Genomic DNA, 57671 nt, shown 5'->3' with positions numbered 1-57671 from the left:
CTTGCGATGACGCCGGCGACGATAGGCGTTCAGCAGGCGCCCGTATCAGCCGATCCGCAGGAGACAATTTGGATTTCACCCCCGCGCGAGGCTGAGCGTTTCGATAAATGCGAAGCGATGGAACTGCGCGGCACCTTGCTTTTGATCAATCGCGAGACGAGCGAAGTGGCCTATCGCGGTCAAGCACGCATGATCGAATGTGATTTTGATGAAGCCGCTATTACCGCCTTGGCCGAAGGGCTGGTAGACGATTACACTAAAAAAACTGGCCGCTGATCAATTTGGTAAGGTGATCGTGAAAGTCGTTCCCTGACCCTGCGCGGAAGCCACGTCGATTTTGCCCTTGTGCGCGTCGACCACTTTTTTGACCAAAGCCAGTCCCAATCCTGCACTGGGCCCCGCGTGCGTTTCGTGTGCGCCAAAGCGTGCGAAGGGATCCTTCACACGCGCTTCGGGTAGGCCTGCTCCTTCGTCCGAGACGACGATCTGATGCGTCGTCTCATCCTCGCACGATAGCCCTACTGTGATGGTGGAATTCTCAGGCGAGTATTTGACAGCATTGCCGATCAAATTGTCGAGCAGGCGTGCGATCAAGGATGCATCAACGTCGCCAAAGCATGGCTCCGCAGGCAATTCTTGCGCAATGGCGATCTGCTTCGCCTGAGCCAAAACATAGGCGCGGTCGCAAGCCTCTTCGATCAGTGCGCTGATATCGCTGTCTTCCAATTGCAGCTCCGGGCTTTCAAGCCGCGCCAACTGAACGAAATCGTCCGCCAGTTTGAGCGTCCGGTTGGCCTGCTTGCGAATGCGGGTCATGGTGTCTTCGGGCGAGGGCGCATCATCATTCTTGCGCGTCAGCCCAATGATCGCGACTTGTGGCGTGCGCATATCGTGAGAGAGGAATTCGAGCATCTGCTTGCGTTCCTGATCCAGTCGTCGCAGCTGTGTGATCTCTCGGAAAGCGAGGATCTCTCCAGTGAGATCGGGTTGTTCTTGCGTCCCGAGGGGCGCTCTTGCGATCAGAAATGTGCGTCCATCCCCGGTGACCATTTCCCCGCCCTCACGCATCAAAGTCGTGCGGCTGGTTGCGAACAGTTCGTTCAAGGTCGGCGCATCTTGTTCCTGCCAGGCAGGAAACAACTCATCTGCATTTTCATTGGTGAGCCGGATGCGCTGGTTTTCATCTAGCACCAACATTGCATCAGGGGCCGCCTCGATGACCTGTTTCAGATAGGAAAGCGAGGCTTCGATCCCGCCGATAAGACCGCGTACCCTGCTGACCTTTTGAGCGACATACTCCATCCCGCGATCAGGTTCGATCGTCTCATTTGCGCCCATCAAACGATTGGCTTCGCGGTCGAGATATTGGCTTACCAAAGTCAGCCTGCGCCAGCTCCACAAGGGATAGGCAAGGACGATGATGATGATGGCAGGCACCGCAGGGAGCCACAACTGACCAAAGCTTAGCATGCCCATGCTTATCGCCATCAATGCGGCGATCAGGCCAAGCGCGATGATCAGGCACGCGCGCGGTGAGAGGAACCAGAAGGCAGCAAACAGGAAAATGATCGAAAGGATCGCCAGCGCATTTTGCCATGCGGCCTGCACTTGAGTGATGACGCCCCCTGTGATCAGCGCATCAATCAGGTTTGCCTGTGTTTCGATGCCCGTCATCAATCGCACATCGTCTTGAGGCACCGAATAGCGGTCGCCCATCCCCTGCGCGGTTGCCCCGACCAGCACAATTTTGTCCTTGAAGAACGCAGCCGGATACTCGTCGGCCAGGACTCTGCTGGCCGATGATACTTTATAGGGTTCTTCGGTTTCGAAGCTGATTAATGCGGTTTCGCCATGGCCGCTTGCTGCATCATCCATGCCCAGCTGTTCGAGCACGCGCACGGCAAGATGTGGGAATTCACTTTCATCAGTGGCCCGCACCAGATCGAACCGACGCAAAATGCCATCAGGATCAGTTTCGGCGGCAACATGGCCGATTTGAGCGGCTGCATCTCGGAGGCTGGGCAGAGGGTAATACGGATCGAGCTGCGGTTCTTGTGAGTTGAGCCGCTCGGTGAAGGTATGGGGCAAAATCACTTTGCCGCTGTCACGCATCGCGTTCGCCAATGCGTCGTCTTCTTGTGGCGCGCTGGGCTCCAGGAATAGGAAATCGAGCACGATCACTCTGGCCCCTGCTTGATCGAGCTTTTCCACCAGCTGGCCATGGACGCTGCGAGGCCAGGGCCAGCCGCCCACTTCGCCAAGGCTGCGATCATCAATGGCAACAATGTGGATGCTATCGCTCGATGCCGGTTTGGTCGCTGCCGAAACGCTATCGAGCAATTGATTGTCGAGCCGATAGGTCAGCCCGCTTGATTGCAGATAGACCGCTCCTGCTATCGCAAGAGCGAGGAGGGTCAGCCACTCGATGAAGAGGCGTGTCGCCTTCATAGAAACCGCCTCCACCGGCGTAGGATCTGTTACTGCACCACAACGAGAGTTTGCGGCGCGCCCCAGACCTTGATCAGGCCAAATTCCGGATCACTTTCAATCGCCGCAACACGCCATTGATAGCGTCCAGGCGAAAGGTTGGTGAGCGCCAATTCGGTGACCGCCAGGCCCAGCTCATCCACTAATAGCTGCTGCGGACGGCTTTCCTCCCACAGCTGAAATGCGAAGGTTGCATTTTCGCCGCCTTCGGGGATCCAACCAAACTTGTATCCATCAAAATCGGGTGATGTGCCCACAGATGCGCTCGCTCCCACTCGCTTGCGCAAAAAACTCAGGCTTTCCTGCTGCCCTTCAAGCCCGCTTGGCGCGATGGCGCGGGCGCGCACATGGTATCGACCATTCTCGATGCCGGGCAATTCAACCGCCGCGCCCTCGATCACTGTTTCGCCGATAATGTCGAGAAAACTCACATCATTCGCCAGTTGCACGCGGTAACCCGTCGCGCCTGAAACAGGTTCAATTGCAAAGCTCAGCGTCTCACCGGTTTGCAGTGATCCTGCGGTGTTGACGACGGCAACGGGTAGCAGCTCCTCAGGCTCGCTAACCCCTTGCGCGGTACTGGCAATGCCAAATCCTGCGGGTGCGTCGCGCTCTTGACCACCGGCTGCCACGTTCACGGCGCCTTCGGTTACTTCGGTGAGGCTCGCGCCGTTATTTTCGGGATCATAGCCGATCCGAAATTGTGTGCCACGGACAGCGGTCACGGCGACCGGCGTGCGCATACGCAAACGATCCCGCCCCTCTAGTGTGGGTGAAATGGCATTCGCGCGGCCCTGAAGAACCTCGAAATCAACGTCCAACGCGTTCCCAAGCTTATAGCGGCGCGCTTTCACCAGTCTTGCGGTCGTGTTGGAAGGGACGGAAATCCGCCCACCAAAGCGCGCGCTGAATGTCACAAAGCCATTGCCTCTGGTGCGGATCAGCTGCCCTTCTGAAATGCCCTGACCGACTTGAGGGGCCTGGCCAGCAATCTCAACGCTTCCGGAAAATGCAGCGACGTTTAGCTCGACTGTCTCGTAGCCGAGCAGGCGGCGTGGGATGCGCAATCTGCGATTGATCGGCATGCGGCGCGCGTTTTGAATGCGGTTCAGGCGTTGCACTTCAAGCGCGCTTTGTGAATTGATCAGATACCGCCCAGCGATCCCGTAAAGCGTGTCATTGGGCTTAACCGTGTAGGTGACGAATTCGCCATCATCCGCAGCGGCCGGCGCGGATGTAAGGGTGAGCAACGCGGCAAAGCTGCTGACGATCAAGGTCTTGAATTGTGTAACGGTCATAGGCCTGCTTTCTTGAACCATGCCCTTTGTCGCATAGGCGGCGCAGACCTGCCAGTGCTTTGGGTTACTCGCTTACAAGATGTTACCGAGCTTACTGAAGTCTTGAAACCTCGACTAAGCAAATCCGTTTTCAATGAATTCGAGCGCGCAGCCCGCCAGCATTGCCACTCCGCGGGGCAAAGCGCTCTCATCAACATGCATGCGCGGGGAATGGATCGCGCAGCATTGGCTCCAATTGTCGCCTTCTGGCGCTACGCCCAAGAAGAACATTGCGCCCGGCACTTTTTCAAGCACGTATGAGAAATCCTCTGCCCCCATGATAGGTGCGGGCAGATCGTGCCAGCCTTCGTCGATTCCACCGATGCCGCGCGCGACTTTTTCACCCAGAGCCACCGCTCGGCCGTCGCAGATTGTCACCGGGAAGCCCGGTTCAATTTCGCAAACCGCCTCAACCCCGTGCGCTTTGGCCGCGTCAGCTGCGGTTTGCGCGATGAGCGTGTGCACTTTCTCGCGGTGCTCGCGTGAAAGGGTACGAATTGTCCCTTGCAATACGGCATCGTCGGGTATGACGTTGAACGTTGTACCCGCTTCGATTTTTGTGACCGTGACCACGACCGCGCTTGCCGCGTTGAAACGGCGGGTGACCATTGCTTGGATGGCGCTGATTATGGCGGCTGCGGCTGGTACTGGATCGGCGCAATCGTAAGGCATTGAGGCATGCCCGCCTTTGCCTTTGACCCTGATCGTAAACTGATCTGCGGCGGCCATAAGCGGGCCAGCGCGCCCAGCCACGACGCCGAATTTGGCGTTTGGCATAATGTGCAGCGCGAAAGCTGCGTCGGGTAGGGGATCAATCAGCCCATCATCGAGCATGAAGCGCGCGCCATGATGCCCCTCTTCGCCCGGCTGGAACATAAAATCGACCGTGCCTGCCAGTTCCTCCCGCTGCGCGCACAACACGCGCGCCGCGCCCACGAGCATTGCGGTGTGGGTGTCGTGCCCGCAAGCATGCATCCGCCCTGCAATGGTAGAGGCGAATTCGAGATCGGTTTTCTCATCCATAGGCAGCGCGTCCATATCACCGCGCAGCAGTACGCGCGGTGAGCCGGTTCGCGCTTTGCCGCCGATCAGCGTGGCAACTTCGCCGGTTGTCGACGGGCCTGAACGCCATTCAAGCGGCAGATCGGCCAGCGCCTCTCGCACTTTTGCCATGGTCATTGGGCAATGCAGCCCCAGCTCTGGTTCGGCATGGATGGCGCGGCGCAAAGCGATGATATCGGGCGCGAGTGAGCGGGCTTCGTCGAGGAGATTTTTGGTCAACATAGCCTCAGACTAGCGCGCGATTGAGCAGATGCCAGCCAGATTTTTGACGCGGTTAAGGATCGGCGCATTGCTACAATTGTGCGGCACCTTGTCGCACTATGAGGGGTAATCGCTTAGTTAATCCTTGAGAATAGCGGCCAAAACCCCATGTTTCAGGCATGTAACCGGGCGGCTACACCGTTCGAATATTACGATTAGACGCTGATATGTTCATAGCAAAATTACCTAACCGGGCTTAAGGAGCGCCCCATGGCTACGCCGATCTACGAATTTGCCCAGCTGCCAGAGCAGCGCTCGCACGCACCTGTGCGTGCGCGCCGCATGCCTGAGCGTGTGGCAGGCGAAGCGCCCAGCGTGGGGGTCATTTACAACCCGCGCAGCCATGGAAATCAGGGCGCAGACTTTGATTGCGGCATCTGCCCGCATGTCCATATTGCGAAACCGGGCGACCGGTCGGCTTTACCAGAAGCTTTGGCGGATTTCGCCGCGCGCGGCATCGATTTGCTCGTCATCAATGGCGGCGATGGCACGGTGCGCGACGTGCTGACCTGCGGGGCCAGCATTTTTGGTGACGATTGGCCTGCCATTGCTGTCCTGCCCAAAGGCAAAACCAACGCGTTGACCGTTGATTTAGGCGTTCCGGTTGATTGGAGCCTGCAAAACGCGATCGACGCGTTTGATACAGGCAGCCGTGTGCGCCGCCGCCCGATTGAGGTGACACCGCTCACTAGGGATGACACAAGCCGCGTGCTTGGTTTTATCCTTGGCGCTGGCGCCTTTACGACCGCGACCAATGCAGGACAGAGCGCGCATCGTCTCGGCGCGTTCAATTCGATGGCTGTTGGTGTGACCGCAGCTTGGGGCGTTTTGCAATGGCTCTTTGCTTCGCGCGCTAACCCATGGCGGCGCGGCTCTCGCATGGCGATCCGGCTTGGTTCGCAAAAAGCGGCAATGGCGCATAGCGGGCACGGCGATCCCGAATGGCGTCAATTGCTGTTTGCTTCAACGCTCGAAGAACTGCCCGCGGGCATCAAACCCTTTGGCCCGATGCGCAAGGGATTGAAGCTAGCGGTGCTTGACCAGATCACTCGGCGTGCGACTTTGAGCGTGCCAGCGGTTCTGCGCGGCAAAACTTCTGCGCGCCTACGCGAACGCGGGATCCACCAGATCAGCGTGCCGCATTTCAGCCTTGAGATTGATGATCCGTTTATCTTTGATGGCGAAGCTTTCCCAGCAGGCGAATACTGCATTGGGCAAGGGCCCGAGCTTGAATTCGTAGTGCCTTAAGGCAAAAGCGAGCCCATGGCCCGCCAATCATCTCCAACTTCTCTTACGCAGCGTATCGAAGACCGGCTCGATGTGCCGGTTGATGCAGCTGTTGCCGAATTCGCAGCTCAATTGGCAAAGGATGCGGGTGCTTCTGCAGTTCTGTTTTACGGGTCGAATTTGCGCACCGGATCGCTCGACGGCGTACTCGACTTTTACGTTTTGCTGCCGGGCGAAGAGAAGACAAAGATCTGGCCGCGCGTCAGCTATCATGAGCGAGAGTACGGTCAGCTAACCTTGCGCGCCAAAGTGGCCACCATGGCGCTTTCAACCTTTGCAAAAGCGGCGTCAGGCGAGCTTGCTGATACGACCATTTGGGCGCGATTTGTGCAGCCATCGTGCCTAGTGTGGCAACGCGATGAAGTTGCGCGCCTTGATGTGATCGCTGCGCTCGCGTCAGCGGCGGCCACGGCAGCCCGTTTGGCAGCGGCGCTTGGCCCGGCAAGCGGGACGGCAGAGGATTATTGGCGCGCGCTGTTTCAAGCGACTTACGAAGCGGAATTTCGGGTCGAGAAAGCGGGCCGCGAAAATGACATTCTCAGCGTGAATGAAGCGCATTTTGCTGGGCTTTTGCCGCTTGCGCTCGATCATGCGGGTGTCGCCTATCTGAATGACAACAATCGGCTCAGCCCCAGCCTGTCGGCCGCGGAGCGCGCGCGCATTTTGGGGTGGTGGAAGAAGCGTCAGCGGCTTGGCAAACCGCTAAATTTTGCGCGGTTGATCAAGGCCAGCACCACGTTTGAGGGGGCAACGCGCTATGCCGCGTGGAAGATCGAGCGCCATACGGGTATGCCGGTCGAGGTGACGCCATTCAGGGAGAAACACCCCATCTTATCGGCACCGGGCGTGCTATGGGCGCTCAGAAAGCACCGCAAGCAAAACAAGCCCTGATTTTACAGATACTTCATCGTCACTGAGATTGATTGGACGTTGTTGCCCACATTAAAGCGCGTGTCATTGACCGATGGCTTACCCAGATTGAAGATATTGATCGAAGGATTGCGTGACATTGCGCCCCCGTCTGAGCTCAAATCGGTCTTGCCATTGCCGTTCACATCATGGCGGATTGCCACCGCGTAGTTCCCGCTTGCTGGCACAGGCAGGCAAATTGTCATGCGTCCTTGGCGTGCTGGCAGCTCAATCCGGTTAAGCCAGCGCCCGCTTTCCAGCCAATCGCTGCGTGTCCCATTGTACACTTGAGCGCGAATTTTGCCTGAGGAGTTCTTAATCCCATTCACGGTCACGCGAATGGCAGGGCCTGCGCCAGGGGCACACGAACGCATATTGTTCGCAATCACATTGCGATAATCGCTGCCATTGCTCGCTTGCGCGGCGACCGAAGTCACAGGCGCAGCTGTGGCAAAGGCCAGAGCCGCAGCGCCGCTCAGCCCGTAGGCAAACTTCTTGATGCTCGAATTCGAAGCCATTGAATAAAAAGCCTTATGTCGGTTGGTGCGGTTGTCGTGTTGAATGCGCATGATGCGCTTCTTTCCGCAAAGATATGGCATCGTATTGCCGCGTGGTGGCTGAATTCCCCCTGAACTTTGCTGTCAGACTTGTATCCATACCGTAAGCTCAGGTGGGCAAACAGCTGAAATTTCTGGGGTGGTCTGGAGAAATTGGGCGGGGAAAAGCGGCGCGACAACGCTTGCTGCATGATTCGCGCGCGGAGTATGGCCGGTTAAACATAAGGCGCCCGTAGGTTAACGATGCCCGCACCACTGATCTCCCCTTCTATTCTCTCAGCTGATTTCGCTCGTCTGGGCGAGGAAGTGCGCGCGATTGACGCAGCTGGCGCTGATTGGGTGCATATTGACGTGATGGACGGGCATTTTGTGCCCAATTTGACCATCGGCCCTGATGTCGTGAAGGCGCTGCGTCCGCACACCGACAAGGTCTTCGACGTCCATCTCATGATTTCGCCCGTCGATCCGTATTTGGAGGCTTTTGCCGAGGCAGGCGCGGATATTATCACCGTCCATCCAGAGGCGGGCCCGCATGTGCACCGCACGCTTCAGGCGATCCGTGCTTTGGGCAAGAAAGCGGGCGCAGTGATCAATCCCGGCACGCCAGTTGAAGTGCTCGACAATCTGATGGATCTTGTTGATCTGGTTCTCGTGATGAGCGTCAATCCCGGTTTTGGTGGTCAGAGCTTCATCCAATCACAACTCGATAAAGTGCGGCGTATTCGCGCAATGATCGAGGCGACGGGCCGCGATATTCACCTTGAAGTGGATGGCGGCGTCAATCCGCAAACCGCTAAGCTCTGTGTCGAAGCAGGCGCAGATGTGCTGGTTGCGGGATCGGCCACCTTCAAAGGTGGGCCGGATCACTATGCTGCCAATATTGCAGCGCTTAAGGGTGATATTCCTGGGGGGGAATCCTAAATGGACAGCCTGTTCGACGATGAACAGAATTCGCTAGCGCTGGACGCGCCGGACGATACGTCGGATCGCTCCGCCATCGGCTTGGGTGGCGGTGAAGAGGCGCTGCGCCAAGAAGAAAAGCCGGCATTCCCGGCAGAGCCGATCGACAATTCGCGAGCGCTTGCGCTGACGGACGTCATTGCACCGCGAACCCGGCCCGGTGAAGCGTTGATCCGCATGGCCTATCGCATGGGCGTGCCCGGCCACGCACTGGCTGCACCCTTCCGTCGTGCCTCTGCCACGCGCGTGCTTGCCACTGTCGAAAGCCCAATAACGGGAGACCGCGCGGCTGGCATTGCTCTGCGCGCAGGTCACTTTATCGCGCATGGCGTCAAACAGCCTATCGGTCAGCTTGACTACGGCCCCAATGCGCGGCTCAGCCCCGGCATTGAGAGGATGGTGCACAGCTTTTCATGGCTCACCGATCTTGCCGCCAGCGCGCCGCGTGCCGATTGCACCGCGACGGCAGAGCGGATTACGAGCCTTTGGCTGAATGCCAATCCTGCACCGGGCAAAGGCCCAGCTTGGGAAACAGAAAATGCCGGAATGCGCTTGCTGGCTTGGCTAGTTCACGCGCCATTGGTGCTCGCCGGCCAAGATGGCGACCTGAAGCCGCGCCTTCTCAACGCTATCGCGGAAACGGCAAGCTGGCTTGATCGCAAGGCAGCGCGAAGCGGTGCAGGGCTCGGCCAAGTGGCCGGGTTTGCTGCCGTGACGGCAGCGGGTCTGCTGCTGCCTGAAGGAAAGCCGCGCAGGCTCTATGGTGAGGCGGCGCTTATCCGCGCATTGGGTGAGTTGGTCGCCGAAGATGGCGGCACGCTTGCTCGCTGTCCCGCCGCGCAAATGGATGCAATCCGCATCCTGACCGATTTGATCGCGTGTTATGAAGCGGTTGATCGCGAAGCACCCGAAGCGCTGTGGGTGATGCGCGAATTGCTCGTCCCGCCGCTTTTGGCGCTGCGGCACGGTGACGGCGCGCTTGGCAATTGGCAGGGGCAGGGCGCTATCTCTGCTGATACTTTGTCGGCCTTGCTAGTCGCGACAGGGGTCCGATCACGCCCGCTCAATGCCCCGCAGAATTGGGGCTATCAACGTATGCGCGGTGGTAAGACCACGGTGCAGTTTGATGCAGGCCCTCCGCCGCGTGCGCGCCACACCAGATGCGGGTGCGCATCGACGCTTGCGTTCGAGATGTCGGACGGCCCATCGCGCTTGATTGTGAATTGCGGGGGAGCCGCGCTTGCAGGCGGGCAAGTGCCTGTGCGCATCGGACAAGGCTTGCGCGCATCGGCAGCGCATTCGACGCTCATCCTCGACAATGCGAATTCCACAGCCGTTCTGCTTCACGGGAAACTGGGTCGCGGAGCTGAAACGGTGGAAGTCGAACGCCGCACCATCAGTCCGAAAGGGCGTGAGGCGACGCGGATTGAGGCAAGCCATGATGGCTATGCCTCGCGCTTTGGCCTGACGCATAGCCGCGTTCTGACGCTGCGCAATGATGGCACGGAATTGTCAGGCGACGACATTCTGATCCCTGCTTCGCGCAAGGGGAAACGCGGCAAGGTGGCATTTGCCATCCGGTTCCATTTGGGCCGCGGGGTCGAGGCGCATGTGACTGATGACGGTCTGGGTGCAAGCCTGCTCACACCCGATGGCAAACTCTGGCAATTCCGCATACGCTCAGAGGTTCAAGGCGCAGACGAGATTAAACTCTCAAACGAAGACAGTCTGTGGGTGGACGGCGACGGACGCCCTCACGCAACTGAACAATTGGTGATAGAGGGGCTGACATCGCGCGGCGGCGGCCAATTCTCCTGGCTCCTTAAGAAAATGGGATAGCACCACACATGACATCGACACCTATCAAACGGGCGCTCCTTTCAGTGTCCGACAAAAGCGGTTTGGCAGATCTGGGTAAGGCGCTGTCGGCGCGCGGTGTCGAATTGGTGAGCACTGGTGGAACGGCGCGGGTTTTGCGCGACGCGGGTCTTGAAGTGCGCGATGTCTCCGACCTCACCGGCTTTCCTGAAATGATGGATGGACGGGTGAAAACGCTTCATCCCACAGTGCATGGTGGCCTGCTGGCGTTGCGCGACAATGATGATCACGTCGCTTCGATGAAAGAGCATGAAATCGGCGCGATCGATCTGGTTGTGGTGAACCTTTATCCGTTCGAGGCGACAGTTGCGAAAGGCGCTGAGCGCGCAGAGATTATCGAGAATATCGATATTGGCGGGCCGAGCATGGTGCGCTCCGCCGCCAAGAACCACGGCTTCGTAACGATCATGACCGACGCGGCGGATTATCCTGAGCTGCTCGAAGAACTTGACGCCAATGATGGCGCGACGTCAGATGCGTTCCGTATCCGCATGGCAGGCAAGGCCTATGCGCGCACCGCGGCCTATGACGCCGCGATTGCCAATTGGTTTGCCTTTGGCGATGCCTTTACCAATCCGTTGGGTGCAGAGGCCCTAAAAGCGACGCCGTTCGTTGACACGATGCCGCTGGCGTTCAAGCGCGAAGACACCTTGCGCTATGGCGAAAATCCGCATCAGGCAGCGGCGATTTACGTGCCGCAAGTGACGGGCGCGCAAGGCGTGCCGCAGGCCGAGCAGTTGCAAGGCAAGGCGCTTAGCTACAACAATCTGAACGATGCCGATGCGGCGCTGGAACTGGCCGCGGAATTTGCAGGTGGTGATCCGGCGGTCGTGATTGTTAAACACGCCAATCCATGCGGCGTGGCCCAGGGCGCGACCTTGCTCGATGCGTGGAACGAAGCGCTGCATTGTGACAGCGTTTCTGCTTTTGGCGGGATCGTGGCGGTGAATACTGAGCTGGATGGCGCGACTGCTGAGGCCATCGCCAGCATCTTTACTGAAGTCATCATCGCGCCCACGGTGAGCGCTGAGGCCCGCGAAGTCTTTGCCAAAAAGAAGAATCTGCGCGTACTCGAATGTGGCACTCTGCCTGATCCACGCCGAGGTGGCTTCTTTATGAAGACCATAGCTGGTGGCATGCTGATCCAGAGCCGCGACAATGGCGCTGTGGCCGAAGCCGACCTGAAAGTGGTGACCAAGCGTGAACCTACCCCGCAAGAGCTTAAGGACTGCTTCTTTGCCTGGACAGTGGCGCGGCACGTCAAATCCAACGCCATCGTTTACGCCAAAGATGGCGCTACCGCTGGCATTGGCGCAGGCCAGATGAACCGCCGCGATTCAGCCCGCATCGCCGCAATCAAAGCGCGCGAAGCTGCCGAAACCTATGAGTGGGCGGAGGCCAAAACTGTTGGCAGCGCGGTTGCCTCTGATGCGTTCTTTCCATTTGCTGATGGTTTGATCGCCGCCGCAGAAGCGGGCGCAACGGCCGTCATACAACCGGGCGGTTCGATCCGCGATGAGGAGGTTATTGCCGCAGCTGACGAAGCGGGCCTCGCAATGGTCTTCACCGGGATGCGTCACTTTAGGCATTGAGGTCTTGAGCAGCCCCATCCGGGGTTGCCTCCTCGCTAGACGCGCAGACAAGCTGCGCCCGCTGCGTGCGGGCGGTCGCCCTTGTGGCGCCCCGCGCCGAGTGCTTCACCTTCGGCTTTGAGCATCTTTTTGTCGTGTGCTGCGTAACTTTCCTCAGGTCGCTTACGAAATATATTTTGAGCAACCTATTAACCTGCACGCAACTCGGCCGTGCTTATAGAGGCCTCAAGGCGAAATTAACCAAACTTACGAGACGACAAAATGACCCTCTTCACCTCTGACCTCACCCGCAATTTTGCTATCGGCTTTGTCGCTGGCGCTTTGATGGTTGGTGCAGGATTTGTGAGTGAAAATGAGGTCAGTTTGGAATCTCCCGCGCGCGCTGCCACACCGCTCGAAGCGCCGCAGCCTGCTGGTGAATTTCTGATTGAGCCTATCGGAGACTTCTAAATGAAGCGCATTTTTGCGTTGGCTGCGGCCGCTCTCGCTTTTGCCATCCCGGCGGCTCCGGCTGCCGCGCTTGATGAGCCGGTCAATGCCCCCGCTCCTCAACGCATCGCCAATGAAGGCGCTGGTTTGAAAACGGCAATCTTTGCAGGTGGCTGTTTCTGGGGCGTCGAAGGCGTGTTCAGCCACATCAATGGCGTAAAATCAGCAGAAAGCGGCTTTCACGGCGGCTCTGCTGCAACAGCCAGTTACAACCGCATCATCGCAGGTGGCACCCAGCATGCAGAGGCGGTGCGCATCACTTACGACCCCTATGTCATTCGGTATGACGAATTGTTGCGCATCTTTTTCTCTGTTGTTGCGGACCCAACCCTTCGCAATCGCCAAGGCCCCGATGTGGGCGCGCATTATCGCAGCGCACTGATCCCCACCAGCGCTGAACAACGCTCCGTTGCGCAAGCCTATTTGGCGCAAATGGGCCGTTCGGGCGTGTGGGATCGTCCCATCGTCACCCGAATTGAAAACCAACGGACATTCTACGCCGCCGAGGCCTACCATCAGGACTTCATGGCGAAGAACCCGCGTCACGGATATATTGTTCGTTGGGACGCGCCAAAGGTCCGCGCATTGCGCCGCATGTTCCCAAGCGATTATCGCTCACAATTCTTGCGCGATGGCTGATTGTCGAACTGCATCTGGCCTAAGCGCGCGCGCCGTCCTATATTAGCAGGATGGCGACAAAGCATCAGCACGCTCACAAAGAGCATTCCGGCGAAGAATTGATCGAGGCGGCACGCGCTGCCTTGGTTGAGGGTGGCGAACAATGGACTAGCATGCGCGAAGCGGTGTTTGCCGAATTGGCGCAGCACGAACGCCCTGCCTCTGCCTATGACATTGCCGATAATCTGTCGCGCGCACGCGGCAAACGGGTCGCGCCCAACTCAATCTACCGCATTCTCGACCTGTTTGTGGCCAAAAATTTGGCGATGCGGGTCGAAAGCTCAAACGCCTATCTCGCCAATTCTCACCCGGGTTGTGAGCATGACTGCATTTTCCTCGTTTGCGATGAATGCGGCGAGGCGAAGCATGTCGATGATGAGGCTGTGAGCCGCTCAGTTCGCGCTTTAGCCGATGCGCGCAACTTTCAGGCAGAGCGACCAGTCTTGGAGATTCGGGGGTTGTGCAGCACTTGCGCGTGACGCAAGTTTAATACCGTCAAGTCAGTCTGACATTGCAAAATGTCACAAGCACGCGACTAAACGCCGGTGAGCCGTGCTTCAGTTGCGATAAAGCGTTTATCGACAGTTCAGTTTCAAAGGTGTAGGGCTTTTTCTTATGAGTCTACCACCAGAAACACCGCTGCTCGATACGGTCCCAACGCCCGACGAGCTTCGCCAACTCAAGCCTGAGCAATTGCGGCAATTGTCCGATGAATTGCGCGCCGAAATGATCGATGCGGTCAGCGTATCTGGCGGGCATTTGGGATCGGGTCTGGGTGTTGTCGAGCTGACTGTTGCAATCCACTATGTCTTCAACACACCCGATGATCGCCTGATTTGGGATGTGGGCCACCAATGCTATCCGCACAAAATTCTGACCGGGCGCCGTGACCGCATCCGCACTTTGCGTCAAGGCGGCGGGCTTTCGGGCTTCACCAAGCGTGCTGAAAGCGAATATGATCCTTTCGGTGCGGCGCATTCGTCAACGTCTATCTCAGCGGCGCTTGGCTTTGCCATGGCCAACAAAATGAACGATCAGCCCGGCCGCGGGATTGCTGTGATCGGCGACGGCGCGATGAGCGCTGGTATGGCCTATGAGGCGATGAACAACGCGGCCCAAGCGGGCAATCGCCTGGTCGTAATCCTTAATGACAATGACATGTCGATCGCGCCGCCGGTGGGCGGATTGTCCGCCTATCTCGCGCGGATGGTGTCGTCTTCTGAATATCTGGGGCTGCGCTCGCTCGCCTCTAAAGCGGTAAAGAAGATGAGCCGCCGCATGCATGAAGGTATGCGCAAGGCCGAAGAGTATACGCGCGGCATGGTGACCGGCGGCACTCTGTTTGAAGAGCTTGGTTTCTATTATGTCGGCCCAATCGATGGTCACAATCTCGACCACCTGATCCCGGTGCTTGAAAATGTGCGCGACACATCTGAAGGGCCCGTGCTGATCCATGTCGTAACGACCAAGGGTAAGGGCTACAAACCTGCTGAGGAAAGCGCCGACAAATATCACGGCGTGCCCAAGTTTAACGTTGTGACAGGCGAAAAGCAGAAAGGGTCTGCCGGACCGCCGGCCTATCAGAACGTGTTTGGCGATACGCTGGCAAAACTTGCCGAAACCGACAGCCGCATCTGCGCGATTACAGCAGCGATGCCGTCGGGCACCGGTGTGGACCGGTTCTCTCAGGCGCATCCTGATCGCAGTTTTGATGTTGGCATTGCCGAACAGCACGGCGTGACGTTCGCAGCCGGGTTGGCCGCGCAAGGCATGCGTCCCTTCGCGGCAATTTATTCAACATTCCTTCAGCGCGCCTATGACCAAGTGGTGCATGATGTTGCGATCCAGAACCTGCCGGTACGCTTTGCGATTGACCGGGCTGGTCTGGTTGGGGCCGATGGTTGCACGCATGCTGGCGCGTTCGACATCGCCTATCTTGCGACGCTGCCGAACATGGTGGTGATGGCCGCAGCTGACGAAGCTGAGCTGGCCAATATGACCTACACCGCGGCCGAATATGACGATGGCCCTATCGCTTTCCGCTATCCGCGTGGCAGTGGCACCGGCGTTCCCATCCCTGAAACGCTTGAAAAGCTGGAAATCGGCAAGGGCCGCGTTGTGCGCGAGGGGTCCAAAGTTGCGATCCTGTCGCTTGGTGCGCGGCTTGAAGAGGCCAAAAAGGCAGCCGACACGCTTGAGGCAAAGGGGCTTTCTACAACCGTGGCTGACCTGCGTTTTGCGAAGCCACTCGACCAAGACCTCATTGCCCGCCTGATGCGCGACCACGAAGTGGTTGTGACCGTCGAAGAGGGCGCGATTGGCGGTCTTGGCGCGCATGTGCTGACTTACGCCAGCGACGAAGGGCTAACCGATGCTGGGCTGAAAGTTCGCACAATGCGCCTGCCCGATGCCTTCCAAGATCAGGATTCGCCGGACAAGCAATACGAAGAGGCTGGCCTAAACGCTCCGCAAATCGTCGACACGGTGCTTAAAGCATTGAAGCACAATTCAGCCAATGTGGAAGAAGCGCGGGCCTAGGCCACGCTTCACGCGCTACTCAGATGAGTTGGCGGGGACGGTAATCGTGACCACCTGCGAAAGGCTTGTGTCCGGTTGTTGAGCCGGCTCATGGTCCTCTGCTGTGGCATCACCCTCCTCATCTAACGCGTCCAACCCCTCCTCAATCTCTTGCAAGATAGCAGGGGGCTCTGGTGGTTCTTCACCGCGCAGCAGTGCTATTTCGCGCTCGCGCCGTGCAAGGTATGTATCGCGCCGGGCGGCGTAGGGGTCGACCGTGTTTTCCAGCCGCCCAAGTTCCTCATCGACTTCGAGCCGGGCATCCAGATTGCTGATCACGAAGTAGGGAACGGCATATTCAGGCGTGTTGAAAGGTTGGCCAACAGCGGTTGGCAGCACCAGCTGATCGAGCGAGTTTCCAACCAGATCGCGCACCGTTGTTGCACCTGTTATCGGTAGATAGAGATAGGCTCCGGGCTCCACCCCATAGTATCCCAGCGTATTTGCAAAGCCATTGCGGCGATAGGGCAGGTTAATCCCGGGCTTTTCGGCAATGTCGATCAGCCCGCCCAGACCCAGCGTCGAATTGATAGCAAAGCGACCGAGTGTCTCGACCGCATCGCCGATTTTCAGCTGCAGAAGGAAATTGAGGAAGTTGGCAGGCTCGCTCAAATTGCGAACGACATTGCCCAAACCGTCTCGCAGAGGGTCGGGCAGACCGTCGCGATAGGCATAGGCGACGGGTTCAAGGAAGACCTCATCCAAATCCTGCGTGATGCGATAGCTGGTCTCATTAAACTCGGCGACCGGATCGCTCTCGGGTGGACCGTACGAACCTTCAACTACGATTTCATTGTCGGTATTATCGTCAGTGACCGGATCATCCGGATCTTGCGCAGGGTCCTCAGACAGGGGTGGTTCTTGCGAGCTAGTTAGAGACCAACTGAGCGGCATTAGTGCGTGGCCCGCTGCTGAGGTAGCCGATCCGGCAACGATCGGTGCAGTCGTATGAACTTGTGCAATGGGCGCTGGCGGTAAGGGCCCCAGCAACATGGGCGATCCCATCACCATCAATGCGGCGTGTGGCATTCAAATACTCCTGCCAACCGTCACAATACGAAATAGCATTGATGACAGAGAATTCCGATTGGTTACCTATACTTGGGTCGAGCTGGACCTATAGTGAAGGGCCCTTGCCCGTGCCTGATGCGACACCGTGTTGCATAGTGTTGATGAGCGCCCTCCAAAGATGCGAGGGGGAACGGGGCCGTCAGTGCGCGAAGTGCGGCGAATGGACATGAAATTGAGCGAAAGAGCGGTGCAAGAATGATCTGGCTGACACGCATTTTGGTCTTCACCGCGACCGCCTATTTGGTGGCTTTGGCGATTCTGTTTGTGTTTCAGACGCGTTTTATCTTTCCAGCACCGCAGGATCGCCATTTGCCAGCGCCCGGCTTTACAGCCGCCGAGATCACAACCGATGATGGGCTGGACCTTACAATCCATTGGCGCGCACCAGCCGGGGAAATGCCTGTGGTCGTTTGGTTTCATGGCAATGCAGGATCGCTTGCGGCCTCTGCCAATGAAACCCGCACTTTAGCGGCAGCCGGTTATGGCCTGCTGCTCGCATCATACAGGGGCTATGGCGGCAATCCAGGATCGCCCTCAGAGGATGGCTTTTACAAAGATGGCCGGGCGGCGATGGCATATCTGAATGCGCAAGGTATCAATGCTGAGCGCACTATCATCGCAAGCAACTCCATCGGATCGGGCACCGCTGTCCAAATGGCGACAGAGTTCGATCCGGCCGCCTTGATGCTAGTCTCGGCCTTTTCGAGCCTGACTGATGTCGCAGTGGACGCAGCGCCGCTGTTTCCAGTGCGCTTACTCTTGCAGCACCGTTTTGAAAATGCCGAGAAATTGCCCGAAATCGAGGCTCCGATTTTGATGCTGCATGGTGACGCAGACAATGTGGTGCCGTTCGAAATTGGGAAGAGGCTATCGCACTCTAATCCTGCGACGACGTTTATCGCCTTTCCCGGCGCGGGCCATGATTTGAGCTATTGGCAAGAGGCGCAAGACGCGCAGCTTCAATGGCTAACGGAGCAGGGGTTCTAGCGCTCAGCGCCTAAAACCATCGCCAGAACCCTGCCGGGATGCCGCCCAATGGCATGTGCAGCCAGCTAAAGAAGATGAAGAAAATAAGCCCCAGCGTCCATGGCAGCGCGCCCGCTTTTGCGAAACCAGAAAGTTGCGGCCAATAGCTGGTCTGGCTTTCCCACGCTTGCCAAGCCTCACCCATTTGCTCGCGCTTTTTGGCGTCCTGAAGTTTTGATCCGACCAGCGCCAATATGCCGATGGCTAGCGCGACGATCAGCGTGCGTACGCTCCACCACAAGATGATATGCGAAAGCGCCCAAAGTGCAAATCCCCACATCATCGGATGACGAGTGATATTGAAAACGCCCTTGGGCGCGGCACGGGCCCGCTCTTCGGCCTTGGGTGTCGGCATCGCGGGATTGCCGATCAAGGAACCGGCAAACAACACCATGGCGGGAAAGGTGATCACGGTCGCAATCGCCCACCCAATTTGCCCTGTCCCCACAAGGTCCGATGCAGGGGCCGCCTTGAATGCTAGATAGACCCAGAACAATGTCGCCAGGCTGACAATCGAATAGGCGATTTGAAAGCCTAGATTTCCAAGCATGCCGACCATCGATTTTCGCAATGTATGAGACATGAGGAAGTGGGTGCCGACAAAGGCCGCATTGGCCGCGACGAGGTTTATGATGATCCCGCTCATACCCGCAAGACTAGCACCCTCGCGGTCAAAAACCTACGATTTCAGGCCAGTCGGAATGATGGTTGCCTGCGCGGTTGCCACATGGCTTTGGTCTTGATCCGCATCTTCCGCCCAAACATCTGCACGAACAACGACTTGCCGCTTTCCCGCTTTGACTACGGCACCCTTGGCGCGCAGTCGCGCAGCTTTGGCTGGGCGTAGAAAGTTGATTGTGTAATTGCCTGTGACGACATCGCCGACCACGGATGCGCCCGCCCATGCACAGGCATTGTCCGCCATCAGACCGACAATCGCGCCGTGAGCAAAGCCGTGATGTTGGGTCATTTCTGGCCTCAATTCGAGCAGCAGCTCGCTTTGCCCCTCCCATACCAAGAGCGGTTCTACATTGAGCCAATTGGAAAAGCCTGATCCCGCCACGGCCACACGGCGCATGTAATCGAGCGAGGCTTCGGGGCTGTCGAAACGGGATTGCGGCATGGTGATTTCCTTTAAGTCTGATTCGCAGACTTTATGGCCCTTGCCATTCCTCCTGACAAGTCTGATATGCAGACCTATGAAAACCTACCAAGCCTCCCGTTCGCCTTGCCCAGTAAGCCGGGCCGCGCGCGTGTTGGGGGATCGTTGGATATTGCTGATCCTGAGAGAGGCGTTTTTGGGTGCTGAGCGGTTTGAGGAGTTTGTCGATCGGCTCGGCATCAATCGTGCCGCCCTAACGTCGCGTCTCGGTATTCTTCAAGATGCCGGGTTGCTGGTTCGCGAACCGCCCGAAGGAAAACGCGCCGCCTACCGCCCAACCGAGGCGGCGCGAGCGCTCATCCCGCTCTATGCCGAAATGGCGAAATGGGGGGCGCAGCACCTCTTCGAACCGGGCGAAGCCAGCCAGGATTGGTCCGCCAAATTCGGCTAACGTCCTTCGATTGAAATCAGTTCGACCTTGAAAAGCAAAGTCGCGCCGCCCGGTATCGGCCCCCGGCCTCGCGGTCCGTAAGCCAGACTTGCAGGTGCGGCGAGTTCGATGGTTTCGCCCACGCGCATCTGTGGGATGGCCATTTCCCATGCGGTGATCAGGCCGCTCAACGGAAATGTTGCAGGAGCTTCCCGCTCGTAAGAGCTGTCGAACACTTCGCCATCGATGAATGTGCCTTCGTAATGGACGGTTACTCTGTCGGCGGCCGTCGGCTGCTCGCCTTGCCCGAGATACTCGATGTAGCGCCAACGCAGGCCGCCCTCCATCGTGTACCAGCCATCGCTGGCCATGAGGCCGGAGAGATAGGCCTGTTGGGCGTTGAGGTAAGTGCGTTGCTCTTCAGCGCTTGGCGTTGTGGCTTCGCCTGTCTCTACGTCCTGCGCGACCGCTGGGGTGGCGGCCAATAGCAAAGCCATAACGGAGGATTTGTGCAACACTCTCATCACCAATCATACGCCTTCGGCAGATCGCTTTCATCAAGGTCGCGATATCGTTCGCGCAGGCGGCTTTGATGGCTTTCGAGCGATTGTTCGACCCCGCCAATAAAGATCTGCGTTGGCACCGATCCGACTTCCAATGGGTCGCCATCCCAGATCACCACATCGCCCATCGCGCCGGGGGCCAGCACCCCTGCTTGGCCGTCATAACCGCTGATTGCGGCGGGCACAGAACTGATCGCAGCGAAAGCCTCACCCCAGCTGAGGCCAGACGCACCGGGAAGCTTGCTGATTGCAACCAGATTGCCTGCGGCCTGATTCATATTGCGCGGATTTGTGCCAGAATTGGCGCTGATGGCGACCGTCACACCCGCGCGCTTCATGCGGCCAATATTGCTTTGCGTAGCGGCCAGCACTTCAAAGCTTTCGGGCAAATCATCAAGCGCATCGGCAATCACTGGCACACCGGCTGCGGCGATAGCATCGGCAACAAGCCACCCTTCACCAGCGCCCACGAGCACCATGTCGAGCCGTGGGAAATCTTCGCGAAGGGCAAGGACGGAGCGGATATCGGAGGCGCGTTCGACAGCAACATAAAGCGGTTGTCTGCCGCTCACGACCGGAACCAAAGCTTCGGCGTCGAAGCGGCTCAGCATCACTTCACCATCATTGCCGATTTCTGTAGTCTGGGGTGTGCCTGTTCTGCCAGCTAGAGCCTGTGCTTCGCGCAAGGCGGCTCTGAAAAGCACATAGGCCGCCGCCCGGCTTCCGCCTGCACGGCGAGCTCCGCCTTCGCCCAAATCGACCATCTGGAAGGCGCGTTCGCGCATGATCGGATTGGTGTCGCCGTCCAGATCAATGATCGCGCCTTGGCCAGCAAAAATAGAACCCGATGGCACCATTGATGTGGCCGCGCGGGTAATCCCCGCGGCTCGGTGGACCAAGATGTTCTGAGAGCTCGGGTTCACTATCGGGGCTGAATCAAGCGCCGCGCTAAACGGAGCGCCGCCAGCGCGTGTGTCATTGCTTTCGCTAACCGCGCCCACGTCCCATAGTCCGAGCGTCGTAACAGTCGCGAACAATCCGGGGGTGACATAGGCATCACCTGCATCGATCACTTGGTCGGTTTCAAACGAGCGACCATCCGCGACGCCTGCGTAGACGACCTTGCCGTCTTCGACCATGACCACCCCGTCGGCAATCGGATCGCTACCATCACCTGTGGCGAGGGTTGCATTGACAATCACCAAGTCTTGAGCGGAAGCAGGGACTGCGCTTAGAGCCAGTGCTGAAACAGCGAGTGTTAGAAGGCGCTTCATTTCACGTCTCCTTCACCGGGTTGGCCAAGCTCAAAATCACTCACCGGCCTGCGCCTGCGATCATTGGCATCATACAGCAATGCGCCATCGACCCAGACCCGTTCAGGACGGGAATAGACGCTCAGCGGATCGCCATTCCACAAGACGACATCGGCCATCTTGCCCGGTTCAAGGCTTCCGGTCATCTCATCAATACCCATCGCCTTTGCCGCGTTGAGAGTGATCCAGCTAATCACATCGGCATCGGCAAGCTCAATTCCCATGCGAAGCCCCGCAGCCTGCGCTTTGGCAGCTTCTTGGTTGAGCCGTTGAATGTCATTTTCGCTGTCCGAGTGGATGACAACGCAGGCACCAGCTTGTTGCAGCAAAGCCGCGTTTTCGAGGATGCCGTCATAAGCCTCCATCTTAAAGCCGTACCAATCGGCCCAGATCGCGCTGCACACTTCGTTTTCGCGCAACAGATCGCCAATTTTGTAAGCTTCAACTGCGTGGTGGAAGGCGGTGACGCGGTATCCCATCTCCTTGGCCATATCCATCACTAGCGCCATTTCATCAGCGCGGTAGCAATGGTTGTGAACGAGGATCTCACCGTCGAGCACTCCAACCAGCGTTTCCTTCGCAAGGTCACGATCGGCATCTTCGTTATTGGCGTAGTCAATCGCGTCGAGCCATGTCTGGCGATTATAGGCAAAGTTGCCCATCCGGGTCGAAGGAGCACGCCCGCGCCCGCCATAAACCCGCTTTGGATTTTCACCGCAGGCCATCTTAAAGCCATATGGCGCGCCGGGGAATTTCATGCCCTGAACCGTGCGGCTGGGGACGTTTTTGAGAGTAACCGTGCGCCCACCCATGAGGTTAGCTGAACCGGGCAGAATTTGGAGGCTCGTCACACCGCCATTGGCGAGAGCGCGGCTGAAACCGGGATCTTGCGGCCAGACCGAATGCTCTGCCCAAACCTCAGGCGTGGTTGGGCTGGTCGCTTCGTTGCCGTCACTATGCGCTTGCACGCTAGGTGTGGGATAGTCGCCAAGGTGGGAGTGAATGTCGATGATGCCCGGCGTTACGAATTTGCCCGAGCCATCGATGACGTCATAGCCTTCAGTCGACAGGTCGCTCCCGCCTACTGCTACCACTTCGCCGTCACGAAACAGCACCGTGCCGCCTTCGATCATTCCGCCAGCGCCATCATAGACTGTGGCACCGACTAGAGCCGTTGGCCTGCCCGGGTAGCGATTATAGGTCGAAGGGAAGGGCTTGTCGGCTTCGGTGATCGCCGCGTAGCGCGGTGCGTCATCGTCGGAAGAAGCATTAGCTGTGCCGGTCGTCGCACACGCTGCGAGCGCCAATGCGCTTGTTAGCAGGGCAATGCCAGCGCCCCGTTTGCCTGAGTGAAACTTAGCCCAATTCAACGACATCGCTGGTCCCCTGATTGCCCGAGAAAGCATGATGCTTGCCGGGAAATCAGGGGCTTGTCCAGCGCGTTTGGACGAGCGGCTTTAGGCCTTCGTGATGTGCGGGTCAGCGCCGCCAGCAGGTGCTTCACCAAAGACGCGTTCGGCTTCTTCGGTTACTTCGTCATCCTTGAGCGTATCGAGGTGCATGAGCTTTTTGATAAGAGGACTGATGACCATCACGCCAATGCCGATGACGACAGCGTAGAGGCCGACAGTTTCGTAAACGCTCAGCACCACTTCTTTACCAGAAGCATCGCCAACGCCCTCTGCACCGGTCGCTGCTGCGATCAGGCCAGCCGCGAAGTTGCCGGTTGCCGATGCAAAGAACCAAGTGCCCATGATAAGCGAGGCCATATGCGCAGGTGCCAGACGGTTCATCGCTGACAGACCAACTGGCGAGAGGCAAAGCTCACCGGTGGTGTGCAGGAGGTAGATGAGGAAGATGAAGATCACAGGCGTCGGAATGTTGATACCAACACTTTGTGCGCCCCAGACCAGCACCAAGAAGCCAAGACCAACCTGAACAACGCCAAGTCCGAACTTCATTGGAGTGGATGGGTCGAGGCCCTTTTGACCAAGGAACGTCCAAAGCGTTGCGAAGACAGGCGCAAGCAGGATGATGTAGATGGCGTTGATCGACTGGAAAGTCGATGCGGGCACACCACCCCGATCCACGTGGCGATCGGTAAACAGGTTGAGCGATGACCCGGCTTGCTCAAAGAGCGCCCAGAAGACGATCGAAGTCGCAATCAGGAACATCGCTGCAAAAATGCGGTCACGATCCTCGCTTGGCAGCTTGATCACAGCGGTGCCGATCACATAGCCGACCAAAATGAGACCAAAGCCGCCCAGCAAGAAGCCAACAACGGACTGATACTGGATCAGCAGCCAACAGATCGCGACAAGACCAAAGCCGATTGCATACATGCTCCACTCAGTGCCTTTGGCGAGTGGCTTAGGTGGTTCACCGCGACCCAAAAGCAGGCCTTTGCCGAGCGTGAAAACGATCAGACCTGCCAGCATGCCAATGCCAGCAAGGCCAAAGCCATAAGCCCAGCCATAAGTCTCGCCGATGTATCCGCAAAGCAGCGAGCCGATAGCGGCGCCCAAGTTAATTCCCATGTAGAAAATCGTATAGGCACCATCGCGGCGCACGTCGGTGCGCGGATAAAGCTGGCCCACCATCACCGAAATGTTGGCTTTCAAGAAGCCGGAACCCACGATGATCAATGCCAAGGCCAACCAGAACACATAGATGATCGGATTGTCCGAATTGCCAGCAGCAGGCTCCCCTTCAAATGCCATGAAGAAGTGGCCCAAGGTCAACAGAACTGCGCCAAAGGCAACCGCCTTGCGTTGGCCCAGAACCTTGTCAGCCATATAGCCGCCGACTGCTGGAGTGATGTAGACCAGTGCGGTGTAAGCACCGTAGATGATCCCTGACTCACTATCAGAAAACAGCCAGTGTTTGGTTAGATAGAAAATCAGAAGCGCACGCATTCCATAATAAGAAAAGCGCTCCCACATCTCCGCGAAGAAGAGGACGAATAGGCCCTTTGGATGGCCCATGATGGTCCCTGCGCTATCGCCGTCCGGCAAAGCTTGAGTGGTCATGTCAGAAATATATCCCCGATATCGCCCGGTCCCTCCCAGGCTGTTATCTGCTGCACCCTAGCGCCCAAATGCCATGTGTGAAGCTTTTGTTTCGCGCCGCATGTGCAATCTTGCTTGGCTAGTGAAAACTTGACGCGCATGGCTGTATTATGTCACTGAGGCACCTAGAGAGTATGCCATGAACCAGTCAAAACCCGTCTATCTCAAGCTGCGCGATCAGATCGCCGCCGCCATTATCCAAGGTGTTTATGCCGAAGGTGCGATGCTCCCATCGGTGCGCGCTTTGGCGGCCGAGCAAGGGGCCAATCCGCTAACCGTTGCGAAAGCTTATCAGCAATTTCAAAGCGATGGCCTTGTCGAAGTGCAACGCGGTGTTGGCATGTATGTGGTCAAAGGCGCGGCGGAATTGCTTCGCAAGCGCGAGCGTGACCTGTTTCTGCGTGAGGAATGGCCTGAGATTAAAGCACGCATGGCGCGGCTTGGGCTTAAACCAGCGGACCTAGTCGAACAGAGCTAAATTGCGGCGTTTTAGTGCTGGCAACGTGTCAAAGTGGTGCGTTTTTGGGCTGTCTTGGTCAATTTGGGGCTAACAAATTTTGCTCTGATCCTTGCGAGGAAACCATCATTCTGGCAGTTACATTCTCAGAGTGCTGCCCGCCGGGTCCGGGCTTTTATTTGAACAGCGGGCCAAAGGTCCGCAGCGGTCGATACGCGGCAAGCAGGGTCTGCGTGACACGCTGGGAGGGCAACATGATACGATCCGAGCTTCTACAAGAGCTCCATAAGGACAATCCCGAATTGCGCGCAGAAGAAGTCGAACAGGTTGTCGACGTCTTTTTCGATGAGATTGCGCAGCGTCTTTCGGAAGGTGGCCGTGTTGAGCTGCGTGGTTTTGGAGCGTTTTCAACGCGCGAACGCGAAGCACGCACAGGCCGCAATCCACGCACGGGCGAAGCGGTTGCGGTGCCAGCGAAGAAGGTTCCTTACTTCAAAGCGGGCAAGGAAATTCGCAAGCGCCTGAACGACGGCTAGGCGTATTCTAGCTTAAGCAAATTCAAACGCGCGATCTTCGTCGCTAAGCTGCTGATCGATTGGCAGCTTGCGTTCTCTATTGAGCGCTTGGAATACAAGTTCAACGATCTGCTCGCTGCCGCGTTCGCTGGTAACGTCGACGGGCATCATGCCAAGTTCGGTGAATTCGCTGACTGCATCTGGACCGGGTAGCGCGATCACTCTTGCGACATTGGGCAAACGTTCCTGCACAAGCGGGGTGAGCTCGCGTGAGATGGATAGGTTGCCTGTGGCGATTACGATCACCTCGCGCTTACCCATTCCCATTGCATCCCAACTGCGTGGATCGGCGGGGTTCGCCTGATGAACCTGATATCCATCGGCCAATGCTGTTTCGAACCGCTGAGCATTGGCCTCGACTGCCAAATAGCCAATGTGATTGAAACTTAGCGCATCAGCGACCGCGCGGCCTGATGGGCCAAGGCCAATGATGACCACTGGCGCGTCGTCGCCGTCCATTTTTTCATCAGCTGGTCCCTGACGCAATTTGCCTGCCAATTTGCGTCCAAGATTTGAAATAAGGGGAGTAACCGCCAGACTGACCGCAATCGCCGTGACGATGATCGAGATAAAGCGCGGCTCCACCAAGCCTGCGACAGCTGGCAGGGCAAAGATGATCAGGGCAAATTCGCTGCCCTGTCCAAGCAGAAAACCAAGCTGGATAGACCCTGGGACAGACCAGCGATTGGCCAGTCCTGCTAGCACGTTGAACAGGCATTTAAGCGTGATGAGCCCAGCCGCAGCGGCGATGACCCATAGCCAGTTTTGCGACAACAGCACCGGGTCGATCGACAGCCCTACCGAAATGAAGAAGAAACTCAGAAACAGTCCGCGAAACGCGTCAATCTCTGTCTGGACCATGATCCGATAGCGCGAATCGGCAACCGCCATACCGCCCAAGAAAGCACCCAGTGTCAGGGAAAGGCCCGCCAGCCCTGTCGCCCATCCTGCCGCCAAGGCGATGAAGAGCGCGGTGGCTGTATAGACCTCGCTGCTGCCAACACGCGCAATAGCCTTGAACAATGGACCCGTGAGGTAGCGTCCAAATGCAACCGCTATCGCGAAGGCTGCCAATGCCTTGAGTCCTGCAAGGCCAAGCGCTGGGGCCATCGCACCGCCAGAGCTGAGGGATCCTGCGGCAACCAACAGAAGGATCGCAGCAATGTCTTGGAAAATCAGGATCGACTGGGCCGCTCTTCCAACCGGGCAGTCTTCTTGGTCACGTTCTCTCACCAATCCGATAACAACCGCGGTAGAGGATAGGCCAAGCGCAAATCCGCCAATGATCGAAAACGCCAAAGGCAGGCCAAATGCCAAAAACAGTGCGGAGAACCCTCCACCCGCCACTAGCATTTGCAAAGTGCCAAATCCGAAAATGTTCGCAGCTTCTGCCCGAATTTTGCCAAGCGAGAAATGCAAACCAAGGTTGAACAGCAGGAACATCACGCCCGCTTCGGCCAGGGTTGCCACAATCGGTCCGCTGAAATTGTCCGCAAAACCCAGCGCTGCAAGAGCCAGTCCTAGGCCCAAATATCCAACAATGGGGTTCAACCGGACGGCGCGCGAAAGCAGCGCAGCGCCGATGCCTAGACCCAGCAACGTTATCGCTGGCTGGATGGTTGCAACCACGGAATGAGCATCGTGAACACTTTCGCCGGCCAATTTAGTGTCCTTGCTATGGTTTGAACCCTGATGTGCTGAGATGGTTTACATCAGTATTGCGCACAAGTCCTGTTGCCCCGGCGCGCTGCGCTGGCTATCGCGCTTTTCGCAAACATTGGCCAGTCAATCTTGGCCAGCAGCGGGTGTGGCGGAATGGTAGACGCCGGGGACTTAAAATCCCCTGATCCTATAGATCGTGTGGGTTCGAGTCCCACCACCCGCACCACACTCTAGCTCGATACGTTTCAATTCTGTTCTGTGGTCTGAGGTTCACGTGTGCTTGCGCTGTGGGACCTGAGGCAAACCCAGCATGCCAAATTATGCTTTGTTCGGCTTTTTGACGGGGCCGCCATTGAAGGGGGCCAATTTTGCAAGAATGATTGGCGCAATCCGTTCGCTCCAAGGCCGGGCGACGCCATCGAAATAAGTTGACTCGAAGTCTACTTGGTCCAGTATCGAGGGCTCGAATATGGCGGGGAATAGGCATTTCTTGGGCTAAAAAAATAGGTATTGGGCTGCTGCTGGCGATCCTAGTGGCCGGATTGACCACATATGTTTGGGCGATTTTGCCCATTACGGTTGAGCGCAAGAACCCTGATGATGCAGTCGAGTTGCTTAATGCACGCGCGCCAAATGGCGTCCAGTACAGCGAAGGCTACTTCGAGCACGAAGGTCACTCACTGCATTATGTCGAGGCAGGCGACGGCGAACCGATTGTGTTCCTGCATGGCTTTCCCTCTTTTTGGCTCTCAACAGTGCGTCAGATAGAGTATTTCAGCGGCAATCACCGAGTTATCGCGATTGACGGTCTTGGCGCAGGCAAATCAGATGCGCCCTCGGACCCAAAGCCCTACCAGCTTGAGGAGATGAGCGCGCATGTTGCCGCCTTGTTGGACGAGTTGGGAGAAGAGCGCTTTCATCTCGTTGGGCATGATTGGGGATCGGCCTTCGCTATCGGCTTAGCGCAGCGTTATCCGGACCGCGTTTTATCCGTGACCGGGATCAGCGCCCCTGCGATCAACGCCAGTTTGTACGCCCTCGAAAGCGATCCGAAGGCACGCGAGAGTGCGAACTATGTGGAACGCTTCAAGCTAGCCAATCCCCCGCTTCTCGTCCTGCTTGGCACATCGGACACGATTTATGATGGCGCCTATCGCCCTTTGGTTGAAGATGGGATGCTTTTACAGGAAGAAGGGGATCTGTTCCGACAGGCCACAAGCGATGCCAAGCGCATCAACGCTCATATCAACTGGTATCGGGCCAATATACCGCATCCCAATGATGTGACTGAGAGCGACTTTTGGCCGTCGCGCGATGCTCGGGTACCAATGCCAGCTTTGTATATCTGGGGCGAGGAGGATCCGATTTACAACGAGGCAACGATGGAGAGGCTCATCGGTTTATCAGATCAGTCGAGCCTCCTGATCTTTGCCGGAATCGGGCATTGGCCCCATGTGCGAGAGGCCAACAAAGTGAACGCAGCGATTGAAGAACACATCGCGGCTTCTTCGCACGCGGTTGGTGATTAATCCTCTAATGCATAGGCGATGACATAGCCGCCTTTGCCATCAACCACGGCCTGAGAATCGATGTATTGGTTCGTCGCAGGATCACGCGGATAGCGCCAAGTTGGATTGGGCACCGTGACAATCAGATACTGTTTGCCGTTCTGCTGCGACCGATATGTCATGGGGGTCGCCAGCCCATTTCCAGGTAGCTCCGATTCCCATTTCACCTCTCCAGTGCGAAGGTCATAGGCCCGAACTTTCTCGTCCATGGTCGAGCTTAGGAATGTCAGGCCACCGCGTGTGGTCAAAGTCCCGGCGCGCACTGCCGTTCCAACCTCATAAGGAATGCCGGAGCGTATGTTGAACGGGCCGGACTGGCTCATGTCGCCTGCCGGGCGGCTCCACAGCAGCTCTTTTGTGTTCAAGTCGATTACAGCAATCTGCGACCATGGCGGCTCAAAACAAGGAACATGCGTGCCCAGTCGCGACATGAATGGCTGCGGATAGCCGTATGCCTCAATACGGCGAAAGTCATAAGGGTCATTCGGATCGGGTTCGCCCAGTTCCGGCATGGGCGCATCGTCAGAATAGCGGACATTGGGATGGTTCGGGCCGAGCACGAACTGTGCAACCGGGCCAGCTTCTGCGACTTGTTCCTTGGTCACCATGCTCAACCTATGCGCCAGCATCATCGGCGCAGCGACTAGCAGACCGTTATCTGCATCGACGGAGACGCTGCCCCAGTTAAAGCCACCAAAATTGCCTGGATAAAGCATCGTCCCTGTTTGAGTGATGCCCGTAACCATGGACGGCGGGGTATACATCCCCTCGTAATTCATGGTGCGATATTCGATCCGGCAGACCATCTGATCAATCGGTGTGAGGCCCCACATGTCCTTTTCGTGACGATATGGGTGAAAGTCCGGCAGTGGGGAATCGGGCTGGGTTGGCGACAGTTTCTCTCCGGGCACATCGCTGCCTTGGGGAACGGGCACCTCGGGGATGGGGTGAACGGGCGAGCCATCACGGCGGTCCAGCAGGAAGATGTCACCCATCTTGGTTGGGACAGCCACTGACGGGATCAGCTCTTCCTCTACGCGCACATCCACCAGAACAGGTTGCGCAGGAACGTCATAGTCCCAAACATCATTGTGCACTGTCTGATACTTCCACCGTTCGCGCCCGGTGGCTGCATCAATGGCAACTACGGCGGAGGAATATTCCTTTTCAAAATCTCGCCTGATGCCGCCAAAATAGTCTGGGGAAGGGTTGCCAGTTGGCGCATAGATCAGCCCCAACTCAGCGTCATAACTCATGATCGACCAGACATTAGGCGTGCCAGGTGTATATGTTTCGCCTTCAGCGGGCGGCCCATTGTTGTCAGGGTTACCCAGATCCCAAGCCCAGCTCAGTTCGCCTGTCATGACATTGAATGCACGAACGACGCCTGAGGGATGCCCCAAATCCTGAGTATCGGCGACTTGCCCGCCAACCACGAGGTTGTCTCCTGCGACTAGCGGGGAAGACGTTACCCAATATTCGAACCGTTCGTGATCATCACCGAGGCCTTCCCATAGGTCGACCACGCCGTTCTCGCCAAAGTCGGTGCAAATCTCTCCCGTATCGGCATCGACAGCGAGGATCGTCGCATCGACCGTAGCGGTAACGACGCGTTTGGCGCATTCTCCGGAATATCCCTCGGGTGCCTCATGATAGCCAACTCCGCGACAGGTGCGGGCATATTGGTTTTCCATTGGCGGCTGAATGCCGTGATCATAGCGCCAGATTTCTTCTCCCGTCGCATCGTCGATAGCGATCATCACATTGCGCGCGGTGCACAGGTAGAGCCTGCCGTCGATATTGAGCGGTGTGGCCTTAAAGTCTTCCTCAACACCGGTGCGATATCGCCAGACCTCTTTTAACCCTCCGACGGTTTCGACATTGATATCCTCGACCGTGGCAAAGCGCGTGCCGCCTTCGGTGTTTCCATAATGAGGCCAATCGTCACTTTCAGCGATTGCATCGCCGGCTCGGACTGTGCCTTGGCCATTCTGGACGTAACCTTGCAAGCTTGCGATCGATAGGGCCGCTATGGAAGCGAGCGATGCGCCGCCGACCCACCACCTGCTTGTGGGCTGCACAGGCGGCTCGCCCGCGGTATCTTCAGAAGGCGCGCGAAGCGTCTGCCGATACCAAGGTGTAAGAAACCAGACACCCAATCCTAGCCACATTGCCAGCCTCGGTAGAAGGGCAAGAAAGTGGAGTTCGGCTTCGAACAGCGCCCATATCAGCGTGATGCCAAGGATGGCAGCAAAAAGCTTTGGCGCTTTGTCACTGCGGCGAAACACCAGCACGACCAAAGCCAGGCTCGCAATTCCAGCAAGCAGATAATACGGGCTGCCGGTGAGGTAGATCAAAAACCCGCCGCCCAGCGTCAACAAAACGCCGATCAGCGATAGGATGATGATGAAAATCCAATGCAAGATGCTCGAAATTTTCATCGCATGATCTCTCTTTTGTCCGACGCCTGACCGTTACTCAAAGTGGGAAGACTGAAAAGCCCCCATCCAGAACAATGGTTTGTCCTGTCATGAAATCACTCTCACGCGATGCCAGGAACACGGCGATGCCTTCCATGTCTTCTAGCTCCCCGATCCGGCCAATCGCGGTGCGACGCCGGGCTGAATCCTGAAACTGTTGGCTCGCGCTCAGCGACATCTCAGTTTCGATGAAGCCGGGGAGGATCGAGTTTACACGAATGCCAGCTTGGCCAAGCTCCATCGCCATCGCCTGTGTCAATCCGTTCACCGCCGCTTTCGTGGTTGAATAGCCCGCACTGCCACCAGTGCCGACATTTGCAGCCACCGATGACGTAACGATCAATCGCCCGGGTATCTTGTTCGCCATCATGTAGTCGCTGACAGGGGCCCAGGTTTGCACGACGCTCATCAAGTTAAGGTCAATTGTGTCGAGCCATGCTTGCCGCCCAACCTGACTTGAAAGCCCGCGAAAGCCGCCGCCGCCAGCATTGGCAAAGCAGCTATCGACTCTGCCGAAACGCTCAATCGTTTTTGTGAAGGTTTCCGCAATGGCCGCCTCGTAAGTCACATCGCAGACATAGGCTTCGACGTCGCCGCCCATTGCACGAAGCTCCCCCACAGCAGCGGCATTTTTCTGTTCGTTGCGGCCCCAGATTGCGACTTTTGCGCCAGCCTTCACCAGCCCGCGGCAATACGCCAAACCTAGTCCGCCGTTTCCGCCGGTTACGATGGAAACGTGGCCTGAAAGATCGAACATTGCAGGAATTCCTTACTCTATACCGTTGTTTCTGAAATTGCGTGAGGAGACGAGCGAATCTGTCGGCGCTGTCTGCATCCCGATCAGATTGCCATCCGGATCGCGACCAAAAATGATCTCACCATCGTCGAACGCGGTCCGCTCAACCACAATTGTGCCACCAGCCTTTTCAAACAGGGCCCGGGCAGCATTGAGGTCGGAGACATCAAGGACAATCATATTGTATCCGAACGCGTCGATGGGCCGCGGCGTCTCGGGAACTTGAGTGGGGTGGCTATGGAACTGGAATATTTCGAGCTCCAGATTGCGGATCTGGAACCAAGCGCTCTCGCCTACGCCTCCCTCAAGTCCCGCAACTGCGTCGAACTTCTCGCCTTCCATCCGCATGAAGGGCAAATTTCCGAGCCGGCGAAATTCGGGTTGCCCCAAAAGCACGGCATAAAACTCCGCAAGCCGATCAACGTCAGGAGTGGCGAGTGCAACGTGACGAATTCGGCGGTCGTTTTTGGGAGGTTCGGGAAGTTCGAGTGCGGCAATATCGACATGCTCAATCTCGGCAATCAGCCCGTCGAAATCGCGCGAGTAGGAGTAATAGACTGGATTGCGGCTCGTGAGCTGCTGCATCTCCTCCTTACCCATGAAGGTCGCACCGCCTGCCAGAAACTTCTGATAGGTCTGCGTCTCTTGATCGACCTGATAGCAGACATGCATGATGCCAGGGCCTTGGACGGCCATTGGCGGTGTGGTCTTGGCTGCGTCTGATGGGTTTGCAAAAGACATGAAGCGGATTTGCATATTGACGCTGCGCATCATGCGGGTTTGCACCTCAACACTATCGCGGCCGGTGAGCTGATCGAAGGCGGCGTTTTGTGTGATTGCCGTGTCATCGACCTGCTCAAGATCTATCGCATCTGAATAGAGCGTGGTGGTGCGATCAAGGTCGCTGACCGTTGCGCCCACCCAACCAACGCCTTTGATCACTGAGTCTTCAGGCAGTTCCGAGGTTTGAGGGCCGCATGCGCTCAGACCCAAAACTCCAGCGATTAGTAGTGGCAATTTCCAGGTCGTCATCGGCCTCTCCTGTCACGAGCCATCTTTCAGCAAGGGCTTAAGCGCTGCTGTTGCGGCTTTGAGACACCACTATGAATTTAATTTACTTGAAGTCAACATAATGCGTCATTTCGCTTGTCATTCTTTCAATTTCACGTCATTCCTACGCTCAAAGTAGACAAAACTGTCACTTAATAGGGGAGGGGCCCAATGAGAACCATCGATCGAATTCTGCTGGCTGGGATCAGCGGCATTGCAATTTGCGCCATGCCTTCAGTTGCCTATGCGCAAGACAATGAAGCGAGTGAAGGAGAAGATGCAGGCGATAACAATGTGATCATCGTCACGGCATCGAAGCGTCAGGCGACTTTGCAAGAGACCCCGATCGCAGTGTCCGTCACCTCTGCTGAGCAGATCGAGGATGCCCAAGTGCGCGACCTTCTTGATCTTCAAACACTCACCCCATCTCTCAGAGTGAGCCAGACAAGCCTTTCGTCTGTTGCAGTTTTTTCCATCCGTGGTTTTGGCAATGGCGGTGCGAACCCCGGCATTGAACCATCGGTTGGTGTTTTCATCGATGGCGTTTACCGCTCTCGTGCAGCTTCACAGATTTCGGACCTACCAGACCTTGAACGGGTCGAGGTTTTGAATGGTCCGCAATCCACGCTGTTTGGCAAAAATGCCTCCGCCGGGATCATCAGCATTGTCACGCGTGAACCGCAATTCGAGTTCGGCGGAATGGCTGAGCTTTCTTATGGCAATTTCGATGCGGTGGTTGCCAAAGCGAGCATCACTGGGCCGATCAGCGATACGGTCGCTTTCAGCCTTGGCGGGAATTACAATCGGCGCGATGGCTACATCGAAGACATCATCATTAACCAAGACATCAACAATCGCGACCGGTTTGGGTTGCGCGGTCAGCTGCTCTTCAAGCCGAGCGAGGATTTCAAGCTGCGCTTGATTGCAGATTACGAAAAGATTGATGAAGTATGCTGTGGTGCGACCAATGTGGTCGATGGTCCCACTGGTGCGGTCGTCCGCGCGGTTGGAGGCCAGTTTATCCCGAATGACGGGCTTTCGCTTCAAAGCACTGTGAACTTCGCGCCCACAAACGAAATCGAGAATTATGGCGTGTCATTGCAAGGTGACTGGTCGACCGGTGCCATCGATGTAACGGGCATCGGCTCGTATCGCCGGTCCGACACCTTCGTGAACCAAGACAGCGATTTCACCAGTCTCAATTCCATTGGCACCAACATCAATACGATCGATGTGGAAACCTACACAGCTGAGCTTCGCGCAGCGTCCGATTTCGATGGCCCGCTCAATTTTCTTGTCGGCGGCTTTCTATTTCACGAGACGATTGATCAGGGCGCAGAGTTTGGCAATGGCGAGGGCTTCCTGCTTTTCGCCAATGCGGTCACTGGCGGCGCTTACAGTGCGCTAGAGCCGACATTGCGAGCGCTAGTGCCTGGCATTCCTGCGGGCAGCTTTGGTGGAGTCGGCCAAGGCCGGACGCTGGATTACGAATATGAGAACACTTCATTCTCAATTTTCGGTCAGGTCGATTTTGATATCACTGATGATCTGACTTTCACAGTTGGTGCCAACTACACCGAAGACGAAAAACGGGCAGTGTCCAACAACATCAGCACCGATGTCTTTTCTAGCATTGATTTGGTTCAGGCGGGCTTCAACGCCGCCGTCGCGCAAGGTGCGCCTCCTGCGCTCGCAAGTGTGTTGGCCTCTGATCCTGCAACCAACCCGTTCCTTGGGCTGCGTGGATTGCAGTTTAACCCACCCTATCTGAACTTTCCAAATGCGGTCGAAGACGGGCGCACGGACGATCAGGATTTGTCCTACACGTTCCGGCTATCCTACGATGCCTCTAGCAATGTAAGCCTTTACGCGACCTATGCGACTGGGTTCAAAGCATCCTCTTTCAATCTGTCCGCCAACAGCCTCCCATTTGCTGCCGACTTCATTCCGGGTTCTCCATTCCAATCGCCTGCGCCCCCTGCATCGCCTATCCGTGATGCCGGATTGGCAGTGCCTAATCTGGCCACGGGATCGCGGTTTGCCGGTCCTGAAGAATCGGAAGTATACGAGATCGGTGTAAAGGGCCGGTGGGACGGCTTCTCCTTCAATCTCGCCGTTTTTGACCAAACGCTGGAAGGCTTCCAGGCCAACGTCTTCACAGGCACCGGCTTTATTCTTGGCAACGCTGATGAACAGTCGGTGCGGGGATTTGAATTCGATGCTCAAATCTCACCGATACCTGAGCTCACGTTCACAGCTGGACTGACCTATCTGGACTCGCTGTTTGACAGCTTTCCCGATGGGAATGCTCTTTCGCCAAACTTCACCGTTGTGCCAGCAGATTTGAGCGGTGAGCGTCCTTCCGGCGTGCCCGAATGGTCCGTTGTGGTGGGGGCCACCTACACGGTGGATGTGGGCGATGATGCGTCGCTTCGTTTGCACACTCATTATCAGATGGAAAGCAACGTGGCCCTTGTAAACGGGCTGTCGACTTTCAAACGTGCGGTCGAAAACCTGAATGCATCGGTCACGCTGGGCTTGGCCAATGGCTTCGAAGCCTCGTTATGGGGTCGAAACCTGACTGATGCGGCATATCTGAACGCGGTTTCGCCCGCTGTTGGTCAACCGGGTTCGCTCGTAGGTTTCCGCAATCAGCCACGCACCTATGGCGGCCTTATCCGGTACCGGTTTTAACCCTTCTCTAGCGGGCCGCAGGGTGACATCGTGTTCACTCTGCGGCTCTTTTCACAACCGGCAATTTCAGCACTTGTGATGGCGGCTTTACCTTGCGTTGCTGGCCCAACATGTCCGTTCGCAGACCATGCACGCTGCCAAGGATCATCGACACAGTGATGTCCTCAATCAGCTGTCGATCCATCCCGCTGCGAACAAGGAATTCTCCTGCGGCGGCTGGCATCCCAAAAGAAATCTCGGTTGACGCTACCGCGACGTCCATGGGAATATCAAACAGCTCAGCCGTCATCTCTGAGAAATACTGAACCGACGGCTCGCGGTTGTAGTGTGTGGGGTCCTGCGCTTGCGAGATATTGGGATAGGCCTGAAGTCGATCGATGATCAGGCCGCGCTCCTCGATATATAGCAGATAGGCGCGGGTGACTTTGCGAACTAGATCGCCATAGGTATCGGCACTTTCTGCCGCTTCGAGCTGTTTTGAGCGCAGATGCCGATACTCTCGGTTCAAAAGAGCTTTGAGCAACGCGATAAGCGTACCGAAATATCGGTACATCAGAGTTTTGCTTACGCCAGCCTGTTCGCCAATCGCCTCCAAAGACAAGTCAGCTGTACCCTGCTCAACGATGAGAGATGCCGCACTGTCGAGGATCATCGACATGCGCTTCTCGCGACCAAAACGACGAGCCACTGCGGATGGTTTTGCGGTATCTATTGGCTGTCCAATCGTTACAAACGTGATTGTTGAAACGTCACAATGGCGGCCTTTGATAGTCTGATCAATCCCGCACCTTTGTGTGTCACCTGCACCACGCTCACACCAAGGCCGCTGTTATTCCGGATTTAACCCTTGGGTCCCTATGCCGTGCCTTAAAGCAACCGGATCACTCAAGCACGCGCACCGTCCTCTAGGAATAAGTCGCACGCAGGCACCAAAACGATGGATAAAGCAGCTCTGGAAAAGCCCTTGATTGAGGGGAGCGACGCAGAAGCGACTGTCGAGACCAGCCATCTTGCGGCCGATGACTCGCAAGATGGTGCCGAAGCGCGCCGCGCGCCGCGATTCACTTTGCTCATCCGGGCGGCAAAGCTCGTATCCTCCCACGGCGAGTTTGTTTGCGTTTTGCGCGATGTGTCTGCGACCGGGGTGAGCGTGCGGCTTTTCCACGCTGCGCCAACCGGAGATGATCTGGAGCTCCATATGCCGGGCGGCGGGGTTTATCCGTTACGCAATGTGTGGGAGCGCGAGAACGAGGCTGGTTTCGAATTTACTCAAGAGATCGACATTGATCGCTTGGTTCACGAATCAAGCGAATACCCAAAGCGCGGCCTGCGCATCGGCGTGTTCTTCCCGATCAAGATCAAAACGCTCACGCAATCAGGCGAGGCAGTGGTCGAAAACTTTTCCCAGCAGGGCGCCCGCTTTGAATGTGAGAACATGTTTGCGATTGATCAGGCGCTTACGATTGAATGTGTTGACCCCAGTCTGGCGTTGCGAGAGGTCCGGGCAAAAGTTCGCTGGCGGCGCGGACAGCATTATGGCGTGGTCTTTGACGACACGCTCACGCTGGGTGATTTTGCACGCTTTGTGGCGTTAATTCAGTGCCCAAGTCTGATTAATCCGCAATAATCGATACTGCGCTGGACCAAGACATAAGGAATTCTGCGGAGTTGAGGTGCAATTTCTCGTCCGCGTTTACTGCCCGCTAACCAATTTCCTTCACTCCCGAAAAAGAGCCGATCGCGCGCAATGCGCATCGGGCGTTTTACACGGGGGCTTGAATGACGCAGCGCGAAGCTGAACAGCCAGGAATTATTGATGTCGATGTTGCCATTATTGGTGCAGGTCCAGCGGGTCTAACCGCCGGCTATCTGCTGACCAAGCAGGGCAAGTCGGTTGCGATTATCGAAAAAGACGAAACCTATGTCGGCGGTATCAGCCGTACAGTGGAGCATGAAGGGTACCGCTTTGACATTGGCGGCCACCGCTTCTTTTCAAAGTCGCAGCAGGTCGTTGACCTGTGGAACGAGATTTTGCCTGACGATTTCATCCAGCGCCCTCGGATGAGCCGCATCTATTATGAGGGTAAATTCTATTCCTACCCGCTGCGCGCGTTCGAAGCGCTCGGCAATCTGGGCATCCTGCGCTCAACCGCCTGTATGCTGAGCTATCTGCGTTACAAGCTGTTCCCGATCAAAGACGTGAAAAGCTTTGAGGATTGGACCACCAATCAGTTCGGCAAAAAACTCTATTCGATCTTCTTCAAGACCTACACCGAGAAAGTGTGGGGCATGCCATGTGATGAGATGAGCGCCGATTGGGCGGCTCAACGGATCAAGGGGCTTTCGCTTTGGAGCGCTGTGACCGACGGGCTGAAACGCTCGCTTGGCCTCAATAAGAAACCCAATGACGGGCAGGAAGTGAAAACCCTGCTCGAAACATTCCGTTACCCGCGGCTTGGCCCGGGCATGATGTGGGATGCGGCGCGCGACCAGATTGAGGCGACCGGTAAGGGCCAGGTGCTTATGGGTCATGCGCTCGATCAAGTCGCCAAGATTGGCCCAAATGATGAGGGCTTTGACTGGTCGATGACCGCGAAAAGCGCTGATGGCACTGCGCAAATCCGTGCTCGCGATGTGATCAGCTCTGCGCCCATGCGCGAACTTTCCAAACGTATTCACCCGCTCCCGCAAAGCTCTTTGCAGGCGGACAACTTGCGTTACCGCGACTTCTTGACCGTCGCTCTGATGGTAAAATCCGAAGACCTCTTCCCTGACAACTGGATCTATATCCATGATGACCGGGTTCAGGTTGGCCGCGTTCAGAACTTCCGCAGCTGGTCGCCCGAGATGATCCCGGATGACGACATGGCCTGCGTTGGGCTTGAATATTTCTGCTTCGAAGGGGACGGGCTCTGGTCTTCCTCTGACGAAGATCTGGTCGCACAAGCGACGCGTGAGATGGAAATCTTGGGGCTTTGCGATCCGGCTAAGGTCGTCTCTGGCGCAGTTGTGCGTCAGGAAAAGGCGTACCCTGTCTATGATGACGATTACGAAGCCAATGTCGCTGCCATGCGTCATGAGCTTGAGGACGCGCATCCAAGCCTGCATCTTGTCGGGCGCAACGGCATGCACCGTTACAACAACCAAGATCACGCGATGATGACCGCGATGCTGACGGTTGAGAATATTCTTGCTGGAAAGCGCGTCTACGACACGTGGTGCGTGAACGAAGACGCGGAATATCACGAAGCTGGCGATGAAGGCGAAGAAGCCAAACTGCCAGCGCGTGAAAACCAAGCGCGTGAAACCGAGAATGCCACCAAGCCTCTGAGCGAAGATCAAGTCGCAGCGCTTACCAGTTTGCGCGGCGTGCCGGAGCGGATCGTTTCAGACGCCGACGAGCCAATTCGCAAGTCTGCGTGACCCAATGAGCGGTGCACTCGCCTCGATTGCTTCCAAGCTGCGCGATGTTCGTTTCGTGCGGTACGTCTGCGCGAGCGTAGGCGCGCTGGCTGTCGATGTGGGTAGTTTTCTGGGGTTGATGGCGGTTGGCGTTGCCGCAGCCCCCGCCTCAGCAATTGGATATTCGCTCGGCATCCTTGCCCATTGGCTCATGTCGAGCCGCGCGGTCTTTCAGGACAGCGTGGCAGAGGGCGGCACCGCGCGTACCCGCCAAAAGGCCCTTTTTGTCATCTCAGCCCTGATCGGACTTGCGCTGACTACCGCGATCGTCGGTCTGGGCGATTGGAGCGGGCTCGACCCGCGCATTGCCAAGGGCTTTGCGATTGTCGTGAGCTTCTTTGTCACCTGGTTGATCCGCAGCCGCATCGTGTTTCGCAGCGAAAAACCGTCCGCTGCCTCAACGATTAGTCAGGCCTGATGCGATGTTGGTCGAGCAAAGGCGAGCCGGATTTCCGGTAGAGTTTCTGACCCGAGTGGGGTTGGCGTGGGCGATCGTCAGCGCGCTTTTGATTGCGATCAATTGGAGCGCGATTGCAAGCCTGCGTTTCCCCGATCCTGACGACACAATGCGCCTAATCCAGGTGCGCGACTTACTGGCAGGGCAAAGCTGGTTTGATCTTAGCCAATACCGCGTCGATACCCCTGCGGGCGGAGTGCCGATGCATTGGTCGCGGCTGGTCGATGCGCCGCTTGCTCTAACGATATTCGTGCTCACACCCATTTTCGGGCAAAGCACGGCGGAGATCATCGCACTGGTTGCGGTTCCGCTGGTGACGCTTGGCATTGCGATGCTGCTGGCAGCGCGCATTGCATGGCGCTTGATGGGTGAAGAGGAGGCCACGTTCACCTCTCTGATCGTCGCGCTTTCAGTGCCTGTTCTGTTTCAACTTGGCCCGCTTCGCATTGATCATCACGGCTGGCAGATTGTTTGCGCATTGATTGCTGTAAACGGTCTAATGGCTCGCTCACCCAAAGTGGGGGGCTGCGTCATCGGCGCTGCTTTTGCATTTTGGCTGTCAATTTCGATCGAGGGGCTTCCACTGGCCGCGATCACATTTGCTGTGCTCGCCTTGCGTTGGTTGCGAGGCCGAGACGCGCGCGTCTGGCTTGTGAGCGCGATGCAATCGCTGGTTATAGTTGGCGGCGCGCTGTTTGCCCTCACTCGAGGCTTTGCCGATTTGGCCACCTATTGCGATGCATTGAGCCCGCTGCACCTTGCGATGTTTAGCTGGGGCGCGCTTGTTCTGACAGGGCTCTCCAAAATTGAGCCTGCCCCGCGTGCCTTTATCCTCGCAGGCTTCGCTGTGGCAGGAGGCGGTGCAGTGGCGATGTTGCTCTTTTCCGCTCCTCAATGCGCGGTCGGAGGTGGTTTTTCACAGCTTGATCCGTTGGTGGCTCAATATTGGCATGCCAACGTTTTGGAAGGAATGCCGATCTGGCGTCAGTCGCTTACAGTGGCGCTTCAATATGCGGTGACGCCGTTTATCGCGATGCTCGCAGCCTTCAACCTGGCGCGTCAATCACGCGATTGGCTGCGCGGTTTCTGGAGCGACTACGCGCTGATCCTTGGTGGCGCACTACTAGTGTCGATTTTCGTTTCGCGCGCCGGTGCTGTCGCCTGTGTTCTGGCCGCTGCGCCGCTTGCGTGGCAGCTGCGCCAATGGTTGCGGTCGATCCGTTTGATGCAAAAGCCGGGTCCGCGAGTGGCGGCGATGCTGGGCGTGGCCTGCGCGTTACTTCCCGCTCTGCCTGCCATGGTTCTGGCCAGCGCAATGCCTGCTCGTGCCTCTTTGGGGGGAGCGTCTGATGCCCCGATTAAGGCAGCCGACTGCCGCGTTCAGGATGCAGCCGCGACGCTGAGCGCGCTGCCCCAAGGCGAGTTTTACGCCCCATTCGACATCGCCCCTGAGATCCTGCTGGTCAGCGATCACTCCGTCATCGCCACAGGTCATCACCGTGGGCATGAAGCGATGAAAGTGCTGATTGAAACGGCTCTTGCCTCGGAAGATGAGGCCGAAGTGATCCTGCGTCAGCGTGGAACGACCTATATCGCGGTCTGCCCTAGTCTGGGTGAAGCACGCCTGTATTCGCGAATTGCCAAGCAGGGTTTCATCGCTCAGCTATCAGGCGAAAAGGCGCCAAATTGGCTTGAGCCGATTGAGCTTCAAGATGCCAATGGACTGAAGCTGTGGCGGATTAAGCCGGGACAAAGTCCATCGCCACCCCGTTGATGCAGTGCCGCTTGCCCGTTGGGCGGGGGCCATCACCAAAGATATGACCCAAATGCCCGCCGCAATCGGCGCAGTGCACTTCGGTGCGGGGATAGCCGATTTTGTAATCGACCGAGGTTCCTACAGCGCCGCTATCAATCGCTTGCCAAAAGCTGGGCCAGCCGGTGCCACTGTCATATTTATGGGCTGAGGAATAAAGGCGGTTATTGCAGCCCGCGCATACGAATGTGCCGCGCCTGTTTTCGTTATTGAGCGGCGAGGAATAGGCTCGCTCAGTGCCAGCTTCACGCAGGATGCGATATTCTGAGCGCGAGAGCTGGCGACGCCATTGCCCTTCGGTTTTGCTGATACGAAACTGGCGTTCTTTGCGCGCATCGACCGTGCCTGCACCGCAACTCGCCAGAATGGGCAGAGCGGCGGCAAGGCCCGTGGCTGCAACAAAGGTGCGGCGGCTGGTCAATTTGAACGGCATATTAAGTCCCTCAAGCGGTGCAGGTTCTACTCTTTATACGTTCAGAAAACGCAAAAAGTTTCACTTGAGGGAACAGCGATCAGAACTCGGTGATCTCCACCTCAAGCTTGCGGAAGCCATGCACGAAGTTTGCCCGTACCCGCTCCACATCGCCTGCCACATGCACGCGCATCCGGCGCTTGTGCATTTCTTCTAGCAGGACACGCAATTGTAGTTCTGCCAGACGCGCGCCCACGCAGCGGTGAATGCCATAGCCAAAGGCGATATGTCGGCGGGCATTTTCGCGGTTAAGGTCGAGCTTGTGAGGCTCAGGAAAGACGCTTTCTTCATGGTTGGCGGCGAGATACCACAGAACCACCTTTTCGCCCTTCTTGATCGTCTGACCGAACACTTCGGTATCCTCGGTGCAGGTCCGGCGCATATGCGCAAGCGGAGTTTGCATGCGCAGCATTTCCTGCACCGCATTGGGGATGATGTCGGGGTTTTGCTCAAACAATTTGCGCTGATCAGGAAATTTATCGAGCGCATGGACGAACCCGCTCATTGAATTGCGCGTCGTGTCATTGCCGCCAACGATCAGCAGAACGAGATTGCCGATGAATTCCTCTGGGCGCATCTGGTTCATCGCCTCTGAATGGATCATCATCGAAATCAGATCGTTGCCCGGCTCCTTGTCATGCGTGCGCTCAATCCAGATCGACTGAAAGTAGGCTGCCATTTCGTGGAGGAATTCCCAGCGCAGCTCATCCAATTCTCGCACACCGGCAAGCTCGGTATCGCCGGACCAGTCTGACCAGAATGTGAGGTGGCGGCGGTCTTCCCACGGGAAACCGAACAGGATCGCGAGCATACCCGTGGTCAGCTCGATTGAGACCTTATCGACCCAATCGAACACCTCACCTTTGGGCAAAGTGTCGAGCAACTCGCCGGTCCTTGCGCGGATTTCGTCTTCCATGTCTTTCATGGCGGAAGGCGTGAATTTGGGTGCGACTGTGCGGCGTTGACCAGTATGTTCGGGCCGATCCATAGCAATGAACATGGGGAGTTCGCGGCGGTCGGCTTCGCTCTCCGCAAGCTCTTCTTCGCTCAGCCGTTCAAGGATTGTGATGCCGCCATATTCCCAGCTGGAGGAAAATGTCTCTGGCAGCGCCTCAATATGCTGGATCGCCTTGTGACCCACGACCGACCAATACGGGCCATAGGGGCTTTCAGGGATGTAATGCAGCGGGCCGGCCTTTTGCATCTCCGCAACGATAGGCTGCCAAGTGTCGTCGTAATAAATGTCCGAACGGCTCAGATCCCATTTGTGCGGATGAGAGGGGCGTTCCTCCGGGTGCTTTTCGTAATGCGCTTTCAATGCCTCATAGGCGCTGGGCGATGTACGGACCTGTGGGCGTATTGGTGCAGCAGCTGTTGCCATGATTCTCTCTCCTAATGAGAGGCCGTGGCTTTTGCGGCGATCACACCTCTCCCTCCATTGGTCATCCTGCCCTAACTGACAGTCATGTCAATAGTGGGTTTCGATTAAGTACTTATTCCGCAGGTTCGGTAAGCGGCTCTTTGGCTTTGCTTCCAAAGCCCCAGCGACGTTTCTTCTCGCGCCCTGCTCCGCCCGATTTCATCACACGTTTGCGGAACAGCATCGAGCCGCCTTTGACGAGCAGTATCACCCAAAGCGCCTGCCAAGCGAGCGCTGCGAGATGGGTCCAAAGCGCCGTATCGAGCGCTGCGCGCGCCAGCATGGCAAAGGGTGAAGACAGCGGGAAGGCGACCGCCACCAGTTCGAGGCTTGAACCTGCATCGGTGAGCGTTGCAGCGGCGAGGAAGAACACCATCAATTGCAGCATGGTCACCGGCATCGAGAGTGTCTGCACTTCGCGCACGGTGTTCGCCATTGCGCCAATCGTTAGGAACAGGGACCCGAGCAACAGATACGCCATCGAGAAATAGGCGACGCTCAAGACCACGAAGAGCGGCCAGCCTACGGCAGGTCCCGGCAGGTTGCGGAAATCGGTTTGCGTGACTGTTACAATCGCGTCTTCTGCAATCGCCCAGAAACCCCAGCCAAGCGATCCCCATACCGCAATGCCAACAAAGGATACGCCGAGCATAGCGAAGAGCTTGCCCATAAATACCGAATCCATCGGAATAGCGGCGGCAAGGATTTCGATGATCTTATTGCCCTTTTCCTCGGCAAGGTTGGATAAGACCATCCCGGCAAGCAGCATGGTGAGCAGGAACATCACCATCTGTGCCGCTTGCGCGGTGCGAATGCGGTTGGAACGCTCTGATGCCGCACTGGCGGTCACTTCTTGTGATGTTGATGCTGGGAAGCTGGTGGGCGTGGTGGCCATTGCCTCGGCTGCGATCAGCTCGACGGCGCCTTGCCAACGGCGGATTTGGCCGGGCGTCCCGATCACTTCGGGCGCTGCGGGAGTGCCGGTGACGATGGCAGCGTAATTCCCACGTCGAGCTTCCATAAAGCCGCGTGCGTCAAAATCTGGATTGTCAGCGGCCTCGGGCACCAGCGCAAAGGCTGGCACTGCTCCGCGTAGGTTCGGTGCGAGGTGATCGCGCGCTTCGATCATGGCCGCATTATCGGAGACGCTCATCGCTAGGCCGACTTCGACTACGGCTGCTTCGCGCGAGACTTGGTTGCCAATGCTGCCCGCAAGTCCGCCGACCAAAACAGGGAATAGCGGGCCGACAAGGAAAAAGAGGAATGCTCGGCTGAACAAGACAGCGATAAAGTCGCGCCGGGCGATGACCCATGCGGCTTCGAGCTTTGAGAGGCGCGGGTTTGTTTCGATTTGGGCAGATGTGCTCATTTCACTGCTCCCTGCGCGTCTGCCTCGAGCTGCTTGGCTGCCGCTTCACCTGCAATCGCGACGAATGCATCGTGCAGTCCAGCGCGTTCGATGGAGAGCGACAAGATGCCCGCCTCGCCCTCAATCAAAGTGCGGAGCAGGGGCTCAATGCCGGTTTCAGGCAGGGAGAAATAGAAGAAGTCCCCCTCGCGCCGTGCATCCGCTGGCAGAGCATCGGTCCAGCCACCTTCGCGGGCACGCGTTTCAAGCCTTACTTGAGCCGGAATACGGTCACGCGCGGTTTCAACGCTGCCCGCATAGGGAACTTTGCCGCCTGCAATGATCGCGACGCCTTCGCACAGGCGCTCCGCATGGTGAATGACGTGGGTTGAAAAGATCACCGTCACGCCGTCTTCTGCAAGGCTGCGGATCATCCCTTCAAGCTTACCCTGATTGATTGCATCAAGGCCGGAAAACGGCTCATCCAGCACCACCAGACGCGGGTGGTGGACCAGCGTGCCGAGCAATTGGACGGTCTGCGCCATCCCTTTTGAAAGCTGGCGGATTTGGCGATCTGCTGCGTGAAGCAGGCTGTGGCGTTCAAGCAATTCCATGCCGCGCTTGCGCCCTTCGGCAAGAGGCAGGCCGCGCAATGCGCCCATAAAGGCAATCGCTTCAATGCTCTTCATCGCGGGGTAAAGCCCGCGCTCTTCGGGCAAGTAGCCGATCAAGCGACCAATATCGTGCGGGCGATCATGGCCAAAGACGCGGCGCACGCCTTCGTCAGGGTCAATAATGCCGAGCAGCATGCGCAAAGTGGTGGTTTTGCCCGCGCCATTGGGGCCAAGCACGCCGTAAATCGCGCCTTCGGGCACTTCGAGGTCAACGCCGTCAACAGCGCGGGTGCCGTCAAAGCTTTTAACCAGACCGCGCGCTTCAATCGCGAGGGCGCGCGGTGAAGGCGGCGAAAGCGTTTCCGCTCCGCGTCCTTCACCTGCTAAACCAGAATTGCTCAAGATCGTTTGATCGCTTACGGCCATGTCCATGCATCAGAGGGTTAACGCGTGAGGCTAAACGGGAGTAACCCTAAGCATGGTTAACGAGCGTGTAAGCATTGGTCTAGCGGATCGCATCAAGGATCAGGCGCAATCCCTGGGATTTGCAGCCTGCGGTTTTGCGAACGCGGTCGAAGATCCGGTGCGTGCAGAGCGGCTCGAACAGTGGCTGGGCGAGGGGCATCATGCATCGATGGAGTGGATGGAGACCCGCCTCCACCACCGCCGTTCGCCCCAAGGATTATGGCCTGATGCGCGGTCCGTCATTGCGCTGGGTATGAGCTATGCGCCCGCAAATGATCCAATGGCGTTGGAGGCCCATCGCGACCGCGCGCGCATTTCGGTCTATGCTCAGGGGCGCGATTATCACGATGTGGTGAAAAAGCGTCTGAAGGCTCTGGCGCGGTGGCTGGTGGCAGAAGAACCCGGGGCTGAAGTCAAAGTCTTCGTCGACACAGCGCCCGTCATGGAAAAACCATTGGGCGAGGCGGCGGGCATTGGATGGCAGGGCAAGCACACCAATTTGGTCAGCCCCGATCATGGCAGCTGGCTGTTTCTGGGCGCGATCTACACCACTTTGGAAATTGCCGCCGCTGAGCCGCACCGCGACCAATGCGGCAGTTGCACTGCGTGCCTGGACATCTGCCCCACGAACGCGTTTCCGGCTCCGTACCGTCTCGATGCGAACCGCTGCATTTCCTACCTTACGATTGAGCATAAGGGTCCGATTGCAGAGGAATTTCGTGAAGGTTTGGGAAACAGGATTTATGGCTGCGACGATTGTTTGGCGGTGTGCCCGTGGAACAAATTTGCAAGCGAAGCGCATGCGGCAAGTGAGTATTTACCGCGCGCCGAATTGACCGCGCCTAAACTTGCAGAGCTGCTTGCCTTGGATGATGCGGGGTTTCGGGCGCTTTTCTCTGGCTCTTCGATCAAGCGAATTGGGCGCGATCGGTTTGTGCGAAACTGCCTCTATGCAGCCGGTAACAGTGGCGATGGTTCGCTGCGTGACCCCGTCAATGCACTGATCGATGATCCCGACATAAGCGTCAGCGATGCGGCGAAATGGGCGATGCAGCGGCTTAGCGTTTAGTCTTTACCGACATCCGAATTGTGCTCGCCCAGCAATGGCGCTGGTGTAGGCTTTTCCGGTTCCCAACCACTGAAACGGCTTGGCTCGCGCATTTCGAAGTGCGCGCCCTCGCTTGGGTGCTCGGTCTGGGTGAAGAAGCCTGTTTCGCGCAAATGCGGATCATCAATCACGTCATTGAGATCAGCTGCTGGCATGCAGGGTATGTTGTTGGCCCGAAGGATTGCGATGCATTCCTGCGTCGTCTTGAGCTGGGTGAGTGCACTCATGCGCTGATAGAGTTCAGGCCCGGCAGACATAATGCCGCGCACATCTGCAAAACGCTCTTCGCGCGCCATGTCGGGATCGCCCAGCAAACCGACCACCAGCGGAAAGTGCTGAGGCACGTAAGGCACGATGCTGATCCAGCCATCTTTGGTCTGGAAGGGCTGCCTGTCTGGATCGACCTGCCGCCCATATCCTGCATCGCCATTGGGCGGATCGAAGGTTTTTGCGTCCAAATGCTCTTTCATCATGAAGCTGGCAAAGGCTTCAAACATGGGCACTTCGACGCGCTGCCCTTCGCCTGTCCTCAGGCGATGAATAATCGCGGCAAGCGTCGCATAGGCGGCGTGCAGTCCTGCGACCTTGTCGGCAATCAGCGATGGCAGATAGCGTGGGCGCGGATCGCCATCGACGCGCGGCAGCAGCGATGTTGTGCCAGTGGCGGCCTGAATGACGTCATCATAAGCTTGCAATCCATCATACGGACCGCCCGATCCAAACCCCACACAATGCACATAGATTATGTTCGGATTGATCGCTTTGACCGCTTCATAGCCAAAGCCCAACCGATCAATCGCGGCTTCTCTCACATTGTGAATGAAGACGTCTGCTGTGCGCAGCATCTCTTCAAACCGTGCGACATCTTCTGTGGCTTTCAAGTCGAGCGTGACCGATTTCTTGCCGCGGTTGAGCGCAATGAAGCCCGGCGCCATTCCGGCTGTTTTGGAAGGCTTTGCGCTGTGACGGTAGACATCGCCGGTCGGCCCCTCGACCTTGATCACCTCTGCGCCGTAATCGGCGAGAATTTGTGTGCAATAGGGACCGAACACCACGCTGGTGAGGTCGATGACTTTGACGCCTTTTAGCATCGGCATGTGATCGCCAGGTCCAAACATTGCGTGCTATTGCGTCTTACATCATCTCTTTGAGCGGAACATCGGTGTCGGCCAGCAGCGCGGGGTCAATCCTGTCAACGCCGGCTTCCAGCAGCTTTCGGCCCTGGACATAATCCTTTATCGAATTGACGCAGTCGAAGGCAATCGGACGGCCTTCTTTCAGATAGATCACAGTGAATTTGCGCGCCTCAGGATCGCCGCGAAGCACGGTTTCATCAAAGCCGATATTCAGGCCTGCGGTTTGGAGTTTCAGGTCATATTGGTTGGACCAGAACCATGGCAGCACGTGATAGGGTTGTTTGTCACCCATGATCGCGCGCGCGACCGTATTGGCCATATCATTGGCATTCTGCACCGATTCAAGCCGGATAACCGCATTGTCAGCAAAGGGATTGGCGTGCGTTGCGCAGTCTCCGATTGCGTAGATATCGTCGAGTGTCGTGCGGCAGAACACATCGACATCGACACCATTTGAACCCGCGGCTCCCGCCGCGATAAGCGGCGCGACGGCGGGTACGATACCGATCCCCACGACAGCGAGATCGCACTCAATCACTTCTCCGCTGCCTAGCTGAATACCGGTCACTTTGCCGTCTTCGCCAAGCACCTCGGTAACGCTTTCTGACAGGCGCACGGTGACGCCTTGGCGGGTGTGTTCAGCCTCATAAAAGCGCGAAAGCTCCTCGCCTGCGACGCGCGCAAGAACGCGGTCTTGCATTTCCACCACAGTGACATCGCAGCCCAATTTGCGCAGAACGGCAGCCGCTTCGAGACCGATATAGCCACCCCCAATCACTACGGCGCGCCGAGCCCCTGCTTCAAGCGCGGCCATCATCGCATCGGCATCGCGCTTGTCACGAACGTAGAAAATGCCTTTGAGATTGGCGCCCGGAATACCCAGCCTGCGCGGATCAGCCCCGCCTGCCCAGATCAATTTGCGATAGCCGATTTTGCTGCCATCGCTGAGCGTGATTTCGTGGCGCATCCAGTCAATTTCGCTGACACCTGAGCCAAGCCGCAGCTCAATCCCTTTATCCGCCCAAAATTTCTCAGGGCGGATCATGATCCTCTCAAAGGTCTTATCGCCTGAGAGATAGTCCTTCGAAAGTGGAGGGCGTTCATAGGGTGGCACGGCGTCGCGGCCGACCAACAGGATAGAGCCTTCGTGACCCTGTTGGCGCAGCGCGATCGCAGCCTGTGCGCCGCCATGGCCTGTGCCGACAATCACAATGTCGGCAGAAGATGAGCCGGGACCGTTCATGGCGCAGGGGTCTTTGCCAAAAATCGCGCCGCGTCAAGCCAAGATGGCCTAGCGCTCCAGCAGATTGCGGGCCTGACTGGCGATCTGAGCGAGCACGGATGGCGCGACCGGTGGCCTTGCCTGCGCACGGGCAATCATGGCTTGGAAACGCTCAACCGCATCCGCATTCTGCTCAGCCCATTTGCCCACGATACCTTGGGGATCGTCTTTGCCAGCCTTGCGGCGCATCAAACGCCGCAGGAATTCCAAACGCATATGCTGGAAATCACGGGCCAACCCATCGACCAGCAACCGCTCCCAGATGTCAGAAGGTGACATATGCGCCGCTGTGCCTTGCGCCCAGTCAAGGCCGATGCGGTGTCCGATATCGCCAAACGCTTTGGTGAGTTCGACAGGGTCAATGCCGGTATCCAAAGCGAGCTGTGCAAGGCCAATTGATCCATCATAATCAAACAGATCGGCTACCCTGTCAGCCAGCGCACGGGGGCAGCCTTGCTCAACAAATTCTGCTCTGAGGCGACCGGAAAGTTCGTGATGTTCGCCCGCGATCAACTGCTCGCGCGCATCGCGCAATGTCTCAACACCGGGGCGCAATTGCTCAATCATCGCGCTTGCTTCGACCTGGCCGGCGGCGGTGCGTAAGACGTCGGACATCAGGTTGCCCACTGCCGCCGCTAGCCGGTCTAGCAGGGTGAGCCGAGCCGTCTCACTCATCGTTTCACCATCAATGTCTGACCAAAGCTTTTTGAGGCCAAACAGCCGCTCAACCACAACAAATGCAGCGGCGACATCGGCTAGGCCAACGCCTTCTTCTTCGGGCAATTCAAATGCATGGATCAGGCCAAGACGATTAACGATCCGGTTCGAGAGATCGGTCGCGATCATCTCACGCCGCAGTCGGTGATCTTTGATTTGGTCTGCGAACTTACCCTGCATCGGCGCGGGGAAAAGATCGATCAGGTTCTGCTCTAACACCGGATCATCAGGCAGGCCGCTCGCCTCAATCGCATCCTGTAAGGCCAGCTTTGCAGAGGATAGCAGCACGGCGAGTTCGGGCCTGGTCAGGCCCTGATCATCTGCCACGCGCCTCGCATAGGTCTCGCCATCGGCAAGCCCTTCGTTACGGCGATCCAGCGCGCCCATTTCCTCAAGCTGTTCGATTAAGCGGGTGTAGGACGCCGTGGCTCCTGCGCCGCCTGCTTCTGCAATCGACAGCGCGAGCGCTTGCAAGCGATTGTCTTCCAGCACAATGTCGGCGACCTCGTCGGTCATTTTTGCAAGCAGGTTGTTGCGCTTTGTATTTGTAAGCGCACCGCTGCGGGTGGCTGCTGCCAACGCGATCTTGATATTGACCTCATTATCCGAGCAATCGACGCCTGCCGAATTGTCGATGAAATCGGTATTGATCCGCCCACCACGCAGTGAATATGCGATGCGCGCGCCTTGCGTGATGCCAAGGTTGGCGCCTTCGCCGATTACCTTTGCGCGGACCTCGTCTGCATTCACTCGCAAAGTATCGTTTGACGGGTCGCCCACGTCCAAATGGCTTTCGTGGGCTGCTTTGATGTATGTGCCAATGCCGCCGAACCAGATCAGATCGACCTGCGATTTCATAATAGCGGACATCAGCGCATCAGGCTCGATCTCCTTGCCTTCGATACCCAGCAGATCGCGGGCGCGCTTGGACAGTTTGATCCGTTTGAGTGAGCGCGAATAGACCCCGCCGCCTTTGGAAATCAGGTCGGCATTGTAGTCTTCCCAGCTTGATCGCGGCAGTTCGAAAAGGCGCTTGCGCTCTTTCCAACTTGTTGCCGGATCGGGGTCGGGATCAATGAAGATATGGCGGTGATCGAACGCGGCGACCAGCTTAATCGCTTTGGACAAAAGCATACCATTGCCGAACACATCGCCCGACATATCGCCGCAGCCTGCGACGGTGACGCTGTCTTTCTGGACGTCGATCCCCATTTCGAGGAAGTGGCGCTGGACGCTGACCCACGCGCCTTTGGCCGTAATGCCCATCGCTTTGTGATCGTATCCGTTTGACCCGCCGCTCGCGAATGCATCGTCGAGCCAGAATCCATGGGCCTCAGCAATGCCATTGGCAACGTCAGAGAAGCGCGCAGTGCCTTTATCGGCGGCGACCACGAAGTAAGGATCTTCACCATCGAGGATTTGCACGTCTTGCGGGTGGGCGACTTTGCCATCGACGATGTTGTCGGTGACGGAAAGCAGGCTGCGGATGAAGACTTTGTAGCTTGCTTGGCCTTCTGCGGCCCATGCGTCCCGGTCAATCGCTGGGTTCGGAAGCTGCTTGGGGTAAAATCCGCCTTTCGCGCCGCTTGGCACGATAACAGCGTTTTTCACCTTTTGCGCTTTCATCAGGCCAAGGATTTCGGTGCGGAAATCGTCGCGCCTGTCTGACCAGCGCAGGCCCCCTCGAGCCACTGCGCCAGAGCGCAAGTGAATGCCCTCGACCCGGCGCGAATAGACAAAGATCTCGCGCCACGGCACAGGCTTTGGCAGGCCCGGCACAAGGCTGGAATCAATCTTGAAAGCAAGCGCTTCTTCGCCGCCTGTGGCAAAGGCATTGGTGCGCAATATCGCATCAATGACCGCACGATAGAGCCGCAGCAAACGATCATCATTGATCGCCGACACCTTAGCGAGGCCGCGACTAAAGGCAGCGATTGCATCATCGATGGCGGCTTCGCGATTGCCTTTAAAGGCTGGGTCGTGACGGGCGACAAAGAGCGCGATGATCGCCTGCGTGACAGCAGGTGCGCGGCGCAGGGCATCGACTACGGTGTAAATCGTGAACGTCGTGCCGGTTTGGCGAATATAGCGATAGATCGCGCGCAGCCAGACGGCTTGATCCGCGCTCAGCCCGCCGCCAGTGACAAGACGGTTAAACGGGTCATTTTCAGACTGGCCATTGAGAACTGCGGCAATCGCATCAGTGATGATGTCGGCGCGCGCCATAAACTGATCGGCATCGCGATCGGGCGGCAGCTTTAAATTGAACTCATGAATGGTTCCAAGCTCACGGTCTTCAAGCGTGGTCGGAACCTCGGCCAGCACACGAAACCCGAAATTCTCCAGTGCAGGCACCGCATCGGAAAGCGGCAATTGACCGCTAGTATGATAGATTTTGAGCCGCAAATCGCCTGTGGGATCATCGTCCAGTTTGTAGAGGCGGCAAGAGCGCCAGTTGTGCTCTTGCTTGGTGGCATTTTCAAGCAGTGCCAGCGTGTCCAGGGCCGCCTCTGCCGCGTCATACCGTGAGCGGTAAAATGCGGGAAATGCGCTCGCATAACGTTGTGCGAGGGCGGATACGCGCGATGTGTCGAGCGACTTTGTCAGATGCGCTTCGACCGCCTCATTCCAGCCTTTAAGAAGCTCAATCACTTCAGCTTCGATGTGGCCCGCATCGGGCAAAGTGCCCATGGCGCGCGAATCGAGCAGGAATTGCAGCATCGCAAGCGTGCTGCCTTCAACCTCAAGGCTCCAGCTGAGCAATTCAACACCCGCTGACTGGGTCAGCAAGGACTGGATCTGAAGGCGCGTGTCGGTCGAAAGGTAATCGCGTGGCAGCCAGACAAAGGCGAAAACGTGCCGTTCCAATGCGGATTGCACCAGCACAAGGCGCGGACGAGGCCGGTCGACAAGGCTCATCATAGTGGTCGCCAGCCGCTCAATATCGCTCGATGCGAAAGCGGTGAGCAGGTCGTGCGGCAGCGAGGTAAAGGCATGCACCAACGCCTTGCCCGCATGGCCAGATGGATCGAAGCCCAAAGTGTCCATCGTGTCGCTCAGCGCTTGGCGAAGGACGGGCACGTCACCCGGAGGTGAGGCGAGTGCAGCGCTGGTCCAAACACCGGCATGCACGCAAAGCTCGGTCACTTTTCCCTTCTCGCGTTTCGGCACGATAAACAGGTCGAGCGGTGCGCGGCGGTGCACGGTTGAAAGGCGGTTGGCCTTGATGATCAACAGCTCGCGCTGCTTGGCGCCTTTTTGTGGCGTATCGAACCACCTAAAGGCGCGATCGAAAGAGGCATCGGCGAGGATTTCGCGCGCACTCTTGCGGCAAATGCCAAGCGCCTTTGTCTCTTCGCCTTTGCGGCTCCGGGTCAGATGGCCAAGCTGGGTGAGCATGCCGCCGCTCAGCCAATCGAGCAGGGCAGCGCTTTCGGGATCGCGCCCTTCAATCTCGCGCGCATCCTGTTCCATCAGGCCGCGCATTTTGGGCCAGTCGCTGACAGCGGCGCGCACATCGCCAAGGGCGACGCGCAATTCCGCAATCAGATCGCGCCGCTGGCGCGCATCGACGCGCGGAGTTTCAATGTAGATGAAGGATTCGCGCGCGCCGTCTGGTGTTGCTTTTTTGAGCGCAGTCAGCACGCCTTTTTCATTGCGCTCAACCCCGACAACAGGATGGATCAATTGGTCGATGCTCAGGCCTTGAGCGGTCAACGCCGCTGCAATCGAGTCGACCAGAAACGGCATGTCATCATTGATGATCGCGATGCGCAAACGGCGCTCGCTCGTATCCGATTCCAGTTTGAGTGCGGAGCGTGATTTGGACCGCGTGGAGGCTGTCTCCAGCAGGAATGCCGCCGCATCAGCCAAGCTCTTGGCATCAAGTGGCGTATCGCCGGGCAGGATCGCCGCCTTCAGATGCTTTTTGAGCTCTTTTTCAAGGGTGCCTGCGCGCGCGCCTTTTTTGGCGGTGCCTGACGCAGTCTTTGCATTCATACCGGTCTTCGCACTCATCCCGCGGTGCTCCTGTGATCCTGCGCCCGGCTTTGAACTGTGAAATTATGTTATGCCGGGTTGTTTTTATCGTGCCCTAGCTCTTACGCCCATTGTGTATGCGGGTGCAAGCAAAGCGTGCTTGGGATTAGCCCCTAGGCCGCCACTTTTGCGCAAGCATCAATAGTGAGCGCGAGCGACTGCAAGCGCGCTTCTGGATCGTAGGTCGCCCCGCACAAAATGATCTCATCCGCGTGCGTCCGTTCAACGAAACCGGCAATATCGGCTTCGACCTTTTGCGGAGTGCCCACGGCTGCCGCTTGACCAAGGTGATCGAGCATTGCCCGTGCAGGGGCGGGCAATTGCGAAGTGTAGTCTTGGATCGGGGGTTGAAGCTTACCCGGAGTGCCAGAGCGCAGGGCGACAAAGCTCTGCTGCTGGCTCGATGCGAGCGTCTGCGCCGCTTCGTCTGTTTCCGCCGCAAAGACATTCATCGCGACCATTACATGCGGATTGGCAAGTACCTCTGACGGCTGAAAGTCACGGCGATAGAGCTCAAGCGCTGCATCGAGGTGATCAGGCGCGAAATGTGCGGCGAACGCGTAAGGCATGCCCAATTTCGCAGCTAGGCTGGCGCCAAAAAGGCTCGATCCCAACATCCAAAATTCAACATTGGAGCCAAGCCCCGGTGTTGCAGTAACCGGAAGATCGACATCGCCTGTCATCAGCGCGCGTAATTCCAGCACGTCTTGCGGGAAATATTCGGAAGCCTGGTGCAAATCCTTGCGCAGCGCGCGCTGCAATTCCGGGCCAGCGCCCGGTGCACGGCCCAACCCCAAGTCGACCCGGCCCGGAAACAGCGCATCCAGCGTGCCAAATTGCTCTGCGATCTGAAAAGGGGTGTGATTGGGAAGCATGATCCCGCCGGACCCGATGCGGATGCGAGACGTCGCATTGCCGATATGGGCCAGCACTACCGAAGTCGCGCCGCCTGCGATCCCTGTCATGGCGTGATGTTCAGCCACCCAGAAGCGTTTGCAGCCTAGCTTCTCTGCATGGACGGCGAGATCGCGCGCGGCATCAAACGCTTCGCTGAGCGTGCCGCCTTCGCGCACGGGCACCAAATCAAGGACGGAAAAGTCGACCATCGCAGTTTCTCCCAACCGGTTTTATGCCCGGTGGTTCCTTATGAAGGGGGAGGGCCAAGCTGAGCAAGGTAATCCTGCGCGATTTGTGCAGAGGGGCTGGCGGGCGCGACGTCGATCACCGATTGCCAGCTTGACCGCGCGGCGTCGTCGCGGCCTGCGAGCACTGCGATAACACCGGCTTCTAGGCCAATTTGCGGTTCGGTCGGAGCAAGGTCAGCGGCTTGCACGATGGAAAGCTGCGCATCATCGAGGCGTTCAAGCCGCCTGAGCAACGTCGCTTTCAGCAGCCAGAACTCTGCATTGCCGGGCTCAAGCGTGGTTGCAATTTCCAGCTCAGCCAAAGCCGCCTCTGCCCTGTTCGACCCAACATAGACGCGGGCGAGATCGCTGGCTGCAATCGCTTGGAGCGGAGCCGAGGCTGAGCCTTGCGCGTCGGACTTTGCGCGGGTCAGGATGGTTTCAGCACTGACCAAATCTCCTGCAGCAAGGGCGGCATTCCCGGCCATGGTGCCGAACCGTGCTCTGGCGCGAAGTTGGTCTTCCGGGGTTTCATCGCGCGCTTCGCCAAAGGCGGTGATCGCATCCTGCCACAGGCCAAGCTCTGTCGCCGCAAGGCCGAGGCAATGATTGGCCACTACCCGATCTGCGCCGCTGGCGGCCCCGCGTTTAATCTGCGCCATCGTATGCGCGCGCGCTGCGTCTTCTTCGAGCTGTGCAAGGCATTCGGCCAGCCATTGCGAGGTGGGGTTAGACGGCGCCTCCTCGGTATCCCGCGCCTCTCGCTCGCGCAGCTCCGTGTGGCCATCGGTCAGAGGCAGTGTGTTGGGGTTGGGGCCAACCTGCAGAGCGGTGATGAAAAAGGCGGTGGTGAGCAACATTAGGGGAGTGTCTCTTCGTAAAAACGCGCGGCGGCTTGCTTCAAAAGGGCAATATCACCCTCACGCGACAATCTGTGGTCGCCATCCTTTATCAGTGTCACCTGTACTGCATCCGAACGCAAAGCGGCGGCGAGTTTCAAGCTCACTTCCCACGGCACATCATCGTCGCGCTGACCATGCAGCAAGTGCACCGGGCAAGCCAGGTCGATCTCAGAGATGAGTTGCAGCTGGTTTTCTGCGTCTGCGAAGAATCCGGGATGAGTCGGAGTTGGCTCTGGTCCGTAGGGGTTTTCTTCCAGCACAATCTCCCCGTGCTCCAGCGCTTCGCGTTTGTCAGCAGAGTAGCCCCAGCGGGTAAAATCGGGCGCGGGGGCAATGCCGATAATGCCCGCAAGCCGCTCTCCCAATTGGGCTGCGACCAGCAGCATCAGCCAACCGCCCATCGAAGAGCCCACGAGCAGCACGTCGCTATCGACATAAGCGTCAATCAGAGCCGTCACTTCTCCGCACCAGCGCGACAAAGTGCCGACTGCAAAATCGCCAGAACTTTCCCCGCAGCCTGAGTAGTCGAGCAACAGGCAGGCGCGCCCTTGCTCGGCTGCTTCGGCATAGAGCGCGCTCGCTTTGCCGCCTGCCATGTCGGACATGTAGCCGGGCAGGAATACGAGAGTTGGCCCGCTGCCTGCGCGGTGCTGAAACGCAATGCGTTCGCCATCAGGCATGGTGTGAAATTGGATTTGAGTCATGCGCGCCCTACTGCCCGTTTGCGCTGCGCTTGTCACGGCGGTGCAATGCGTGCGACGTATCGAGTTATTATGATCAAGACCGACTCCATCGCGCCGCCCGCTTCCTCCACAACCGGCATGACTCGCCGGGGCATATTCGCGCTTGCAGGCGCATCTGCCGCTATGGCTGCTACGCCTGCAACGGCGCGAGCATTCGGCGCGGGCTTCACGCATTCAGTGGCGAGTGGGGAGCCGCATTCTGAGAGCGTGCTCCTGTGGACGCGCTTTGTCGCGAATGCGGAGACCACGCTCGATTGGCAGATCAGCGAGAGCGCTGAGTTCACATCGATCATCTCCGAGGGCCAAGTCGCCGCATCTCCTGCGCGCGATTACTGCGCGAAGGTGACGGCAGACGGCCTTTCACCAGACACGTGGTATTTCTTCCGCTTTACCGCGCCCGGTGGCACGTATTCGCCTGTCGGGCGCACGCGGACTCTGCCTGAAGGGAACGCGCAAAAGTTCCGCATGGCGGTGTTTTCCTGTGCGAATTTCGGGTTCGGCTGGTTCAATGCCTATGCCCATGCTGCCGAGGCGAATGATGTCGACCTTGCCGTGCATCTTGGCGATTACATCTATGAGTATGGCGGAGGCACCTATCCGTCTGCTGGGCAGCGTCATCCTGAGCGAGATCTCGCGCCCGA

48 protein-coding genes and 1 tRNA gene (2 of these 49 running past the window's edge) are annotated in these 57671 nt (G+C 57.5%); 23 read left to right on the top strand and 26 right to left on the bottom strand.

All coding sequences use genetic code 11. The annotated features are described in order from the left end of the window. Nucleotides 1–276, top strand: partial view of a hypothetical protein gene (locus tag AC0V6N_RS13340; RefSeq protein ID WP_486172033.1) — the 3' portion only. It extends 117 nt beyond the left edge of the window; only the last 276 of its 393 coding nucleotides appear in the window; the start codon falls outside the window, past its left edge; its stop codon occupies nt 274–276. Here the strand turns inward: AC0V6N_RS13340 and AC0V6N_RS13335 are convergent, their stop codons facing one another. The 3 genes from AC0V6N_RS13335 to AC0V6N_RS13325 all read right to left on the bottom strand — a co-directional run bounded on the left by AC0V6N_RS13335 (nt 277) and on the right by AC0V6N_RS13325 (nt 5108). Continuing rightward, on the bottom strand, nt 277–2448 hold the full coding sequence (locus tag AC0V6N_RS13335) for a CHASE2 domain-containing protein (RefSeq protein WP_486172032.1): 2172 nt from the start codon (nt 2446–2448) through the stop codon (nt 277–279). Nucleotides 2449–2477: 29 nt separating this feature from the next. After that, nucleotides 2478–3785, bottom strand: coding sequence for a FecR domain-containing protein (locus tag AC0V6N_RS13330; protein ID WP_486172031.1), 1308 nt, complete (start codon nt 3783–3785; stop codon nt 2478–2480). Between the two features lie 114 nt (nt 3786–3899). After that, a complete protein-coding gene (locus AC0V6N_RS13325; protein WP_486172030.1) occupies nt 3900–5108 on the bottom strand; it encodes a M20 metallopeptidase family protein in 1209 nt (402 codons plus the stop codon). A gap of 249 nt (nt 5109–5357) precedes the next feature. On the opposite strand from AC0V6N_RS13325, the gene AC0V6N_RS13320 reads away from it, so the two are divergent. Beyond that, nucleotides 5358–6395, top strand: a complete 1038-nt coding sequence (locus AC0V6N_RS13320) for a diacylglycerol/lipid kinase family protein (RefSeq protein WP_486172029.1) — start codon at nt 5358–5360, stop codon at nt 6393–6395. A 15-nt stretch (nt 6396–6410) separates the two neighbouring features. After that, the gene (locus AC0V6N_RS13315) at nt 6411–7325 is read left to right on the top strand and encodes a hypothetical protein (protein ID WP_486172028.1); all 915 of its coding nucleotides are present in this window, start codon (nt 6411–6413) and stop codon (nt 7323–7325) included. A gap of 2 nt (nt 7326–7327) precedes the next feature. On the opposite strand, the gene AC0V6N_RS13310 is transcribed toward AC0V6N_RS13315, so the two are convergent. Then, nucleotides 7328–7861 (bottom strand): DUF2141 domain-containing protein, encoded by a 534-nt coding sequence (locus AC0V6N_RS13310; protein ID WP_486172027.1) that lies wholly within the window; start codon nt 7859–7861, stop codon nt 7328–7330. 282 nt (nt 7862–8143) lie between these two features. Here AC0V6N_RS13310 and rpe point away from each other — a divergent pair, with 282 nt between their 5' ends. From rpe to dxs, 7 genes are all read left to right on the top strand, one after another. Then, nucleotides 8144–8821: a ribulose-phosphate 3-epimerase gene (gene rpe, locus AC0V6N_RS13305; protein WP_486172026.1), complete on the top strand. Its 678-nt coding sequence runs from the start codon at nt 8144–8146 to the stop codon at nt 8819–8821. Beyond that, nucleotides 8822–10699 (top strand): heparinase II/III family protein, encoded by a 1878-nt coding sequence (locus AC0V6N_RS13300; protein WP_486172025.1) that lies wholly within the window; start codon nt 8822–8824, stop codon nt 10697–10699. An 8-nt stretch (nt 10700–10707) separates the two neighbouring features. Next, the gene (purH, locus tag AC0V6N_RS13295) at nt 10708–12330 is read left to right on the top strand and encodes a bifunctional phosphoribosylaminoimidazolecarboxamide formyltransferase/IMP cyclohydrolase (protein ID WP_486172024.1); all 1623 of its coding nucleotides are present in this window, start codon (nt 10708–10710) and stop codon (nt 12328–12330) included. Nucleotides 12331–12591: 261 nt separating this feature from the next. Then, complete coding sequence (locus tag AC0V6N_RS13290) at nt 12592–12780, top strand: hypothetical protein (RefSeq protein ID WP_486172023.1); 189 nt, start codon at nt 12592–12594, stop codon at nt 12778–12780. Beyond that, the gene (msrA, locus tag AC0V6N_RS13285; RefSeq protein WP_486172022.1) at nt 12781–13458 is read left to right on the top strand and encodes a peptide-methionine (S)-S-oxide reductase MsrA; all 678 of its coding nucleotides are present in this window, start codon (nt 12781–12783) and stop codon (nt 13456–13458) included. It abuts the gene before it with no gap. A gap of 50 nt (nt 13459–13508) precedes the next feature. Next, nucleotides 13509–13976 (top strand): Fur family transcriptional regulator, encoded by a 468-nt coding sequence (locus AC0V6N_RS13280; protein ID WP_486172021.1) that lies wholly within the window; start codon nt 13509–13511, stop codon nt 13974–13976. A gap of 136 nt (nt 13977–14112) precedes the next feature. Further along, nucleotides 14113–16035, top strand: a complete 1923-nt coding sequence (gene dxs, locus AC0V6N_RS13275; protein ID WP_486172020.1) for a 1-deoxy-D-xylulose-5-phosphate synthase — start codon at nt 14113–14115, stop codon at nt 16033–16035. Nucleotides 16036–16050: 15 nt separating this feature from the next. Here dxs and AC0V6N_RS13270 read toward each other — a convergent pair whose 3' ends face one another. Next, nucleotides 16051–17103 (bottom strand): MlaA family lipoprotein, encoded by a 1053-nt coding sequence (locus AC0V6N_RS13270; RefSeq protein ID WP_486172019.1) that lies wholly within the window; start codon nt 17101–17103, stop codon nt 16051–16053. A 237-nt stretch (nt 17104–17340) separates the two neighbouring features. On the opposite strand from AC0V6N_RS13270, the gene AC0V6N_RS13265 reads away from it, so the two are divergent. After that, the gene (locus AC0V6N_RS13265; RefSeq protein ID WP_486172018.1) at nt 17341–18132 is read left to right on the top strand and encodes an alpha/beta hydrolase; all 792 of its coding nucleotides are present in this window, start codon (nt 17341–17343) and stop codon (nt 18130–18132) included. Nucleotides 18133–18142: 10 nt separating this feature from the next. Here AC0V6N_RS13265 and AC0V6N_RS13260 read toward each other — a convergent pair whose 3' ends face one another. Together AC0V6N_RS13260 and AC0V6N_RS13255 are read right to left on the bottom strand one after the other, a co-directional pair. Beyond that, complete coding sequence (locus AC0V6N_RS13260) at nt 18143–18817, bottom strand: NnrU family protein (RefSeq protein WP_486172017.1); 675 nt, start codon at nt 18815–18817, stop codon at nt 18143–18145. Between the two features lie 33 nt (nt 18818–18850). Continuing rightward, on the bottom strand, nt 18851–19294 hold the full coding sequence (locus tag AC0V6N_RS13255; protein WP_486172016.1) for a PaaI family thioesterase: 444 nt from the start codon (nt 19292–19294) through the stop codon (nt 18851–18853). On the opposite strand from AC0V6N_RS13255, the gene AC0V6N_RS13250 reads away from it, so the two are divergent. Continuing rightward, nucleotides 19293–19724, top strand: coding sequence for a winged helix-turn-helix transcriptional regulator (locus AC0V6N_RS13250; protein WP_486172015.1), 432 nt, complete (start codon nt 19293–19295; stop codon nt 19722–19724). The genes AC0V6N_RS13255 and AC0V6N_RS13250 overlap by 2 nt on opposite strands. Here AC0V6N_RS13250 and AC0V6N_RS13245 read toward each other — a convergent pair. The 4 genes from AC0V6N_RS13245 to AC0V6N_RS13230 all read right to left on the bottom strand — a co-directional run bounded on the left by AC0V6N_RS13245 (nt 19721) and on the right by AC0V6N_RS13230 (nt 24608). Further along, nucleotides 19721–20221 (bottom strand): FKBP-type peptidyl-prolyl cis-trans isomerase, encoded by a 501-nt coding sequence (locus AC0V6N_RS13245; RefSeq protein ID WP_486172014.1) that lies wholly within the window; start codon nt 20219–20221, stop codon nt 19721–19723. The two genes, AC0V6N_RS13250 and AC0V6N_RS13245, sit on opposite strands and share 4 nt — an antisense overlap. 5 nt (nt 20222–20226) lie before the next feature. Beyond that, nucleotides 20227–21540 (bottom strand): amidohydrolase family protein, encoded by a 1314-nt coding sequence (locus AC0V6N_RS13240; protein ID WP_486172013.1) that lies wholly within the window; start codon nt 21538–21540, stop codon nt 20227–20229. Continuing rightward, nucleotides 21537–22955, bottom strand: a complete 1419-nt coding sequence (locus AC0V6N_RS13235; RefSeq protein ID WP_486172012.1) for an amidohydrolase — start codon at nt 22953–22955, stop codon at nt 21537–21539. The genes AC0V6N_RS13240 and AC0V6N_RS13235 overlap by 4 nt, the downstream gene beginning before the upstream one ends. Before the next feature lie 81 nt (nt 22956–23036). Then, a complete protein-coding gene (locus AC0V6N_RS13230; RefSeq protein ID WP_486172011.1) occupies nt 23037–24608 on the bottom strand; it encodes a peptide MFS transporter in 1572 nt (523 codons plus the stop codon). Between the two features lie 178 nt (nt 24609–24786). Here AC0V6N_RS13230 and AC0V6N_RS13225 point away from each other — a divergent pair, with 178 nt between their 5' ends. Together AC0V6N_RS13225 and AC0V6N_RS13220 are read left to right on the top strand one after the other, a co-directional pair. Beyond that, the gene (locus AC0V6N_RS13225; protein WP_486172010.1) at nt 24787–25125 is read left to right on the top strand and encodes a GntR family transcriptional regulator; all 339 of its coding nucleotides are present in this window, start codon (nt 24787–24789) and stop codon (nt 25123–25125) included. Nucleotides 25126–25358: 233 nt separating this feature from the next. Then, entirely contained in the window at nt 25359–25640 is a 282-nt protein-coding gene (locus tag AC0V6N_RS13220; RefSeq protein ID WP_486172009.1) for an integration host factor subunit beta, read from the top strand. 12 nt (nt 25641–25652) lie between these two features. Here the strand turns inward: AC0V6N_RS13220 and AC0V6N_RS13215 are convergent, their stop codons facing one another. Then, a complete protein-coding gene (locus AC0V6N_RS13215; RefSeq protein ID WP_486172008.1) occupies nt 25653–27341 on the bottom strand; it encodes a cation:proton antiporter domain-containing protein in 1689 nt (562 codons plus the stop codon). 139 nt (nt 27342–27480) lie between these two features. Between AC0V6N_RS13215 and AC0V6N_RS13210 the strand changes: the two genes are divergently transcribed. Beyond that, nucleotides 27481–27567: transfer RNA gene (locus AC0V6N_RS13210), tRNA-Leu, on the top strand. 307 nt (nt 27568–27874) lie between these two features. Beyond that, nucleotides 27875–28870 carry an alpha/beta fold hydrolase gene (locus AC0V6N_RS13205; RefSeq protein ID WP_486172007.1) on the top strand — a complete coding sequence of 332 codons (996 nt, stop codon included), beginning with the start codon at nt 27875–27877 and terminating at the stop codon, nt 28868–28870. Here the strand turns inward: AC0V6N_RS13205 and AC0V6N_RS13200 are convergent. Genes AC0V6N_RS13200 through AC0V6N_RS13190 form a run of 3 tightly spaced genes read right to left on the bottom strand, consistent with a single transcriptional unit; the run spans nt 28867 to nt 33217 of the window. Beyond that, nucleotides 28867–31350, bottom strand: coding sequence for an outer membrane protein assembly factor BamB family protein (locus tag AC0V6N_RS13200; protein WP_486172006.1), 2484 nt, complete (start codon nt 31348–31350; stop codon nt 28867–28869). The two genes, AC0V6N_RS13205 and AC0V6N_RS13200, sit on opposite strands and share 4 nt — an antisense overlap. A gap of 37 nt (nt 31351–31387) precedes the next feature. After that, nucleotides 31388–32146 (bottom strand): SDR family NAD(P)-dependent oxidoreductase, encoded by a 759-nt coding sequence (locus tag AC0V6N_RS13195; RefSeq protein ID WP_486172005.1) that lies wholly within the window; start codon nt 32144–32146, stop codon nt 31388–31390. Between the two features lie 12 nt (nt 32147–32158). Then, nucleotides 32159–33217 (bottom strand): VOC family protein, encoded by a 1059-nt coding sequence (locus AC0V6N_RS13190; protein WP_486172004.1) that lies wholly within the window; start codon nt 33215–33217, stop codon nt 32159–32161. A gap of 189 nt (nt 33218–33406) precedes the next feature. Here AC0V6N_RS13190 and AC0V6N_RS13185 point away from each other — a divergent pair, with 189 nt between their 5' ends. Beyond that, nucleotides 33407–35929 carry a TonB-dependent receptor gene (locus tag AC0V6N_RS13185; protein WP_486172003.1) on the top strand — a complete coding sequence of 841 codons (2523 nt, stop codon included), beginning with the start codon at nt 33407–33409 and terminating at the stop codon, nt 35927–35929. A gap of 34 nt (nt 35930–35963) precedes the next feature. On the opposite strand, the gene AC0V6N_RS13180 is transcribed toward AC0V6N_RS13185, so the two are convergent. Next, a complete protein-coding gene (locus AC0V6N_RS13180) occupies nt 35964–36587 on the bottom strand; it encodes a TetR/AcrR family transcriptional regulator (protein ID WP_486172002.1) in 624 nt (207 codons plus the stop codon). A 279-nt stretch (nt 36588–36866) separates the two neighbouring features. Between AC0V6N_RS13180 and AC0V6N_RS13175 the strand changes: the two genes are divergently transcribed. The 4 genes from AC0V6N_RS13175 to AC0V6N_RS13160 all read left to right on the top strand — a co-directional run bounded on the left by AC0V6N_RS13175 (nt 36867) and on the right by AC0V6N_RS13160 (nt 41622). Further along, a complete protein-coding gene (locus AC0V6N_RS13175; protein ID WP_486172001.1) occupies nt 36867–37556 on the top strand; it encodes a PilZ domain-containing protein in 690 nt (229 codons plus the stop codon). 152 nt (nt 37557–37708) lie between these two features. Next, nucleotides 37709–39352 (top strand): NAD(P)/FAD-dependent oxidoreductase, encoded by a 1644-nt coding sequence (locus AC0V6N_RS13170; protein ID WP_486172000.1) that lies wholly within the window; start codon nt 37709–37711, stop codon nt 39350–39352. 4 nt (nt 39353–39356) lie between these two features. Further along, complete coding sequence (locus tag AC0V6N_RS13165; RefSeq protein WP_486171999.1) at nt 39357–39809, top strand: GtrA family protein; 453 nt, start codon at nt 39357–39359, stop codon at nt 39807–39809. 4 nt (nt 39810–39813) lie between these two features. Beyond that, on the top strand, nt 39814–41622 hold the full coding sequence (locus tag AC0V6N_RS13160; RefSeq protein WP_486171998.1) for a hypothetical protein: 1809 nt from the start codon (nt 39814–39816) through the stop codon (nt 41620–41622). Here the strand turns inward: AC0V6N_RS13160 and msrB are convergent. The 4 genes from msrB to AC0V6N_RS13140 form a co-directional block, all read right to left on the bottom strand. Further along, nucleotides 41588–42094: a peptide-methionine (R)-S-oxide reductase MsrB gene (gene msrB / locus AC0V6N_RS13155; protein WP_486171997.1), complete on the bottom strand. Its 507-nt coding sequence runs from the start codon at nt 42092–42094 to the stop codon at nt 41588–41590. The two genes, AC0V6N_RS13160 and msrB, sit on opposite strands and share 35 nt — an antisense overlap. A 79-nt stretch (nt 42095–42173) precedes the next feature. Beyond that, entirely contained in the window at nt 42174–43514 is a 1341-nt protein-coding gene (locus AC0V6N_RS13150) for a cytochrome P450 (RefSeq protein WP_486171996.1), read from the bottom strand. 112 nt (nt 43515–43626) lie between these two features. Then, complete coding sequence (locus AC0V6N_RS13145) at nt 43627–44922, bottom strand: ABC transporter permease (RefSeq protein WP_486171995.1); 1296 nt, start codon at nt 44920–44922, stop codon at nt 43627–43629. Then, entirely contained in the window at nt 44919–45842 is a 924-nt protein-coding gene (locus tag AC0V6N_RS13140) for an ABC transporter ATP-binding protein (RefSeq protein ID WP_486172493.1), read from the bottom strand. Before AC0V6N_RS13140 ends, AC0V6N_RS13145 begins: the two co-directional genes overlap by 4 nt. Nucleotides 45843–45993: 151 nt before the next feature. On the opposite strand from AC0V6N_RS13140, the gene queG reads away from it, so the two are divergent. Then, nucleotides 45994–47049: a tRNA epoxyqueuosine(34) reductase QueG gene (queG, locus tag AC0V6N_RS13135; RefSeq protein ID WP_486171994.1), complete on the top strand. Its 1056-nt coding sequence runs from the start codon at nt 45994–45996 to the stop codon at nt 47047–47049. On the opposite strand, the gene AC0V6N_RS13130 is transcribed toward queG, so the two are convergent. The 6 genes from AC0V6N_RS13130 to AC0V6N_RS13105 all read right to left on the bottom strand — a co-directional run bounded on the left by AC0V6N_RS13130 (nt 47046) and on the right by AC0V6N_RS13105 (nt 56991). After that, the gene (locus tag AC0V6N_RS13130) at nt 47046–48185 is read right to left on the bottom strand and encodes a CaiB/BaiF CoA transferase family protein (protein ID WP_486171993.1); all 1140 of its coding nucleotides are present in this window, start codon (nt 48183–48185) and stop codon (nt 47046–47048) included. The genes queG and AC0V6N_RS13130 overlap by 4 nt on opposite strands. A gap of 37 nt (nt 48186–48222) precedes the next feature. After that, complete coding sequence (locus AC0V6N_RS13125) at nt 48223–49467, bottom strand: NAD(P)/FAD-dependent oxidoreductase (RefSeq protein WP_486171992.1); 1245 nt, start codon at nt 49465–49467, stop codon at nt 48223–48225. Between the two features lie 48 nt (nt 49468–49515). After that, a complete protein-coding gene (locus AC0V6N_RS13120) occupies nt 49516–54240 on the bottom strand; it encodes an NAD-glutamate dehydrogenase (protein WP_486171991.1) in 4725 nt (1574 codons plus the stop codon). Between the two features lie 134 nt (nt 54241–54374). Continuing rightward, the gene (locus AC0V6N_RS13115) at nt 54375–55367 is read right to left on the bottom strand and encodes an LLM class flavin-dependent oxidoreductase (protein ID WP_486171990.1); all 993 of its coding nucleotides are present in this window, start codon (nt 55365–55367) and stop codon (nt 54375–54377) included. A 38-nt stretch (nt 55368–55405) separates the two neighbouring features. Further along, nucleotides 55406–56245 (bottom strand): tetratricopeptide repeat protein, encoded by an 840-nt coding sequence (locus AC0V6N_RS13110; protein WP_486171989.1) that lies wholly within the window; start codon nt 56243–56245, stop codon nt 55406–55408. Continuing rightward, entirely contained in the window at nt 56245–56991 is a 747-nt protein-coding gene (locus AC0V6N_RS13105) for an alpha/beta hydrolase (protein ID WP_486171988.1), read from the bottom strand. The genes AC0V6N_RS13110 and AC0V6N_RS13105 overlap by 1 nt, the downstream gene beginning before the upstream one ends. Nucleotides 56992–57060: 69 nt before the next feature. Between AC0V6N_RS13105 and AC0V6N_RS13100 the strand changes: the two genes are divergently transcribed. After that, nucleotides 57061–57671: the 5' portion of an alkaline phosphatase D family protein gene (locus AC0V6N_RS13100; RefSeq protein ID WP_486171987.1), read on the top strand. The gene runs 1054 nt beyond the window's last position; only the first 611 of its 1665 coding nucleotides appear in the window; its start codon is at nt 57061–57063; the stop codon falls past the right edge of the window.

The organism is Erythrobacter sp. S57(2025), assembly GCF_057365055.1.
This window is presented reverse-complemented; position numbering and strand designations above follow the sequence as displayed.

What these genes read in the sequence shown, in the direction of transcription:
- queG (WP_486171994.1), top strand. Translation starts at nt 45,994, where the DNA reads ATGGTTAACGAGCGTGTAAGCATTGGTCTAGCGGATCGCATCAAGGAT.
- AC0V6N_RS13175 (WP_486172001.1), top strand. Translation starts at nt 36,867, where the DNA reads ATGGATAAAGCAGCTCTGGAAAAGCCCTTGATTGAGGGGAGCGACGCA.
- purH (WP_486172024.1), top strand. Translation starts at nt 10,708, where the DNA reads ATGACATCGACACCTATCAAACGGGCGCTCCTTTCAGTGTCCGACAAA.
- AC0V6N_RS13220 (WP_486172009.1), top strand. Translation starts at nt 25,359, where the DNA reads ATGATACGATCCGAGCTTCTACAAGAGCTCCATAAGGACAATCCCGAA.
- AC0V6N_RS13115 (WP_486171990.1), bottom strand. Translation starts at nt 55,367, where the DNA reads ATGGTCGACTTTTCCGTCCTTGATTTGGTGCCCGTGCGCGAAGGCGGC.
- AC0V6N_RS13240 (WP_486172013.1), bottom strand. Translation starts at nt 21,540, where the DNA reads ATGAAGCGCCTTCTAACACTCGCTGTTTCAGCACTGGCTCTAAGCGCA.
- AC0V6N_RS13255 (WP_486172016.1), bottom strand. Translation starts at nt 19,294, where the DNA reads ATGCCGCAATCCCGTTTCGACAGCCCCGAAGCCTCGCTCGATTACATG.
- AC0V6N_RS13280 (WP_486172021.1), top strand. Translation starts at nt 13,509, where the DNA reads ATGGCGACAAAGCATCAGCACGCTCACAAAGAGCATTCCGGCGAAGAA.
- rpe (WP_486172026.1), top strand. Translation starts at nt 8,144, where the DNA reads ATGCCCGCACCACTGATCTCCCCTTCTATTCTCTCAGCTGATTTCGCT.
- AC0V6N_RS13300 (WP_486172025.1), top strand. Translation starts at nt 8,822, where the DNA reads ATGGACAGCCTGTTCGACGATGAACAGAATTCGCTAGCGCTGGACGCG.
- AC0V6N_RS13180 (WP_486172002.1), bottom strand. Translation starts at nt 36,587, where the DNA reads ATGTCGATGATCCTCGACAGTGCGGCATCTCTCATCGTTGAGCAGGGT.
- AC0V6N_RS13230 (WP_486172011.1), bottom strand. Translation starts at nt 24,608, where the DNA reads ATGACCACTCAAGCTTTGCCGGACGGCGATAGCGCAGGGACCATCATG.
- AC0V6N_RS13310 (WP_486172027.1), bottom strand. Translation starts at nt 7,861, where the DNA reads ATGGCTTCGAATTCGAGCATCAAGAAGTTTGCCTACGGGCTGAGCGGC.
- AC0V6N_RS13250 (WP_486172015.1), top strand. Translation starts at nt 19,293, where the DNA reads ATGGTGATTTCCTTTAAGTCTGATTCGCAGACTTTATGGCCCTTGCCA.
- AC0V6N_RS13325 (WP_486172030.1), bottom strand. Translation starts at nt 5,108, where the DNA reads ATGTTGACCAAAAATCTCCTCGACGAAGCCCGCTCACTCGCGCCCGAT.
- AC0V6N_RS13265 (WP_486172018.1), top strand. Translation starts at nt 17,341, where the DNA reads ATGATCTGGCTGACACGCATTTTGGTCTTCACCGCGACCGCCTATTTG.
- AC0V6N_RS13235 (WP_486172012.1), bottom strand. Translation starts at nt 22,955, where the DNA reads ATGTCGTTGAATTGGGCTAAGTTTCACTCAGGCAAACGGGGCGCTGGC.
- AC0V6N_RS13165 (WP_486171999.1), top strand. Translation starts at nt 39,357, where the DNA reads ATGAGCGGTGCACTCGCCTCGATTGCTTCCAAGCTGCGCGATGTTCGT.
- AC0V6N_RS13150 (WP_486171996.1), bottom strand. Translation starts at nt 43,514, where the DNA reads ATGGCAACAGCTGCTGCACCAATACGCCCACAGGTCCGTACATCGCCC.
- msrB (WP_486171997.1), bottom strand. Translation starts at nt 42,094, where the DNA reads ATGCCGTTCAAATTGACCAGCCGCCGCACCTTTGTTGCAGCCACGGGC.
- dxs (WP_486172020.1), top strand. Translation starts at nt 14,113, where the DNA reads ATGAGTCTACCACCAGAAACACCGCTGCTCGATACGGTCCCAACGCCC.
- AC0V6N_RS13125 (WP_486171992.1), bottom strand. Translation starts at nt 49,467, where the DNA reads ATGAACGGTCCCGGCTCATCTTCTGCCGACATTGTGATTGTCGGCACA.
- msrA (WP_486172022.1), top strand. Translation starts at nt 12,781, where the DNA reads ATGAAGCGCATTTTTGCGTTGGCTGCGGCCGCTCTCGCTTTTGCCATC.
- AC0V6N_RS13290 (WP_486172023.1), top strand. Translation starts at nt 12,592, where the DNA reads ATGACCCTCTTCACCTCTGACCTCACCCGCAATTTTGCTATCGGCTTT.
- AC0V6N_RS13105 (WP_486171988.1), bottom strand. Translation starts at nt 56,991, where the DNA reads ATGACTCAAATCCAATTTCACACCATGCCTGATGGCGAACGCATTGCG.
- AC0V6N_RS13145 (WP_486171995.1), bottom strand. Translation starts at nt 44,922, where the DNA reads ATGAGCACATCTGCCCAAATCGAAACAAACCCGCGCCTCTCAAAGCTC.
- AC0V6N_RS13130 (WP_486171993.1), bottom strand. Translation starts at nt 48,185, where the DNA reads ATGCCGATGCTAAAAGGCGTCAAAGTCATCGACCTCACCAGCGTGGTG.
- AC0V6N_RS13260 (WP_486172017.1), bottom strand. Translation starts at nt 18,817, where the DNA reads ATGAGCGGGATCATCATAAACCTCGTCGCGGCCAATGCGGCCTTTGTC.
- AC0V6N_RS13335 (WP_486172032.1), bottom strand. Translation starts at nt 2,448, where the DNA reads ATGAAGGCGACACGCCTCTTCATCGAGTGGCTGACCCTCCTCGCTCTT.
- AC0V6N_RS13330 (WP_486172031.1), bottom strand. Translation starts at nt 3,785, where the DNA reads ATGACCGTTACACAATTCAAGACCTTGATCGTCAGCAGCTTTGCCGCG.
- AC0V6N_RS13200 (WP_486172006.1), bottom strand. Translation starts at nt 31,350, where the DNA reads ATGAAAATTTCGAGCATCTTGCATTGGATTTTCATCATCATCCTATCG.
- AC0V6N_RS13225 (WP_486172010.1), top strand. Translation starts at nt 24,787, where the DNA reads ATGAACCAGTCAAAACCCGTCTATCTCAAGCTGCGCGATCAGATCGCC.
- AC0V6N_RS13170 (WP_486172000.1), top strand. Translation starts at nt 37,709, where the DNA reads ATGACGCAGCGCGAAGCTGAACAGCCAGGAATTATTGATGTCGATGTT.
- AC0V6N_RS13270 (WP_486172019.1), bottom strand. Translation starts at nt 17,103, where the DNA reads ATGCCACACGCCGCATTGATGGTGATGGGATCGCCCATGTTGCTGGGG.
- AC0V6N_RS13315 (WP_486172028.1), top strand. Translation starts at nt 6,411, where the DNA reads ATGGCCCGCCAATCATCTCCAACTTCTCTTACGCAGCGTATCGAAGAC.
- AC0V6N_RS13185 (WP_486172003.1), top strand. Translation starts at nt 33,407, where the DNA reads ATGAGAACCATCGATCGAATTCTGCTGGCTGGGATCAGCGGCATTGCA.
- AC0V6N_RS13120 (WP_486171991.1), bottom strand. Translation starts at nt 54,240, where the DNA reads ATGAGTGCGAAGACCGGTATGAATGCAAAGACTGCGTCAGGCACCGCC.
- AC0V6N_RS13195 (WP_486172005.1), bottom strand. Translation starts at nt 32,146, where the DNA reads ATGTTCGATCTTTCAGGCCACGTTTCCATCGTAACCGGCGGAAACGGC.
- AC0V6N_RS13190 (WP_486172004.1), bottom strand. Translation starts at nt 33,217, where the DNA reads ATGACGACCTGGAAATTGCCACTACTAATCGCTGGAGTTTTGGGTCTG.
- AC0V6N_RS13160 (WP_486171998.1), top strand. Translation starts at nt 39,814, where the DNA reads ATGTTGGTCGAGCAAAGGCGAGCCGGATTTCCGGTAGAGTTTCTGACC.
- AC0V6N_RS13320 (WP_486172029.1), top strand. Translation starts at nt 5,358, where the DNA reads ATGGCTACGCCGATCTACGAATTTGCCCAGCTGCCAGAGCAGCGCTCG.
- AC0V6N_RS13110 (WP_486171989.1), bottom strand. Translation starts at nt 56,245, where the DNA reads ATGTTGCTCACCACCGCCTTTTTCATCACCGCTCTGCAGGTTGGCCCC.